At 68.0% G+C, this 47,175-nt stretch carries 49 protein-coding genes, 1 pseudogene and 2 riboswitches; of the genes and pseudogenes, 11 read left to right on the top strand and 39 right to left on the bottom strand.

Annotated features, from left to right (window positions below):
• The 9 genes and pseudogenes from FFS09_RS23215 to FFS09_RS23250 all read right to left on the bottom strand — a co-directional run.
• A pseudogene (locus tag FFS09_RS23215) lies at nt 1-208 on the bottom strand (tripartite tricarboxylate transporter substrate binding protein); the annotation flags it as partial.
• Nucleotides 209-259: 51 nt separating this feature from the next.
• Complete coding sequence (locus FFS09_RS23220; protein ID WP_137921313.1) at nt 260-1,009, bottom strand: maleate cis-trans isomerase family protein; 750 nt, start codon at nt 1,007-1,009, stop codon at nt 260-262.
• The gene (locus FFS09_RS23225) at nt 1,006-1,464 is read right to left on the bottom strand and encodes an acyl-CoA thioesterase (RefSeq protein ID WP_137921314.1); all 459 of its coding nucleotides are present in this window, start codon (nt 1,462-1,464) and stop codon (nt 1,006-1,008) included. Before FFS09_RS23225 ends, FFS09_RS23220 begins: the two co-directional genes overlap by 4 nt.
• A gap of 2 nt (nt 1,465-1,466) precedes the next feature.
• Nucleotides 1,467-2,630 (bottom strand): FAD-dependent monooxygenase, encoded by a 1,164-nt coding sequence (locus tag FFS09_RS23230; protein WP_137921315.1) that lies wholly within the window; start codon nt 2,628-2,630, stop codon nt 1,467-1,469.
• A complete protein-coding gene (locus tag FFS09_RS31610; protein ID WP_354595891.1) occupies nt 2,627-2,887 on the bottom strand; it encodes a hypothetical protein in 261 nt (86 codons plus the stop codon). The genes FFS09_RS23230 and FFS09_RS31610 overlap by 4 nt, the downstream gene beginning before the upstream one ends.
• Nucleotides 2,884-3,471, bottom strand: coding sequence for a VOC family protein (locus FFS09_RS23235; RefSeq protein ID WP_354595892.1), 588 nt, complete (start codon nt 3,469-3,471; stop codon nt 2,884-2,886). Before FFS09_RS23235 ends, FFS09_RS31610 begins: the two co-directional genes overlap by 4 nt.
• Nucleotides 3,468-5,153, bottom strand: a complete 1,686-nt coding sequence (locus tag FFS09_RS23240) for an AMP-binding protein (protein WP_354595893.1) — start codon at nt 5,151-5,153, stop codon at nt 3,468-3,470. The genes FFS09_RS23235 and FFS09_RS23240 overlap by 4 nt, the downstream gene beginning before the upstream one ends.
• Before the next feature lie 14 nt (nt 5,154-5,167).
• A complete protein-coding gene (locus tag FFS09_RS23245; protein ID WP_137921317.1) occupies nt 5,168-6,139 on the bottom strand; it encodes a Bug family tripartite tricarboxylate transporter substrate binding protein in 972 nt (323 codons plus the stop codon).
• A gap of 25 nt (nt 6,140-6,164) precedes the next feature.
• Complete coding sequence (locus FFS09_RS23250; RefSeq protein WP_137921357.1) at nt 6,165-7,361, bottom strand: alpha/beta hydrolase; 1,197 nt, start codon at nt 7,359-7,361, stop codon at nt 6,165-6,167.
• A 147-nt stretch (nt 7,362-7,508) separates the two neighbouring features.
• Between FFS09_RS23250 and FFS09_RS23255 the strand changes: the two genes are divergently transcribed.
• Both FFS09_RS23255 and FFS09_RS23260 read left to right on the top strand, forming a co-directional pair.
• Nucleotides 7,509-8,327 (top strand): TetR/AcrR family transcriptional regulator C-terminal domain-containing protein, encoded by an 819-nt coding sequence (locus FFS09_RS23255; protein WP_252374489.1) that lies wholly within the window; start codon nt 7,509-7,511, stop codon nt 8,325-8,327.
• 38 nt (nt 8,328-8,365) lie between these two features.
• Nucleotides 8,366-8,455: riboswitch (glycine riboswitch) on the top strand.
• Nucleotides 8,456-8,462: 7 nt separating this feature from the next.
• A riboswitch (glycine riboswitch) is annotated at nt 8,463-8,553 on the top strand.
• A gap of 61 nt (nt 8,554-8,614) precedes the next feature.
• On the top strand, nt 8,615-10,660 hold the full coding sequence (locus tag FFS09_RS23260) for a penicillin-binding protein 1A (RefSeq protein WP_252374490.1): 2,046 nt from the start codon (nt 8,615-8,617) through the stop codon (nt 10,658-10,660).
• Nucleotides 10,661-10,704: 44 nt separating this feature from the next.
• On the opposite strand, the gene thmT is transcribed toward FFS09_RS23260, so the two are convergent.
• Genes thmT through FFS09_RS23340 form a run of 16 tightly spaced genes read right to left on the bottom strand, consistent with a single transcriptional unit; the run spans nt 10,705 to nt 23,179 of the window.
• Nucleotides 10,705-10,896, bottom strand: a complete 192-nt coding sequence (gene thmT, locus FFS09_RS23265) for a 2-hydroxymuconate tautomerase (protein WP_137921320.1) — start codon at nt 10,894-10,896, stop codon at nt 10,705-10,707.
• 11 nt (nt 10,897-10,907) lie between these two features.
• Complete coding sequence (gene dmpG, locus FFS09_RS23270) at nt 10,908-11,957, bottom strand: 4-hydroxy-2-oxovalerate aldolase (RefSeq protein WP_137921321.1); 1,050 nt, start codon at nt 11,955-11,957, stop codon at nt 10,908-10,910.
• A 13-nt stretch (nt 11,958-11,970) separates the two neighbouring features.
• A complete protein-coding gene (locus tag FFS09_RS23275) occupies nt 11,971-12,882 on the bottom strand; it encodes an acetaldehyde dehydrogenase (acetylating) (protein ID WP_137921322.1) in 912 nt (303 codons plus the stop codon).
• 14 nt (nt 12,883-12,896) lie between these two features.
• On the bottom strand, nt 12,897-13,685 hold the full coding sequence (gene dmpH, locus FFS09_RS23280) for a 2-oxo-3-hexenedioate decarboxylase (RefSeq protein WP_137921323.1): 789 nt from the start codon (nt 13,683-13,685) through the stop codon (nt 12,897-12,899).
• 9 nt (nt 13,686-13,694) lie between these two features.
• Nucleotides 13,695-14,477 (bottom strand): 2-oxopent-4-enoate hydratase, encoded by a 783-nt coding sequence (dmpE, locus tag FFS09_RS23285; protein ID WP_137921324.1) that lies wholly within the window; start codon nt 14,475-14,477, stop codon nt 13,695-13,697.
• A 13-nt stretch (nt 14,478-14,490) separates the two neighbouring features.
• Nucleotides 14,491-15,945, bottom strand: coding sequence for a 2-hydroxymuconic semialdehyde dehydrogenase (locus FFS09_RS23290; RefSeq protein WP_137921325.1), 1,455 nt, complete (start codon nt 15,943-15,945; stop codon nt 14,491-14,493).
• Between the two features lie 13 nt (nt 15,946-15,958).
• Nucleotides 15,959-16,795 carry an alpha/beta fold hydrolase gene (locus tag FFS09_RS23295; RefSeq protein WP_137921326.1) on the bottom strand — a complete coding sequence of 279 codons (837 nt, stop codon included), beginning with the start codon at nt 16,793-16,795 and terminating at the stop codon, nt 15,959-15,961.
• Nucleotides 16,796-16,823: 28 nt separating this feature from the next.
• A complete protein-coding gene (locus tag FFS09_RS23300) occupies nt 16,824-17,258 on the bottom strand; it encodes a GlcG/HbpS family heme-binding protein (protein WP_137921327.1) in 435 nt (144 codons plus the stop codon).
• Between the two features lie 18 nt (nt 17,259-17,276).
• Entirely contained in the window at nt 17,277-18,221 is a 945-nt protein-coding gene (locus tag FFS09_RS23305; protein WP_137921328.1) for a catechol 2,3-dioxygenase, read from the bottom strand.
• Nucleotides 18,222-18,239: 18 nt separating this feature from the next.
• Nucleotides 18,240-18,599, bottom strand: coding sequence for a 2Fe-2S iron-sulfur cluster-binding protein (locus tag FFS09_RS23310; protein WP_137921329.1), 360 nt, complete (start codon nt 18,597-18,599; stop codon nt 18,240-18,242).
• Nucleotides 18,600-18,611: 12 nt separating this feature from the next.
• Nucleotides 18,612-19,676 carry an NADH:ubiquinone reductase (Na(+)-transporting) subunit F gene (locus FFS09_RS23315; RefSeq protein WP_137921330.1) on the bottom strand — a complete coding sequence of 355 codons (1,065 nt, stop codon included), beginning with the start codon at nt 19,674-19,676 and terminating at the stop codon, nt 18,612-18,614.
• Between the two features lie 19 nt (nt 19,677-19,695).
• Nucleotides 19,696-20,052, bottom strand: a complete 357-nt coding sequence (locus FFS09_RS23320; RefSeq protein WP_137921331.1) for a phenol hydroxylase subunit P4 — start codon at nt 20,050-20,052, stop codon at nt 19,696-19,698.
• Complete coding sequence (locus tag FFS09_RS23325; RefSeq protein ID WP_137921332.1) at nt 20,049-21,608, bottom strand: aromatic/alkene/methane monooxygenase hydroxylase/oxygenase subunit alpha; 1,560 nt, start codon at nt 21,606-21,608, stop codon at nt 20,049-20,051. The genes FFS09_RS23320 and FFS09_RS23325 overlap by 4 nt, the downstream gene beginning before the upstream one ends.
• 26 nt (nt 21,609-21,634) lie before the next feature.
• A complete protein-coding gene (locus FFS09_RS23330; protein WP_137921333.1) occupies nt 21,635-21,904 on the bottom strand; it encodes an MmoB/DmpM family protein in 270 nt (89 codons plus the stop codon).
• A 26-nt stretch (nt 21,905-21,930) separates the two neighbouring features.
• Nucleotides 21,931-22,926 carry an aromatic/alkene monooxygenase hydroxylase subunit beta gene (locus tag FFS09_RS23335; RefSeq protein ID WP_137921334.1) on the bottom strand — a complete coding sequence of 332 codons (996 nt, stop codon included), beginning with the start codon at nt 22,924-22,926 and terminating at the stop codon, nt 21,931-21,933.
• Between the two features lie 43 nt (nt 22,927-22,969).
• Nucleotides 22,970-23,179 (bottom strand): phenol hydroxylase subunit, encoded by a 210-nt coding sequence (locus tag FFS09_RS23340; protein WP_137921335.1) that lies wholly within the window; start codon nt 23,177-23,179, stop codon nt 22,970-22,972.
• A 263-nt stretch (nt 23,180-23,442) separates the two neighbouring features.
• On the opposite strand from FFS09_RS23340, the gene FFS09_RS23345 reads away from it, so the two are divergent.
• Nucleotides 23,443-25,128: a sigma-54-dependent Fis family transcriptional regulator gene (locus tag FFS09_RS23345; RefSeq protein ID WP_137921336.1), complete on the top strand. Its 1,686-nt coding sequence runs from the start codon at nt 23,443-23,445 to the stop codon at nt 25,126-25,128.
• A 4-nt stretch (nt 25,129-25,132) separates the two neighbouring features.
• Nucleotides 25,133-25,858: a GntR family transcriptional regulator gene (locus tag FFS09_RS23350; protein WP_137921337.1), complete on the top strand. Its 726-nt coding sequence runs from the start codon at nt 25,133-25,135 to the stop codon at nt 25,856-25,858.
• Between the two features lie 49 nt (nt 25,859-25,907).
• Here the strand turns inward: FFS09_RS23350 and FFS09_RS23355 are convergent, their stop codons facing one another.
• From FFS09_RS23355 to FFS09_RS23365, 3 genes are read right to left on the bottom strand one after another with little or no spacing between them, the layout of a single operon-like run.
• Entirely contained in the window at nt 25,908-26,936 is a 1,029-nt protein-coding gene (locus FFS09_RS23355; protein ID WP_137921338.1) for a phosphotransferase family protein, read from the bottom strand.
• Nucleotides 26,933-27,703, bottom strand: coding sequence for an SDR family NAD(P)-dependent oxidoreductase (locus FFS09_RS23360; RefSeq protein ID WP_137921339.1), 771 nt, complete (start codon nt 27,701-27,703; stop codon nt 26,933-26,935). The genes FFS09_RS23355 and FFS09_RS23360 overlap by 4 nt, the downstream gene beginning before the upstream one ends.
• Nucleotides 27,700-28,881 carry an acyl-CoA dehydrogenase family protein gene (locus FFS09_RS23365; protein WP_137921340.1) on the bottom strand — a complete coding sequence of 394 codons (1,182 nt, stop codon included), beginning with the start codon at nt 28,879-28,881 and terminating at the stop codon, nt 27,700-27,702. The genes FFS09_RS23360 and FFS09_RS23365 overlap by 4 nt, the downstream gene beginning before the upstream one ends.
• A 125-nt stretch (nt 28,882-29,006) precedes the next feature.
• Here FFS09_RS23365 and FFS09_RS23370 point away from each other — a divergent pair, with 125 nt between their 5' ends.
• From FFS09_RS23370 to FFS09_RS23400, 7 genes are all read left to right on the top strand, one after another.
• Entirely contained in the window at nt 29,007-29,687 is a 681-nt protein-coding gene (locus FFS09_RS23370) for a GntR family transcriptional regulator (protein ID WP_137921341.1), read from the top strand.
• Nucleotides 29,688-29,744: 57 nt separating this feature from the next.
• Nucleotides 29,745-30,191: a helix-turn-helix domain-containing protein gene (locus FFS09_RS23375; RefSeq protein ID WP_137921342.1), complete on the top strand. Its 447-nt coding sequence runs from the start codon at nt 29,745-29,747 to the stop codon at nt 30,189-30,191.
• Between the two features lie 159 nt (nt 30,192-30,350).
• Entirely contained in the window at nt 30,351-31,136 is a 786-nt protein-coding gene (locus FFS09_RS23380; RefSeq protein ID WP_137921358.1) for an ABC transporter ATP-binding protein, read from the top strand.
• Nucleotides 31,133-31,843 (top strand): ABC transporter ATP-binding protein, encoded by a 711-nt coding sequence (locus FFS09_RS23385; RefSeq protein ID WP_137921343.1) that lies wholly within the window; start codon nt 31,133-31,135, stop codon nt 31,841-31,843. Before FFS09_RS23380 ends, FFS09_RS23385 begins: the two co-directional genes overlap by 4 nt.
• A 72-nt stretch (nt 31,844-31,915) precedes the next feature.
• Nucleotides 31,916-33,109 carry an ABC transporter substrate-binding protein gene (locus tag FFS09_RS23390; protein WP_137921344.1) on the top strand — a complete coding sequence of 398 codons (1,194 nt, stop codon included), beginning with the start codon at nt 31,916-31,918 and terminating at the stop codon, nt 33,107-33,109.
• A gap of 77 nt (nt 33,110-33,186) precedes the next feature.
• Complete coding sequence (locus tag FFS09_RS23395) at nt 33,187-34,065, top strand: branched-chain amino acid ABC transporter permease (RefSeq protein ID WP_137921345.1); 879 nt, start codon at nt 33,187-33,189, stop codon at nt 34,063-34,065.
• Nucleotides 34,066-34,072: 7 nt separating this feature from the next.
• Entirely contained in the window at nt 34,073-35,065 is a 993-nt protein-coding gene (locus FFS09_RS23400) for a branched-chain amino acid ABC transporter permease (protein ID WP_137921346.1), read from the top strand.
• Between the two features lie 119 nt (nt 35,066-35,184).
• Here the strand turns inward: FFS09_RS23400 and FFS09_RS23405 are convergent, their stop codons facing one another.
• The 11 genes from FFS09_RS23405 to FFS09_RS23455 form a co-directional block, all read right to left on the bottom strand.
• The gene (locus FFS09_RS23405) at nt 35,185-35,619 is read right to left on the bottom strand and encodes an HU family DNA-binding protein (protein ID WP_137921347.1); all 435 of its coding nucleotides are present in this window, start codon (nt 35,617-35,619) and stop codon (nt 35,185-35,187) included.
• A gap of 140 nt (nt 35,620-35,759) precedes the next feature.
• Nucleotides 35,760-36,809 carry a CaiB/BaiF CoA transferase family protein gene (locus FFS09_RS23410; RefSeq protein ID WP_137921348.1) on the bottom strand — a complete coding sequence of 350 codons (1,050 nt, stop codon included), beginning with the start codon at nt 36,807-36,809 and terminating at the stop codon, nt 35,760-35,762.
• A 2-nt stretch (nt 36,810-36,811) separates the two neighbouring features.
• Entirely contained in the window at nt 36,812-37,642 is an 831-nt protein-coding gene (locus FFS09_RS23415) for an SDR family NAD(P)-dependent oxidoreductase (protein ID WP_137921349.1), read from the bottom strand.
• 48 nt (nt 37,643-37,690) lie between these two features.
• Nucleotides 37,691-38,875, bottom strand: a complete 1,185-nt coding sequence (locus FFS09_RS23420; RefSeq protein ID WP_137921350.1) for a lipid-transfer protein — start codon at nt 38,873-38,875, stop codon at nt 37,691-37,693.
• Nucleotides 38,872-39,738 (bottom strand): enoyl-CoA hydratase/isomerase family protein, encoded by an 867-nt coding sequence (locus tag FFS09_RS23425; RefSeq protein WP_354595895.1) that lies wholly within the window; start codon nt 39,736-39,738, stop codon nt 38,872-38,874. Before FFS09_RS23425 ends, FFS09_RS23420 begins: the two co-directional genes overlap by 4 nt.
• Nucleotides 39,735-40,742: a Bug family tripartite tricarboxylate transporter substrate binding protein gene (locus tag FFS09_RS23430; protein ID WP_137921351.1), complete on the bottom strand. Its 1,008-nt coding sequence runs from the start codon at nt 40,740-40,742 to the stop codon at nt 39,735-39,737. Before FFS09_RS23430 ends, FFS09_RS23425 begins: the two co-directional genes overlap by 4 nt.
• Nucleotides 40,739-41,599 (bottom strand): enoyl-CoA hydratase/isomerase family protein, encoded by an 861-nt coding sequence (locus tag FFS09_RS23435; RefSeq protein ID WP_137921352.1) that lies wholly within the window; start codon nt 41,597-41,599, stop codon nt 40,739-40,741. Before FFS09_RS23435 ends, FFS09_RS23430 begins: the two co-directional genes overlap by 4 nt.
• Nucleotides 41,599-42,822 carry a CaiB/BaiF CoA transferase family protein gene (locus FFS09_RS23440; RefSeq protein ID WP_137921353.1) on the bottom strand — a complete coding sequence of 408 codons (1,224 nt, stop codon included), beginning with the start codon at nt 42,820-42,822 and terminating at the stop codon, nt 41,599-41,601. The genes FFS09_RS23435 and FFS09_RS23440 overlap by 1 nt, the downstream gene beginning before the upstream one ends.
• Nucleotides 42,819-45,161 carry an acyl-CoA dehydrogenase family protein gene (locus FFS09_RS23445; protein ID WP_137921354.1) on the bottom strand — a complete coding sequence of 781 codons (2,343 nt, stop codon included), beginning with the start codon at nt 45,159-45,161 and terminating at the stop codon, nt 42,819-42,821. Before FFS09_RS23445 ends, FFS09_RS23440 begins: the two co-directional genes overlap by 4 nt.
• A gap of 24 nt (nt 45,162-45,185) precedes the next feature.
• Nucleotides 45,186-46,025 (bottom strand): enoyl-CoA hydratase/isomerase family protein, encoded by an 840-nt coding sequence (locus FFS09_RS23450; RefSeq protein WP_137921355.1) that lies wholly within the window; start codon nt 46,023-46,025, stop codon nt 45,186-45,188.
• 17 nt (nt 46,026-46,042) lie between these two features.
• Nucleotides 46,043-47,053 (bottom strand): Bug family tripartite tricarboxylate transporter substrate binding protein, encoded by a 1,011-nt coding sequence (locus FFS09_RS23455; protein ID WP_137921356.1) that lies wholly within the window; start codon nt 47,051-47,053, stop codon nt 46,043-46,045.
• Nucleotides 47,054-47,175 lie beyond the last annotated feature (122 nt).

Raw genomic sequence — 47,175 nt, forward strand, 5'->3', positions numbered from 1 at the left:
CCCCACCGCCGCCAGGTTTGTTCTCCACCACCACCGGTTGGCCCCACATCGCCGCAAGTTTGTCGGCCACGAGCCGCGCGGTGGCGTCCATGCCCGCGCCGGGTGCGGTGGCCACCAGCAGCTTCACGGGGCCGGAAGGAAAGCGCTCCTCGGCATGGGCGCTGCCCAGGGCGAGGCATGTCAACAGGGGAATGAGGAAGTGACGCATGGGGGTCTCCAGATCGTTGTGTTGTGGGTTGTTCAGAAAAGGGCTTGCGCCTTACGCGACCTCAAGCAAACGCCCATAGCCCGGCACCCGCGCATCCAGTCCCAGCAGGTCGAGCATGTTCCGCGCGGTGCACACCGCCGTGGAGGTCACCGGAATGCCCAGGCGGTCCTGCGCCTGCTGGATTGCCGGCAGCGAAGGCATCTGCACGCAGGCCGACAACACCACCACGTCCACGTTGGCGGTGTTGAGTTTCTTCACGTCGTCGAGCAACTGCATTGGATCGCGCCGCCCCACTTCGAGGTTGTCCGGGATCTCGAAGCACAGGCTGTCCACCACCTCGATGCCTTCGTTCTCGATGTACGCCACCACCTTGGCGGTCAGTGGCTTCATGTAGGGGGCCATGAGCGAGACCTTCTTCGCGCCGAGCTTGTGCAGGCCATGGATCAACGCGCCCGCCGAGGTCATGACCCGGCTCTGCGCGCCGTTGTCCGCCACGATCTTGGCGAAGTCGTCCTCGACGTCCCGGTGATAGCCCAGCCCCTGCGCCATGATGGCCACCAGGCAGGCGGTGCTCATCACGTCGACGCGCGCGTCGGACAACTCGGCCGCGCAGCGCAGGCCCTCGCGGTTCATGGCGGCGAGTTCTTCGGGCGTCACGCGGTGCATGCGCATGCGGCTGGAATGGAAGGTGAAGCGTTCCGCGTGATCAGCCTCGCGGCGGCGCAGGATGCGCGGAATCTCCGTCTCCATCGTGGTGTTCGAGCTGGGCACGATCTGCCCGATGCGGTAGAGGGTTTTCATGGTGTGTCTTGCAGCAGGTGCTGCGTCAAGGCCTCGCGGTAGGCGGGCGGAATGGGAACGCTGTGGCGCTCGCCGTTTTTCGGAATGCAGATCGGCGTGAAGCGTCCGACGAACACCTCGCGCCCACTGGCCTGGTAGGCGCGCACGCGCAGGTCGAAGCTGCTGCGGCGCAGTTCGGCCACGCTCACCTGCAGGAGGCATTCGTCGTCGGGCCACAGCGCCCCGCGAAAGTCCATGTCGAGTCCGCGGCAGGGCGTGTCCACGCCGACCGCCAGGAGGAACTCGCGGTAGTTCAGCTCGGTCAGGTTGGCGTAGAACAGGTTCGCCGCGCCCAGCATGTACTCCACGAACTTGCCGGTGTAGACGACGCCGGCCGGGTCGCAATCGGCCCAGCGCACGCGGCGCCGGATGACGAAGGGCACGCGGCTGACGACGCTTTCGACACTCTCCACCATGGTCACGCCGGCGCGGCGACCACGCCGGCGCTGCACAGCTCCGAGTAGAGCTGGGGATAGGACGAGGCCAGCCGCGCATCGCTCACGCGGCCGGTGCGCGTCATGAAGCGGTAGACGAACTCGTGCGCGCTGTAGCGGTCCATCCAGTCGCCAATGTCCTCGTACCAGCGGTACGAGCGCTCGGACGCACCGATGAGCTTGTCCTTCTCAGGCCTGCGCTGGGTCTCGAAGGCGCGCAGCTTGTCGGCCGCCGTGCCCGGCGCGTCGCACACCGCTGCGGCCAGGGCGATGGCGTCTTCCATCGCGATGCGCGTGCCCGAGCCGATGGAGAAATGCGCGCTGGTCTGCGCATCGCCGATCAGCACCTTGTGGCCGCTCACCCAGCGGTCATTGCGGATCACCGGGAACTGGCGCCACAGCGAGTTGTTCGACAACAAGGGGTGACCGTCCAGCTCGGCGGCGAACACCTGCTCGAACAGTTCGCGGCGTTGATCGAGCGACATGCGCTCCATGCCGAACTGCTGCCACGTGGCGTCGTCGCACTCGGCGACGAAGGTGCTGTTCTCGTCGGTGTAGGGGTAGTAGTGCGCGATGAAGCTGCCGCCCTGGAATTTGCGGAACACCAGCGCGGGCGTGGCGAAGGCCTTGCCGACGCCGAACCAGGCGAAGCGGTTGGTGAGCTGGGAGCGCCGGGTGTCGAACCCGGCTTCGTCGCCGCCGCGCACGATCGAGTTGACGCCGTCGGCGCCGACGAGGATGTCGGCGTCCGCGAGCCCATGGTCGGCGCGCTGGCCCAGGTTCTCCAGGCGCGCGCCGCTGCGCAGTTCCACACCCTCGCGCAAGGCCGCGTCCTGCAGCACCCGCAGCAGGTCGATGCGCCGGATCGCGCCGCCCTTGCCGGGCCGCTCGACGACGATGGACTGCTCGTTGAGCGTGATCACCTGGCGGTCGGTGAAGGTCATCTTGCGCACCAGCGCGTCGTGGCTGGCCTCGTCGGCCAAGCGCAGGTTGTTGCGGCCGGAATCGGCCATCACCACGCCGAAGCCGAAGGTCGCGTCCGGCGGGTTCTGTTCCAGCACCACCACGGGCCAGTCCGGCTGGCGCTTGCGCACCAGCATCGCGAAGTACAGTCCGGCGGGGCCGCCGCCAATCACCGCGATCTTCATGGTGTGCTCCCGTCCACGATGCGCAGCGTGTCCTTGTCGAACTGCACCACCTGGCCGAGCAGGCCACCGGTCAGCGCGCCGTTCCACACCGCGGGTTTGAAGCCGAGTTCCTTGCGCGAGAAGCGCAACTCGTGGTCGCCCGCGATGCACCAGTAGCCCTTGCGCGGGCCGGTGACGCGCAGGTCCTGGCGCTCGCGCGCGTGCTGCACCAGCGGCAGGAATTCCTCGACGTCCAGAACGAAGATGGTGGGCATCATGCGGCCTCCAGTTCGCGCGCGAGTTCGGTGCCTTTGCGGCGCCAGACGTCGTCGATGCAGGTGAGCGCGCCGGGTGTCTGTGAGAGCGCCACGGCCGCGTCGATGGTGCGCCCCGCGTCGGCGATGTCGAGTTCGCTGAACGGGCGCGCCTGCCAGGTGATCTCGATGGAATAGCCGTTGGGGTCGTTGAAGTAGATCGACTCGATCACCTCGTGGCGGATCTGGTAGTTCATCGCGATGCCGGCGGCCTCGACCTTGGCGCGGCATTCCAGCAGTTGCTCGCGCGTCTCCACGCGCCACGCGGTGTGGGTCGCCTTGTAGCGGTAGTCCGGCCGCGGTGTGGCGAAGTCGGGCTGGTCCGCGCCGATGTAATAGAAGAAGGCGATGGTGCTGCCGTTGCCGCTGTCGAAGAAGAAGTGCAGGAAGTCGGCGTGGTCGTCGGGGCCCCAGCCGCGCGCGGAGATCGCGTGCACCAGCGGCAGGCCGAGCAGGTCGCGGTAGAAGTGAACCGTTTCGGCCAGCTTCCAGGTGGGGCGGGCCGTGTGGTGAACGCCCTGCAGCGGCAGGGTGGCGGGTGTGCTCATGTTGCTTGTCCTTCCTTGGCCAACGCTTCCGCGGCCAGCTTGTCCACGATGATCTGCTTGAGCAGCAGCTTGCTTAACTTCCCCGTCTTGGTCATGGGGAACTCCGTGACCGGCTCGACGCGCTCCGGCCACTTGAATTTCGCCAAGCCTTCCTGCTGCAGGAACGCGCCGAGTTCCTTCACGGTGGGCGCGGTCTGTCCCGGCTTGGGCTGGATGAAGGCGCAGGCGCGCTCGCCCAGCACCGGGTCGGGCATGGCGCAGATCTGCACGTTGGTCACGGCGGGATGGCGGCGCACGATGACCTCGACCTCTTCGCAGTTGATCTTTTCGCCGCCACGGCTCACCACGTCTTTGGTGCGGCCGCGGAACTGGAAGTAGCGCACGCCACCGATCGTCCTGGCCTGCATCAGGTCGCCCGAGCGGTAGAAGCCATCGCTCGTGAACGCCTCGCGGTTGCGTTCCTCGGCCTGGTAGTAACCATGGATGGTGTACGGCCCCCTGAAAGCGCTTTCGCCTTCGACGCCGTCTTCGGTGATGCGCTGTTCGGTGCCGGGCACGAGCAGCTGGACCTCGTCGAACTCGGAGACGGGCCGACCGATCATCGTGTCCTGCACCTCCTGCGGGTCGCTCTCGCGCGTGAGCATGATCACGCCTTCGGTCATGCCGAAGATGTGCCGCACGGGCGCGCCCAGAATGGGACGCAGGTGCGGCGCGCCGTTGGGTGCGATCACGCCGCGCAGGCGCGAGAGCCGGAGCTCGCCCGATTCCAGCGCCGGCTGGATGCGCGCGAGCACCGCGCCCACCGAGGCCCAGGTGGGCTGGTAACGCTGCAGCACGGCGATCATCTCGTCGCCCTGCAGGCTGGAGCTGATGACGATAGCGCCGCCCGACATCAGGAAGGGGCCGAAGCAGCAACCCATGTTGAGGTTGTGCATCATGGGCAGCGGCATGAACAGCACGTCGTCCGGCCCATAGCCGTTGACGCGCGCGACGCTGCGCATGTTGTAGAGGTATTCGCTGTGGAAGCGCGGGATGATCTTGGGCACGCCGGTGGTGCCACCGGAGAGCTGGAACACCGCGACCTGGAACGGATCGCGCGGCACTTGCCGCAGCAGCGCGCGGGCTTCTTCATGGCCCATGCCGTCGATGAGCGCTTGCAGGCCGATTGCGCCGTCGCGCGGTTCGCCGCGCGCCTGCACGATGTGGTCAACGCCCGGCAGTTGCGCACGCATGCGCTGGGCAAACACGACGTCGTCGAACTTCGGGTCATCGCCCTGCACGAGGTGCAGCCGTGCCTCGCTCAACTGGCCCAGGTAACCGATCTCGTGTTCGCGGTGCGCGGCCAACGTGCACACCGGAATCAGCGAGGCCTTGAGGCAGGCCAGGAAGGCGACCACCAGCTCGTGGCTGTTGCCCGCCTGGAAGATCACCCGGTCCAGCGGGCGCATGCCCAGGCGCAGCAGGCCGGCGGCCAGCCGGTCCGTCCGCACGTCCAGTTCGGCATAGCTGAGGTGGCCCGAAGGCCCCACCAGGGCGGGCCGCTGCGCGTGGCGCTGCACGGCGGCGGCGAAGCCGTCGACCAGCGTCTCGCGCGTGAGCGCGCCCGCGGCCATGTAGCGCTGCAGCGTGTCCGGTGGCGGGTAGACCACCCCGGGCATGCGAACGTCGGGCTCGAAATTCACAGAGACGCTCCCATTCATTCGGGTTGCAGACCCATGGACTTCACGACGCCGCCGAACAGCGCTTTCTGCTGCCGCACGAAGCTCGCCGATTCGTCCAGCGTCGAGATCCTGGGGTAGGTGCCCAGGCTGTGCAGGCGCGCCACCACCTCGGGCCGCTTGAGCGCTTCGTTCAGCTCGGTGTTCAAGCGCTGCAGCACATCGCGCGGCGTGCCCTTGGGGGCGTGCAGCGTGAACCAGCCGTACACCACGAGGCCGGGCACGGTGTCCTTCGCCAGCGGAATGCCTTCCAGGCCGGGCAGCACCGTGTCGGCGGCGACCGCCAGCGCGTTGAGCTTGCCGCCTTTGACGAGCGGAATCAACGGCGTGACGCCGTCCGTGTACATCTGGATGTCACCCGCCAGCACCGACTGGATGCCCTGCGGCGTGCCGGAGAACGGGACGTGGCGCAGGACGGCGCCCGACTTGTCGGCCAGCAGCGCGTTCGCGAGGTGCGGAATGGACGTGCGCGTCGGGTTGCCGGCCATCACCGTGTCGGGTTGGGACTTGGCCAAGGCAATCGCTTCGGCCAGCGTCTTGATGCCGGACTTCGGGTTCGCCGTGTACAGCATCGGGGTCACGCCCACGGTGCCGATGGTGTCGAAGTCGCGCTCGATCTCGAAGGTGGCGGCCTTGTAGGTCAGCGGTGTGACGGTGGCCACAGCGGCCTGCACGAGGCCGATGGTGTAGCCGTCGGGCGGCGCCGCTTTGAGGGCGCTCATCACCACGATGCCGCCGGCACCCACTTTGTTTTCCACGATGGCGGTCTGGCCGAACCCCTTGCCCAGCGCGTCCGCGATCAGGCGGGCCATGATGTCCGGCGCACTGCCCGGTGCCGAGGACACGTAGACGCGGATCATCTTGCTCGGATACGGCTGCGCTTGCGCCGGGATGGCGCAGGCGAGGGCCAGGGTGGCCATCGCCGCAAGCAGGCGTGGTAAATGTTTCATGCTGGTCTCCTGGTGTTGTGAATCGTCAGTGGCGGGCGTTGTGCTTCAACCATTCCTGCAGGTGGCGCCCCACGACCACCTGCCCGGGTTCTTCGCCATCGGCCAGGGCCATGCCATGGTGGTTGCCCCGGACCTTGATGCGCTGCTTGTCGCTGCTGCCCAGCGATGCGTAGATGGCGTCCATGTCGCTCGGGAAGGCCGCCTGGTCGCCGGTGTAGTCGAGCATCAGCGTCGGCACGGTCAGCTCCGCGCCGAACTGGTCGAAGCTTGCGCGTGAGGTGATGCCGGACCAGGTGGACAGCCACGATTCCGGCGTGATCAGGCGCGCGAACGCGACGCTGCCCATGTTGGAGGCGAACGGGTCCGCGCCCCAGAGCGAGCCCACCGCGCGGTCCGACGGGTCGATGGAGAGATCCCAGCAACGCAGGTCCGCGTCGGTGCGCCACAGCGTGAGGATGGGCGTGTAGGCGGCCTTGCGGCGCAGCACCGACGGCGCCGATGCGCCCAGCGCCTTGAGTTCCTTGCGCGCGGCGGCGCGCTCGCGCAACAAAGCCTTGGCCATGCCGTCGATGCGCTCCACGCGCTGGCGCTGCGCGGCGCGGTACGCCTGCACGAAGCTGGTTGCGTACCGCGACGACGCGGGCGGCCTGGCGAAACCGTTGTCTTCGCTGAAAGGGTCCAAGGCCGCATCCACCGAGAACGGGTCCGCTTCGTCCGTCACCGACGGGTCGATGCCATTCATGAGCAGCTTGCCCTGGCCCGGGTGCGGCGACACCAGCACCAGCGCGTCGGGCGCGGGCATGTCCGCTTCGGCGAGCTTCACGGGCCGGCCGGCCGGCGTGTCGGTCAGGCGCCGCTCGGGACTGCGCAGGGCCTGCTGCGTGTAGAAGCCGTACAGGCCCGCGCCACCCGAGGTGCCCAACAAGGTCACGTGCTCGAAGCCGAGCTTGCGCAACTGGGCCACACCGGCCGCCACATCGAGCAGCGCCACCTCGTGCTCCAGGCGCAGGTCCGAACCGATGGAGCGCGGCGCCTGCACCCAGGCGGCACACCCTGCGTCGAGCACGTCGGGCACCAGATAGGGCGTGCCCGAGAACTCGCGCGGGTGCATCAGGCAGATCACCGACTTTTCCCGACCCGTCTGCGTGTACAGGAAGCCGAGCGTGCGCTGTCCATCCGCCGTTCTCAAGGCATGGGGCCGCAGCGTGTAAGGCCGGTCCATGCGCTGGGGGTTCCAGCCCGCGCCGCGCAAGCCGGCGGTGACGGCTGGTTTTTTGATGTCCTGGTTCAAGGCGATTCCGATTAAATTGACGGTCAGTAAATTAATGGTACGGTAATATTGATGCACCGTCAAATGCAGGAAAAAAAATTGGCCACAACGAAGGCAGGAACCATCCCGCGAAGCACGCCCGCGAAGAAGTCCGCCGCCAGCCCGGCGGACGCGCCTCGGCGGCGCGGTCGGCCGCCGAAGGCAGAACAGGTGATTGCCGGCACCACGCCATTGCTCGCGCGCGAGCAGGTCATCGAGCGCGCGGTGCAAATGGCGAAGGTGGAACCGTTGGCCGAGCTGTCCATCATTGGGCTGGCGCGCGAGTTCGGCGTGACACCCGCGCTGATCCACTACTACATCGGCAGCCGCGACGACCTGATCTCCGGTGTGGTGAACCTCTACTTCAAGACGCGCGTGGAACGGCTGGGCGGGCTCACGGGCGACTGGCGCGCGGACGTCGAGCACCATGCGCGGCAGAGTTATGCGCTCATGGTCGAGTACGGCGGGGTGCTGCGCTACATCATGTCGCACAACCGCTTCCGCCTGTTCCAGCAGGTCGCGCCGGGCCAGACGGACTACGGCCTGGTCTACCTGAACCGCATGGCGCAGATCTTTCGCGACGGCGGCTTCTCCCCCGAGCACAGCGCCATGGGCTACCACCTGCTGGCGCAGTACACGATGACGGCCGCCTACGCCGAGGTGAGCCGGCAGTTGCCGGCCGCGCACGCGAAGTTCATCGTCAAGCGCATCGAACAGGCGCCCGAAGCGGAATACGGCGCGGCGCATTTCATGGCCGAGCCGTTTGCGCGGGTGGACGCCGAGAGCGCTTTCGAGGCCGGCCTCGAACTGCTGCTCGATGGCATGGAGCGCTGGCGCGCGAGCCGCCCTGCGAAGCGCGCGAGAAAGGCCACGCGCTAGTGTGGTGGGCCTCCCCAAAATGCGTCGTCCATAATCACGCCTTCTCTGCGGGAGAGCGGGGCGCACCAGCCCCCACCGAAGGCGCAATCTCCCATCATCGCTCAGGTACACGGGACCGCAGAAGAACATCGCCGACTGGAGAGAGGCCCAACGCATGCCACGCATGCGTGGGCCCACCGAAGGGGCAGGCTGCCGCGGCAGCCGAAACTCTCAGGTAAAAGGACAGGGGGAGAGGCGCCACCGGGCTCGCGGCCACGCGCGTCCGGCCTTCCCTGGATGGTTCTTCCGTGTCCCCTTCCCCCTCCCCAAACCGCCTGCTGCGCACGCTGCTCGGCGTGGTGCTCGGTGTGCTCATCGGCGGCAGCCTCGGCGGCGCCTACCTGCTGCACCACCTGTGGCAGCAATTGCCCCCCGTGGACCATCTCGCCGACTACGACCCCAGGCTGCCCCTGCGCATCTACGCGCGAGATGGCACGCTGCTCGCGGAATACGGCCAGGAGCGCCGCGAGCTGGTGAGCCTCGACGGCATACCGCTGGTGCTGCGACAGGCCTTGCTCGCCATCGAGGATGCGAACTTCTACGGGCACGGCGCGGTGGACTTCAGCGGCATGGCCCGCGCGGTGCTCAGCAATTTTCGCGCGGGTGAAAGCGCCCAGGGCGGCAGCACCATCACCATGCAGGTGGCCCGCGTCTTCTTCCTCAGCCGCGAGAAAACCTACAGCCGCAAGCTCACGGAAGTCCTGCTGGCATACAAGCTGGAGTCGGTCTACAGCAAGGACAAGTTGCTCGAGCTGTACATGAACCAGGTCTACCTCGGCGAGCGCGCCTACGGCTTTGCCGCGGCGGCCTCGGTCTACTTCGACAAGACGCTGAACCAGCTGACGGTGGCCGAAGCGGCCATGCTGGCCGGGCTGCCCAAGGCGCCCTCGGCCTACAACCCGGTGGCCAACCGCGCACGCGCCACGGTCCGCCAGCGCCACATCCTTCACCGCATGCACGCGCTGGGCCATCTGGACACGCAGCAGTTGCAAGACGCCCTGGCCGAAACGCTCACGCTGCGCGTCAACACCAGCGGGTTGCACACCGATGCGGCCTTCGCCGTGGAACAGGCGCGCCAGATGGTGGTGGACCGCTTCGGCGATGAGGCCTATGCGCTCGGCCTCAATGTGAGCACCACGATCGATGTGGCGGCCCAACGCGCGGCCACGCGCGAACTGCGCGCGGGCCTGCAGGCGGCGCAGGCCAGGCGCGGCGATGGTGGGCGCAAGCATCGCGTTCCGTTGCCCCGCATGGAAGGCGCGCTGGTGTCGATGGACGTGAACACCGGCGAGATCCTCGCGCTGACCGGTGGCTTCGACTTCGCCCTCAACCAGTTCGACCACGCGGTGCAGGCACAGCGCCAACCGGGTTCGACCTTCAAGCCGTTCGTGTACTCGGCCGCGCTGGAGAAGGGCTATTTCCCGGGCACCTTGGTCGACGACACGCAGCGCGTGGTCACGCCCGCGGCGCGCGGCCGCAAGGCCTGGAGCCCCCGCAACTACGGCAACCAGTACGAAGGTTTCATCGACGCGCGGCGCGGCCTGGTGCGCTCCAAGAACCTGGTCGCGGTGAACCTGATGGAAGCGGCCGGCACCGACCACGTCAGCGCGTTCGCGGCGCGCTTTGGCTTCGCGCCCGAACGCAACCCGGCCGGTCTTCCCCTGGCCCTGGGCGCGGGCACCACCACGCCCTTGCAACTCACCCAGGCGTACACCGTCTTCGCCAATGGCGGCCACTGGGTGCAGCCGCGCCTGATCCGTCAGGTGCGCGAGCGCGGCGGCGACGTGCTGTACGCAGCGCCAGACGCGGCCGAGCGCAGCGCGGTGATCTCGCCGCGCAACGCCTACGTGATGAACAGCCTGCTGCGCGACGTGGTGCGCCAGGGCACGGGGCGGCGCGCGGCGGCACTGGGCCGCCCCGACGTGGCCGGGAAAACCGGCACCTCCAACGACGCGCGCGACGCCTGGTTTGCCGGCTACGCGGGCGGTGTGGCCTCCGTGGTGTGGATGGGTTTCGACCAGCCGCGCAGCCTGGGCAGCCGCGCCACGGGCGGCACGCTGGCGCTGCCCGTGTGGACGGCGTACATGCGGGTGGCGGTGGCGGACAGGCCGGTGTCGCAACCGGCCATGCCCGAAGGCCTGGTGCGGTTCGGCGAGGACGACGTCTATGCCGAATACCTGGCCGGCAATGCCTGCGTGGACAACCGCTCACCGTTCGTGCGGCCCGCCTTCGCATGCGCCACGGCATTCACCGATGGGGGCGCGGCGCCGCTCACGGCGATGCCCAGCCCGTAGGCGGGCGCGCATCCAGGCGAACGTGCACCGGCGAAGGCGGCGCCTCAGCGCCCGAGGTCCTTCGCGCTGACGCCGGCGATGCCCCAGTTTTCCTTGGGCACGTCCTGTATCCAGACGCGCACGTTCCGCTTCGGCGCATCCACCGCCTCCACCAGCGCCTGTGTCACTTTTTCGATGACCGCCCTCTTCTGTTCCTCGGTGCGACCTTCGATCATGTAGATCTGTGCGAACGGCATGGCGTGCTCCTTCAAGCGGCGCGGGCGGGCAACAGGCCACGCTCGCGCGCCATCGTGAGCGCGGTGTCTTCGATCATGTCTTCCTGGCCGCCGACCATGCCGCGCCGGCCCAGCTCCACCAGCAGGTCACGCGCGGGCACACCGTACTTTTTCTCGGCGCGTTTGGCGAACAGCAGGAAGCTGCCGTACACGCCGGCGTAGCCGAGCGTGAGCGCGTCGCGGTCGACGCGGATCGGGAAGTCCATCAGCGGCACCACCACGTCTTCGGCCACGTCCTGGATCTTCCACACGTCGATGCCGGTGTGGATGCCCATGCGGTCGCACACGGCGACCAGCACCTCCATCGGCGTGTTGCCGGCACCTGCGCCGAGGCCCGCGGCGGCCGCGTCCACGCGCGTCGCGCCGGCTTCGATCGCGGCGATGCTGTTGGCCACGCCCATCGCCAGGTTGTGGTGGCCGTGAAAACCCAGCTCGGTCTCGGGCTTGAGCGCAGCGCGCACGGCGCTCAGGCGCGCCTTCACGTCGTCGGGCAGCATGTACCCGGCCGAGTCGGTCACGTAGACGCAGTTCGCGCCGTAGCCCTCCATCAGCTTCGCTTGTGTGACCAGGCCTTCGGGCGTGTTCATGTGCGCCATCATCAGGAAGCCGACCGTGTCCATGCCGAGCTTGCGCGCGGCGGTGATGTGCTGCTCGGACACGTCGGCCTCGGTGCAGTGCGTGGCCACGCGGATGGTGTTCACGCCCAGCGCGTGCGCCATGTTGAGGTGGTCCACGGTGCCGATGCCGGGCAGCAGCAAGGCCGAGACCTTGGCCTGCTTCATGAGCGGGATCACGGTGGACAGGTATTCCTCGTCGGTGTGCGCGGGAAAGCCGTAGTTCACCGAGCTGCCACCCAGGCCATCGCCGTGCGTGACCTCGATCAGCGGCACGCCGGCGGCGTCCAGGCCGCAGGCCACGGCCTTCATCTGGTCCAGCGTCATCTGGTGGCGCTTGGGGTGCATGCCGTCGCGCAGCGTCATGTCGTGCAGCGTGACCTTCCGGCCGTCGAGTTTGCTTTTCATGGTGGTCACTCCTTCAGGCGAATGCGGGTTCGAGCACGAGCTTGCCGGCGAGGATCTCCTCGGCAAATAGCTCGGCGGTGCGGGCGGCGGCGGCGGTCATGATGTCCAGGTTGCCGGCGTACTTGGGCAGGTAGTCGCCCAGGCCCTCGACCTCCATGTAGATGGACACACGGTTGCCGTCGATCACCGGGCCGTTGACGAGCCGGTAGCCCGGCACGTACTTCTGCACCTCGCGCAGCATCGCCTGCACCGAGGCCTCGATCTCGGCCACCTTGGGTTCGCCGACGGTCAGGCAGTGGATGGTGTCGCGCATGATCAGCGGTGGCTCGGCCGGGTTCACCACGATGATGGCCTTGCCCTTTTGCGCGCCGCCCACTTTTTCCACCGCGCCCGCGGTGGTGCGTGTGAACTCGTCGATGTTCTTGCGCGTGCCCGGGCCGATCGAGCGGCTGGACACGGTGGCCACGATCTCGCCGTAGGCCACGGGCTGCACGCGGCTCACCGCGTAGACCATCGGAATCGTCGCCTGGCCGCCGCAGGTGACCATGTTGACGTTCATCGCGCGCTTGCCCACCTGCTCCTGCAGGTTCACCGGTGGCACGCAGTACGGGCCGATGGCCGCGGGCGTGAGGTCGATCATCATCACGCCGAGCTCGTTGAGCTTGCGCGAGTTCTCGGCGTGCACGTAGGCGCTGGTGGCGTCGAAGGCGATCTGCACGCCGTCTTCCAGCACGTGCGGCAGCAGGCCGTCGACGCCGTCGGCGGTGGTCTTGATGCCCATCTCGCGGGCGCGCTTCAAGCCATCGGAGTTGGGGTCGATGCCGACCATCCACACCGGTTCGAGCACCGGGCTGCGCTGCAGCTTGGCGAGCAGGTCGGTGCCGATGTTGCCGGGCCCGATGAGGGCACATTTGATTTTGTTCATGGGGTTTCTCCTGTTCAAACGAAGCGCATCGACACGCTGCCCAGGTCCTGGAAGCGCACGTTCACGCTGTCGCCGGCCTGCACCGAGATCGCCTCGGTCACGCCACCGGTCATGACGAAGGTGCCGGCCGGGATTTCCTGGCCGCGCGCGCCCAGGTGGTTGGCCAGCATGGCCACGGCCGTGAGCGGGTTGCCGAGCACGGCCGCGCCGGCCGCCATCGCCACGATCTCGCCGTTCTTCTCCAGCACCACGCCCAGCGTGCGCAGGTCCAGCCCGTCGATGGCGCGCATGCGCGAACCGACGACGAAGCGCGAGGCCGAGGTGTTGTCGGCCACCACGCTCTTCAGATCGAACTTGAAATCGCGGTAGCGGCTGTCGATGATTTCAACGGCGGGCACGACGAAGTCGACCGCCGCGAGCACCGCGCCCACGTGGCAACCGGGGCCGCGCAAAGCTGCCTTGGTGACGATGCAGATCTCGGCCTCCACCTTGGGGTGGATCAGCTCCGAGGTCTTGATCTCGCCGCCGTCGGGCCGCGCCATGTAATCGCTGACGAAGCCGAACACCGGCGTCTCCACGCCCATCTGCTTCATCTTCGCGAACGAGGTCAGGCCCGCCTTCAGGCCCGCCGTGCGCTGGCCGCGCCCTTCCTTGCGGCGGCGGATCTCATCCTGGATCGCATAGGCGTCGTCCCAGTCCATGTGCGGATGGGCGTCGGTGATCTTGGTGACGTCGTGCGCTTTCAGCTCGGCGTCTTCGAGGTGGGTCGCCAGATCGGCAATGGTTTGTGCATCGAGTTTCATGGGGTGCTTTCAAACAAAGCGGATGCTGGTGCTGCCGAGGCCGCCGACACTGCAGTGCAAGCAGTCGCCGGCTTTCACCGGCACGAGCGGCGACTGCGAGCCGGAGAGGATCACTTCGCCGGCCTTGAGCGCGATGCCCAGGCGGCCCAGCGTGTTGGCAAGCCAGACCACCGCATTGACCGGCGAGCCCTGCACAGCGGCACCGGTCGAGGTGCTGACGATCTCGCCGTTTTTCTCGAGCACCATGCCGGCCAGGGCCAGGTCCACGTCGCGCGGATCGCGGCGCGTGCCGCCGAGCACCAGCACACCGCACGAGGCGTTGTCGGCCACGGTGTCCTGGATCTTGATCTTCCAGTCCTGGATGCGCGAGTCGACGATCTCGAAACACGGCATCACGAAGGCGGTGGCGCGCAACACGTCGGCCGCGGTCACGCCCGGGCCCTGCAGGTCGCTCTTGAGCACGAAGGCGACCTCGGCTTCCGCCTTGGGCGCGATCATGCTGTCGGCGCGGATGGCCTCGCCCTCGTGCACCACCATGCCCGAGAGGAGTTGGCCGAAGTCGGGCTGGTCTACCTTGAGCATGTCCATCACCACCTTGCTGGTGACGCCGATCTTCTTGCCCACCACGGTCTCGCCCGCGTCGAGGCGGCGCTGGACCATGCGCAGCTGGATGCGGTAGGCGTCGTCGATGGTGATCGTGGGTTCGCGGTCGGTGAGCGGTGCCACCGGCTTGCGCTCGAGCAGCGCCTGGTACAGCTCGTCGCCGTACTGTTCGATTTTCTTGTCGTTCATGGGGTGTCTTTCTTCAGAGCTTGACCATCACATTGCGCAGCTCGGTGTAGAACTCGAGCGAGTGCACGCCACCTTCGCGGCCGATGCCCGAGGCCTTGCTGCCGCCGAACGCGGTGCGCAGGTCGCGCAGGAACCAGCTGTTGATCCAGCACAGGCCGACGTCCACTTCGCGGCCCATGCGGTGCGCGGTGCTCAGGTCCTGCGTCCACACCGTGGTGGCCAGGCCGTAGTCGGTGTCGTTGGCCAGGGCGATCGCTTCGTCGACGGTGTCGAAGGGCGCGATGTGGCAGCAAGGGCCGAAGATTTCCTCGCGCACCACGCTCGCGGTTTCGGGCAGACCGGTCCAGATCGTGGGCTGCACCCAGTTCCCTTCCGCCAGCGCGCCCGGCATGCGCGGCACGCCACCGCCGGTGACGATGGTCGCGCCTTCGGCCTTCGCACGTGCGTAGTAGCCCAGCACCTTCTGCTGGTGCTCGCGCGAGATCAGCGGCCCCAGGCCCACGCCGGGCTCTTCCGACGGCCCGATCTTCAGCGCCTCGGCCTTGGCCTTGAGCGCCTGCACGAACTTGTCGAAGATGGGCCGCTGCACGTACACACGTTCGGTGCCGAGGCAGACCTGGCCGCAGTTTTCGAACGCGCTGCGCGTGATGCCGGCCACGGCCTTGTCGAAATCCGCATCGGCGAACACGATGCCGGCGTTCTTGCCGCCGAGCTCGAAGCTCACCGGGCGCACGCCCTTGGCGGCGGCGGCCATGATGGCTTCGCCGGTGCGCGTCTCGCCGGTGAAGGTGATCGCGTCCACATCCGGATGTTGCGTGAGGAAAGCGCCGGCCGAGTCCGGCCCGAAGCCGTGCACCACGTTGTAGACGCCATCGGGAATGCCGACGGCCTTCATCACCTCGCCGAGCAGCGTGGCGGTAGCGGGGGTTTCTTCCGAGGGCTTCACGATCACGGTGTTGCCGCAGGCCAGGGCCGGGCCGACCTTCCAGGTCATGAGCAGCAGCGGCAGGTTCCACGGGCACACCACGCCGACCACGCCCACCGGCGAGCGCACGGCGTAGCTCAGGGCCGTGCCGCCGTCGGGCGTGCTCATCTCGAAGCTCTCGGTCGGCACATTCTTGATGACGTCGGCGAACACCTTGAAGTTGGCCGCGCCGCGCGGGATGTCGATGTGCGAGGCGAGCGAATGCGGCTTGCCGGTGTCGGCCATCTCGGCGGCGAGGAAGTCGTCGAAGCGGCGGTTGATTTCGTCGGCCACGGCGTACAACAGCTCGACGCGTTTGTTCACGCCCATGCGACCCCATTCGCCCTTGAGCGCGGCGCGCGCGGCCCGCACCGCCGCGTCGACCTCGGCCTTGCCGGCTTCGTGCACCAGGCCGATGACGCGGTTGTCGACCGGCGCGCGGTCCTCGAAGGTCTTGCCGGTGGCGACGAATTCGCCGCCGATGAAGTTGAGGAACTGTTTCATGGTCATCGTCTCGTCAGGAGTTGCTTGCATCGGCTTCGGCGAAGAAGTCGAGCAGCAAGCGGTTGAAGCGCGCGGCGTGTTCGATCTGGGTCCAGTGGCCGCAGTGGCCGAACACGTGCAGCTGGCTGTTGGGAATCCATTGCGCCAGGGTCAGCGAGTTGGCCAGCGGGATCACGCGGTCTTCTCGTCCGTGCAACACCAGCGTCTCGTGGGGCAGCGCGCGGATGTCGGCCGGGGCGCTGCACATCGCATTCACCCAGCGCTGGCGCGGCGCGGGGAACATCGCCGCGAAGGATTCGTGAAAACCGGGGCGGATGCTGGCCTCGTAGCGCAGCTGCGCGAGTTCGTCGGTGGCGAGCTTCGGGTCGTGCGCGAACACGTCGAGCAAGGAGCGCATCGTCTTGAGCGAGGGCTCGTAGCCCCACACCGCGTCGAGCCCGGGCGTGATGTCGAACGGCACGCCGACCGAACCCATCAGCACCAGCCGGCGCACGCGCTGCGGGTGGCGGATGGCCAGCGCCAACGCGAGCGCGCCGCCGAAGGAGTTGCCCACCAGGTCGGCGCGTTCGATCTCCAGCGCGTCGAGCACACCGACCGCCTGCGCGACCCAGTGGTCCATCGTGTACGCCTGGCCTTCGGGCCGATCACTGAAACCGAAGCCGACCATGTCGGGCGCGATCACGCGGCACCGCTGGGCCAGCACGGGAATGCTCAGGCGCCAGTTGGCCCAGGCGGACACACCGGGGCCCGAGCCGTGGATCATCAGCACCGGTGAACCGGTGCCCACGTCGTGCAGGTTGGTGCGGATGCCGGCCGCGGTCACGGACCGGCCGATTTCGGGGTTCGTCATGGTCTCTTTTCTCTGCGGGTCTTCACGTTCAAGCGGTGTGCAGGCCCAGCGCCACCAGGCCGGCGTGGGCGATCTCTTCGTCCTGCTGCTCGCTGCCACCGGACACACCGATGGCGCCGATGCAGCGGCCGTCTTCGACGATGGGCAGGCCGCCACCAAAGGCCACAAAGCGCGGGCGTTGCACCAGGCCGTCGCGCACGGCGGCCGAGTGCGACTGCAGCACCTCGGTCCAGCGCGCGGTCGGCAAGCCAAAGCTCACGGCTGTGTAGGCCTTGTCGATCGCGATGTCGATGGAATGCAGCGGCGCACCCGGCATGCGCAGGAAGCCCGCGAGCACACCGCCGGCATCGACCAGCGCGACGTTGACGCGCGCGCCCATCGCCTGCGCGGCCTGCACCGCCGCCGCGACCGCCGTTTGCGCGGCGGGCCAGTCGATCACCGGGGTGTTCACCGAGTGCGTCATCTCAGGCTCCTCGCGCGATCAGGTGTAGACCTCGGTGAACGAAGGCACCAGATCACCCGTGTGGAAAAAGATGCCACTGCCCAGGCGGTCTTCGCTCCAAGTGGTGACGGGCCGATCCCGCTGCGCGAGGTAACCCAGGCCCGCGAAGGTCTCGTTGCGGTTGCCGCTCGGGTCGAAGAAGTAGATCGTCTCGCCGCGCGTGATGCCGTGGCGCGTGGGCGCGACGTCGATGCGGGTCTTGGTCTTGGCCATCACGTCCGCCGCCTTCAACACGTCGTGCCACGAGTCGAGGAAGTAGGCGATGTGGTGCAGGCCGCTGGTGGGCGCGCCGACGAAGGCGATGTCGTGCGGCGTGGTGGTGCAGGCCATCCAAGTGGCGGCCTGGATGCTGCCGTCCGGACCAACCACCACCTGCTCGGTGAGGAAGAAGTCCAGCGCTTCGGCCATGAAGCGCGTGTTGTCGGCCACGGTGTTCACACCTTCGGGCGGGTTCATCTCGCACATCAGCAGGATGTGGTCCATCCAGTGCGCCCCCGCGCCCTTGAGACCGTCGGGCCAGGGGTCGGGGCTTTGCGTGCCCACGTCCGTGCCGAGGTATTCCTTCATCGCGTACAGCCGCATCTCGTGCCCGCTGGGCAGGTTGAACTGCAGCATGCGGCCGGTGGCGGGCAACGAGCCTTCGGGCAGCAGCGTGGTCTTCACGCCCCAGGCTTCGATCTTGTCTTTCAACGCATCGAGGTCCGCGTCCTTCTCGACCTTGTAGGCCATGTGGTTCATGCCGGCGCGGTCCGACGGTGTGAGGATCAGCGAGTACTTGTCCCACTCGTCCCAGCACTTCAGGTACACGTTGCCGGCCTTGTCGACCATGGTTGTCTTGAGGCCGAGCACGTTCTCGTAGTGCTTGACCGCCGCATCGATGTCCATCACCCGCAGGTTGACATGTCCAATTCGCATCACACCCATCATTCGTCTCCTGGTTGGTTACTGCTGGTTTGGCGCGGCGGGCGTGGGGCCCGCCGCTCTGGAAAAAGGTCTCTGCAATTTGCCGGCGACTTCGAGCGTCACGGCGCAGGTGGGCGCGACGCGGCAGGCCAGCGTGAGGCCGGCGTGTTCTTCGTCTTCGCTCACATGCGCGCGGCTCACCGGGCCGAGTTCGGTCACGTGTCCTTGAACGATGCGCACCTTGCACACACCGCAGCCACCGTTCACACAGCCCACCGGGATGCCGCGGCGGCCCAGGCGCAACATGCCGCGCAGCAGGCTCTCGTCGGTGGCGCAGGCGTAGGTCTCGCCGGTCTGTGCGACGCAGACGTTGACCTTGGGGCGGGTGTCGAAGAGCATGGCGTGTCGTGCTCAGAGGCGGTGGAACAGCGGGCTGCGCGCGTTCTGCGCATCGGCCGCGGAGAGGAACTTCTCAGTGAAGATGTCGCGCTCGAACAGGCGGCCCTGCATCAGCGTGGCGATGCAGGCCTCCACCATCGGCGGCGGTCCGCACAGGTAGGCCTGGTGACCCGCGAAGCTGCCGCCGAAGTGCGCCTTCGCGGCGTCGTGCACGAAGCCGCGCGCGCCGTCCCAATCCGAGCCTTCGGGCTCGCCCGAGAGCGCCGGCACGTAGCTGAAGTTCGGGTACAGCTCGGCCAGCGCGCGGAACTCGGCGTCGTAGTACAGCTCGTCGCGCGTGCGCTGGCCGTAGACCAGCGTGATCGGCAGCGTGCAACCGCCCTCGAGCAGGTCGAGGATCATCGAACGCGGGCTGGAGAGCCCCGAGCCGCCAGCCATGAAGACCTTGGGGCGTTGCGCCGAGCTGCGCACGAAGAAACGGCCATAGGGGCCGGCCAGGCGCAGGCGGTCGCCTTCCTTCAACTGCTGATGCAGGTAGCCGGTGCCTTTGCCGCCGGCGACGATGCGCACGTTCAGTTCGATCTCGTTGGCGCCGTTCACCGCAACCGGCGAATTGGCGATGGAGAAGGCCCGGCTTTCACCGAGCCCCGGGATTTCCAGCTGCACGTATTGGCCGGCCTGGAATTCGATCGGCTTGTCGATCGCGATGTGCAGCGCCCGGATGGTCGGCGTGAGCTGCACGATGCGGCGCACGGTGCCAGCGAAGTCGCGCACGGGGATCACGCGCGCATCGGGCTCGTCGTCGATGTCGGCCTCGATGGTCGTGTCGCATTGCAACGTGGCACAGCAGGCCAGCGTCTTTCCCTCGTCGCGCTCGACTTCCATCAAGGCAAACGGGTTGGCATGGCCATGGTCCACCTCGCCGTCGCACACCTGCACCTTGCACGTGCCGCACAGGCCGTGGCCGCAGGCGTGCGGAATGTAGATACCCTGGCGCAGCGCGGCGTCGAGCAGGCTCTGGCCTTCTTCCACTTCGATGGTGGTGCCCAGCGGTTCGATGGTGAGTTGGTAGCCCATGGCAATGCCCCTCGGGTGTTCAGCTGAACGAGCCCTGGATGCCGGTCAGCCCCGGCGTGCGGAAACGGATGGCGTCCTTGTGCGTGAGGCCGTTGTCGGCCAGCGACTTCGCGGGATCGGGCGTCCACGGCTGGCCGGACTTGAGCCACTGCACCGCGTTCCAGTCGATGCGCTCGAAGTCCGGGTGCTCGCCGTACACGCCGGGCAGCACGGCGGTGGCCAGCGCGCCAAACGGCATGTCGGGCGGCAGCGGCAGGCACACCGGCGCGCAGACCATCAGGTGGTCTTCCCAGCCGATGTAGAGCAGCGGCGCGGGAAAGTTCTCGCGCACGTCGCGCGCGGGGAAGTCGTAGGGTGCTAGGGCAACGACGCTCATGCTGACTCTCCTTGGGGCGCATCGCCACGCCAGGCGGCGAAGTTCTTCTGGTCTTGCGAACCTTCGAAGTCGAAGTTGTCCGCGCCGATGTCGAGCTGGTAGTGCTGGAGCACCGCGAGCAGCGGGTCGAAGCCTTCCACCGTCGGGTCGGTGCCGGGGTCGAAACAGTTGCCCTGGTAGATCTGGTGCACCGGCAGCCAGCTCTGCACGTACTTCTCGGGCTCGTGGTCGAAGATCTCCTTGCAGTGGTCGCTGCAGAAGTGGTGCTTGTTGCCGCGCCAGTCGCTCTCGCGGTAGCAGATCTTGCTGGCGTCGCCGGGCTCGGTGAAGAGCATCGGGATCTGGCAGGTGTTGCACAGCATGGGCAGCGTCTTGTTGTAGAAGCGCTTGCCGGCCTGCTGTTGCTCGCGGTAGTGCTCCAGGCGCGGGCGGTAGAGCTGGTTGAAGGTGGTCGGGTACTTCTCGGCCAGCCAGTCCATTTCCTCGTCGGTCGGCACCCAGGTGTGGAAGGCCGCGGCGGCGCTGTAGTTGTAGAAGGTGTTCCAGGCCTGGTGGCTGATGTGGTCCTTGCCTTCGCAGGCGTCCTTCCAGCCCTTGGGTTCGCGGATGCCGTAGCGCGCGAGGTCCTTGAACAGCGCGCCGCCGTTCTGCTCGGCGTACATCTCCCAGGCTTCCTTCCAGCTCATCACGCGCTTGGGCAGCATGTAGTCCTGCATCATGGCCACGAGCGTGAGCAGGCGGTAGCCGCGCCAGAACCACTTGTCGATCCACTGCTGCACGATGGGCACGTTGGCCGGGTCCTGCTCGAGCAGGAACTTGATGCACTCGATGCCCAGCGTCATGTGGCGGCTCTCGTCGCTCTGCGCGCTGAAGCCGAAGGTGACGGTGGACATGTCGCCGTTGTGCGCCGCGCCGCTCATGAAGGGCACGAACAGCAGGTTGGTCAGCACGTATTCGAACGAGAAACTGACCGCCACCAGGAACTCGAACGGCCCACCGGTGATGGCGTCTTCGAAGAAGGACTTGGGCACCGAGAGGTACCACACGCGGTCGAACCAGTGGTGCGCGTGGTGCATGCCGTTGAAGTACTTGTTGTAGTGCGAGATCGCGTGGGTCTCGGTCTGGTAGTGGCGCAGTTCGTCGATGCTCTGCATCTGCGCCGCCACGCGCGCACCTTCACCGGTGAACTGCCGGCCCACGTGCGCAAAGCCGCGGTGCGCGTAGTACTCCAGCGGCGTCACGCCCTGGATGAAGAGCTTGAGCGCGTTGATGTAGCGCGCGTCGCTCACGCCGAGCTGGCCGTTGTTCTGCGCGAAGGCCTCGATCACGGCGTAGAGCTTTTTCTCTTTCTCGCCCTGGTACTTCCAGTAGGCGTCCATGGTCAGGCGAAACGGGTCCTGCCACTGGTCCCAGTCGTGGATCTTGATGCCCTCGTACTTGTCGTACGGAAACACCTTGTCCATCGGCTGGTAGCTGGTTTCCCAGCCCAGGCCGCGGGTCATGGCGGCGTAGCGTTCTTTCAGGCCGAGCTTTTTCTTGGTGACGCGGGTGTCCATGCGGGTCTCCTGTGTGTGTGTGTGTGTCAGTGTTTCCAGCTCAAGGTGAGCTGGTCGTCGTCTTCGTCGATGTGACCCGAGAGCGTCACGAGGTTCACGTGCAGTTGCTGCAGGTCGTAGGGGCGGCCGGTCTGCTCTTCGATCGTGGCGCGGCGGATCTGCAGGCGGTTGGGCGCGTCGATCTTCACCAGGCCGGGCGAGTGCACGACCACGGCGGCGGGGTTGTCGGCGACGATGGCGTCGACCAGCGGGCGCGACTCCTCGTTGTGCTGGAAGGCGATGAACACGTTGGACATGGTTTTTCCTTGGGGGTCGTGAAAGATCAACCGCGCACGCCGGCCTTGCGGCAGCGCTCGGCCAGCAAGGCGCTCGCGTCTTCGAGCGCGGCGCCACCGGCTTCGCCGAGCGCCAGGCGCGCCACCGGCGCGAGCGCTTCGAGCGCGCGCTCGGTCCAGGTCTGCACCCAGGCGGTGATGAGCGTGCGGTTCGCGTCGGACTCGGCGGCCGCGGTCTTGACCACCGCATCGACCCAGCGCGCGCTCTCGTCGTGCCACTCGGGCATGAAGGCGGTCAGCATGGCCACCGCCGTGCCGCCTTGCAGCGCGATGTGGTCGTCGACGAAGCTGCCGTAGATCAAGGGGTACAGCAGGCCGTCGAGCACCAGGTTCTGGGCCACGAACAATTCGAAGGGGTCCTGCACGACCAGCGTGTCCTCGACCAGGCGGCGCAGCACCTGCCAGTGCGGGTCGTTCAGCCACGCGTCCTTGCCGTCGTCGAGCACCGAGGGGTCGTCCAGCGCGAGGCCCAGGCGCGTGAGGTACTGCGCGATGCCCAGGTTGTCCATGGCGTGGAACATGGCCGGCGCGGTGAACGCGTTGCCATAGCCGTAGGCGCAGATCGACGCGTTGTTCATGTTCGCGCCCCAGGCCACGTGGCGCAGTGGCATGAGCACGTGCAGCGACTTGCGGCGCTGGGCTTCTTGGATCTTGTCGACCATGCCGCGCGATTCGACGAATTGGAAGTTGGCTTCCATCGCGTCCTGCTGGCGCGCGCGCGCCATCGCCCAACTGGCGTAGTAGAACTGGCGCGGGTCCTTGAGCGCATACCAGTCGGCCAGCACCACCTGGCTGCGCGAGGCGTCGAAGATCTCGTGCGCCGGGTCCCAGGTCGGGCGGTAGTGGAAGTTGGCCATCGGCTGCGCGCCGTAGGTGGCTTCCTGGTAGCGCGAGGCGGTCTTGTCGTTGCCGATGACCTTCGCCACGTGCGAGTAGGTGTTGCGCAGCGTCTTGATCTCGCGCGCCTGCAGGTCGATGTTCATGGGGCTTGTCTCCTGGGGGTGTGTCGTGCGGGGGATGTATGTCTCAGGCGTCGAGCCGCTGCACCCGGTTGGCGGCGCAGAACGCGTCGAAGGCCGGGGCGGGCAGCAGAAGCTCGCAGGCCAGCTCGGGCCAGCCAATGGCGAACTCGAACGCGACCAGACCGTCGGCGCGCTGCTCCAGCACGCGCACAAAGCGCTGCGTGGTGTCGACGGCGGGCAGTGGGCTGGCGGTGGGGCAGTGGAGCGTTTGCATGCCGGACCCCATCGCAGAGTGCGTGCCAAGTCGGCACAAATCTCGATAAACCTAGGGTATTCACCGAGGTTTTGGCCGGTATCGGCCTGGTTCAGCGGCCCGAAACCCACCATGTCCGACCGCTCGACTCGGCCTTTGTGCACCGCAGTATGTGCTTTTCATCACCTCTAGCGGCGCCGAATTGATCATTTGATGAACTGCGCTTGTTCGTCGCCACCGCGCGCCGGCTCGACAGGATTTGGCAACTTATCGATAATCTGTCCATGACCGGTCCACTGCCCCCACCGCTGCCACCCGACGCCGATCTGCGCCGCATGGTGCATTTCTCGGCCGGCGATGGCCGCATCTGGCTCGCCGGCCAGCGCATGCTGCTGGTGCACACGGCGGCGCTCGGCGCCTTGCGCCGCGAGTTCATGGGCACGATCGGGCGCGAGCACACGCGCCGCATGCTGATGCGCGCGGGTTATGCGTCGGGCGAGCGCGACGCGGCCCTGGCGCGCCAGGTGCGCGGCGACGCGTCGGTGCTCGACATGTTCGCGGTCGGCCCGCAACTGCACATGCTGGAAGGCGCGGTGCAGGTCACGCCCGAGCTGTGCGAGATCGATGTGGCGGCCGGCCGCTTCCATGGCGTGTTCCGCTGGGACCATTCCTGGGAGGTCGAGACCCACGTGCGCGACTTCGGCCCGCAGGAGGAGCCGGTGTGCTGGATGTTGCTGGGTTATGCCTCGGGCTACACCAGCGCCTTCATGGGTCGGCCCACGCTGTTCAAGGAAGTGGCTTGCGCGGCTTGCGGCCATCCCTCGTGCCGCATCGAGGGCCGGGTGCTGGCCGACTGGCCCGACGCCGAGGCGATGGCCGCGGACTACGCCGCCGACTCGATGATCGTGCGCCTGGAAGACCTGCAGGCGCAGGTCGACACGCTGCGCTCCACCTTGCAGCCGGCCGACGAACTGGGCGAGCTGATCGGCCGCTCCAAAGCGTTCGACGCCGCCGCCCGCCTGCTGCGCAAGGCCGCGGCGACGCAAGTGACGGTGCTGTTGACCGGCGAGACCGGCGTGGGCAAGGAGCGTTTCGCACGCGCCCTGCACGCGATGAGCCCGCGCGCGGGCAAGCCCTTCATCGCGGTGAACTGCGCTGCGCTGCCCGCCGAGCTGATCGAGAGCGAGCTGTTCGGCGCGGAGAAAGGCGCTTTCACCGGCGCGGGCGCGGCGCGGCCCGGGCGCTTCGAGCGCGCCGATGGCGGCACCCTGATGCTCGACGAGCTGGGCGAGTTGCCGCTGCCCGCGCAGGCCAAGCTGTTGCGGGTGTTGCAGCAAGGCGAGATCGAACGCCTGGGCGGCACGCAGACGCGCAAGGTCGACGTGCGCGTGGTCGCGGCGACCAACGTCGACCTGCAGGCGGCGGTGGCCAGCGGGCGCTTCCGCAGCGACCTGATGTACCGCCTCAACGTGTACCCGATCCGCATCCCGCCGCTGCGCGAACGGGTGGACGACATCGAGCCGCTGGCCGCGCACCTGCTCAACCGTTTCGGCGCGCTGCACGGCAAGACGGTGCCCGGCTTCACCGACCGCGCGCTGGACGCGATGCGCGGCTACCCCTGGCCGGGCAACGTGCGCGAGCTGGAGAACCTGATCGAACGGGGCGTGATCCTGGCCAGCCCCGGCGAGCCGGTCGACGTGCACGAGCTCTTTCCCACACTGCCGGAGCACGCGCCGGTCACCGTCAACGCCGCCGGTGAACTCGAGCGCAGCGCACCGAGCAGCGGCCCGGCCCTGTACGACGATCTGCTGGCGCGCGGCCTGAGCCTGGACGCGCTGGAGGATGCGCTGATCCAGGAAGCGGTGCACCGCGCGGGTGGCAACCTCGCCGCCGCGGCGCGCGCGCTCGGCCTCACCCGCCCGCAACTGAGCTACCGGCTGCAGCGCGTGCACGACCGCGCGAAGGAATAGCGCGATGGTCAAACGCGTGTTTCTCTCCCTGGTGGGCGATGCCGATGGCGACAACGGCCACGACGCTGCATCGCGCACCCTGATCGAACGCAGCTATACGCAGTTGCGCGACGACATCGTCGAAGGTCGCCTGGCGCCCGGCGAGAAGCTGCGCGTGGAGCATCTCCGGGCGCGCTACCAGGTGGGGGCCGGCACGCTGCGGGAGGCCATCACGCGCCTGGTGAGCGACGCGCTGGTGGTGGCCGAGGGCCAGCGCGGGTTTCGCGTCGCGCCCATGGCGCTGGCCGACCTGGAAGACCTGACGCAACTGCGGCTGCACATCGAGATCGAAGCGCTGCGGCAATCGATCCGGCACGGGGACGCGCCATGGCGTGCGCAACTGCAGCAGGCGTACGACGAGCTCTCGGCGTTCGAGCAGCCGATCCAGCCGCAGCGGCGCCCGCACTGGGAGCAGTGCAACGTGCGCTTTCACGAAGCGCTCATCGCGGCGTGCGCTTCACCCTGGACGATGAAGGTGCTGCGCCTGCTGAGCCGCCACAGCGAGCGCTACCGCCGCTACGCGATCGACCTGCCCGACAGCCACCGCGACGTGCACGCGGAGCATCGGCAGATCTTCGAGGCGGCCATGGCCGGGCAGGAGGCGCGTGCGGCCTTGGCGCTGGAGGCGCACATCCGCGCGACGCCCGATCTGCTGGCGCAGGCCGAGGCGCACGGAGCGGGCGGCTTTTAGGGACGCTCGCTGCGGGCGCAAAGGGCTTCGCCCCGCTCAGTCCGAATGGTCAGTGCCGGCCTGCGGCGTAGCGTTGCGCGCATTGCCAGCCGATGGCCGCCAGCGGTGCGGCCTTGGCGCCCGTCTCCACCGCATCGGCCGCCGCCGCCGTGCCATTGGCCGCGCGCTGTGCGATCCCATGAAGGATCGCGGCCATGCGAAAGAGGTTGTAGGCCAGGTAGAAGTCCCAGTGTTCGTCGATGCCTTGCACACCCCGTGCTTGTGCATAGGCGCGCAGGTAATCCGCCTCGCTCGGAATGCCCAGGGCCGCGAGGTCCAGCCCGCCGATGCCACGCCACAGCGCGGCCGGGATGTGCCAGCTCATGCAGTGGTAGGCGAAGTCGGCCAGCGGATGGCCCAGGGTGGAGAGCTCCCAGTCCAGCACGCCGATCACGCGCGGCTCCACCGGATGGAAGATGAGGTTGTCCAGCCGGTAGTCGCCGTGCACCAGGGTCGTTTCGTCGCCGGCCGGAATGTGTTCGGGCAGCCAGTCCATCAGGCGCTGCATGTCGCCGCTGACCGGCAGGGTCGACGCCTTGCACTGCTGCGACCAGCGGCCGATCTGGCGCTGGAAGTAGTTGCCCGATTTGCCATAACTTTCCAGCCCCACCGCCGCGACGTCCACGCCGTGCAGGGCCGCGATGATGCGGTTCATCTCGCGGTAGATCGCGCCACGTTCGTCGGTGGTCATGCCGGGCAGCGACTGGTCCATCAGGACCCGGCCCGCCAGAAATTCCATGACGTAGAACGGCGTGCCCAGCACCGCCGCGTCGTCGCAGTAGGCGAGCATGCGCGGCACGGGCACATCGGTCGAATGCAGTGCCTGCATCACGCGGTACTCGCGGTCGATCGCGTGCGCGCCCGGCAACAGCGTGCCGGCGGGCTTCTTGCGCAGCACATAGGCGCGGTCGCGGGTCTCCAGGCGGAAGGTCGGGTTGGACTGCCCGCCCGAGATCGTGTGCACCGCGAGGCCGTCGGTGGCCAGGCCTTGTTGCGCCAGGTAGGCCCGCAGCGCGGCGGTGTCGAGGGTCTGCGTCACAGCGAGCTCGCCAGGTGCGCACCGTCGACGGCGAGCAGGCTGCCCGACATCGCGGCGCCGGCGTCGCTCGCGAGCAGCAGCAAGGGGCCGTCGAGATCGGTCGGTTCGCCGAAGCGGCGGCTGGGAATGCGGGACTTGACCTTGTCACCCTGCTCGCTGAGCAGGAAGTCGCGGTTGAGGTCGGTCACCACATAGCCCGGCATCAGGGCGTTGACGCGGATCCCGTGGCGCGCCAGTTCCAGCGCCAGCGCCTTGGTGAGTTGCAGCACGCCCGCCTTGGAGATCGCGTACGGCGCCACGCCGCCGGCCACGCGCTCGCCGAGGATGGAGGCGACGTTGACGATGCTGCCGCCCTTGCCCGCGGCCAGCATGCGGCGGCCCGCTTCGGTGGCCACGAGCCAGACGCCGCGCAGGTTGGTGTCGAGCACCTGGTCGTAGTCGTCCGGGGTTTGCTGCAAGACGGGTTTGGTGACCGTGACCCCGGCGTTGTTGACCACCACGTCCGGCGCGCCCCAGTCGGCGAGCGCGTCGAAACAACGGCCGACGCTCTGCGGATCGGTCACGTCCAGCGCCACGGCGCGCGCCTCGCCACCGGCCTGGCGCAACTGCGCCACGAGCGCTTCGAGCTTGTCCGTGCGGCGCGCGGCCACGGACACGCGCGCGCCCGCTCCCACGAGCAGCTGCGCGAAATGCGCGCCCAGGCCGCTGGACGCGCCGGTGACCAGCACATGTTTGCCGTCGAGGCGAAACCGATCCAGCGCGCTCATGCTGCGCTCCCGGCTTGTCCCACGGTGTGCACCATCTTGCGCGCCATGCTCCAGCGGTGCACTTCGTTCGGGCCGTCGTAGATGCGGAAGGCGCGCATGTCGGTGAAGATGCGCATGACTTCCTTCTCCGCGGTCATGCCCTGCCCGCCGAGGATCTGCACGCTGCGATCCACCACACGCCATTCGGCTTCCGAGCACACGACCTTGGCGCGGCTCGATTCGAAGTTGCACTTGTGGCCCTGGTCCATCATCCACGCGGTGTGCCAGATGTGCAGGCGCGCGGTCTGCAGGTCCATGTCGTTGTCGGCCAGCATGAAGCCCACGCCTTCGTGCTCGGCCAGGGTCTTGCCGAACGCGCGGCGTGTGCTGGCATGCGCCAGGGCCACGTCGTGCGCGCGGCGCGCCTGGCCCAGCCAGCGCATGCAGTGCGTGAGGCGCGCGGGCGCCAGGCGCACCTGGGCGTAGCGAAAGCCCTTGCCCGCCTCGCCCAGCACGTCGGTGGCGGGCACGCGCAGGTTGGTGAAGCGCAGCACGCCATGGCCGCCGGTGAAGCAGCGGTCCATCGCGTCCATGCTGCGCTCCAGCGTGATGCCTTCGCGGTCCATGTCGCTCAGGAACATGGTGGCCGAGCCGTCTTCCATGCGCGCCATGATGATCACGTAGCTCGCGCCCTCGGCACCGGTGATGAGCCACTTCAATCCGTTGATGACGTAGTGATCGCCATCGCGCACCGCCAGCGTCTGCAGCATGCTCGGGTCGGCGCCCGCGCCCGGGTCGGGCTCGGTCATGGCGAAGCACGAGCGCGTGTGGCCCTGCACCTGCGGGCGCAGCCAGCGCTCTTTCTGCTCGGCGCTGGCGACTTCCTCCATCAGGTGGATATTGCCTTCATCGGGCGCGTGGATGTTCATGGCGGTCGGGCCGAGCCACGAATAACCGGCCTCCTCGAACACCACCGCCTTGGCAATGTGCGACAGCGCCAGGCCACCCAGTTCCACCGAGGCATGCGGCGTCAGCAGGCCGTGCGCGCGGGCCCGTGCGACCAGTTCGTTGCGCAGCGCTTCCGAGGGGCCGTGCGAACTCTGGCGCTCGTCGTTTTCCAGCGGGATCACCTGCTCGGCGATGAAGCGGCGGGTGCGCTCCTGCAGCGCCAGCAGCTCGGGGGAAAGGTCAAAGTTCATGCGGGAACCTCCTGCGGTGGGGAATGGACGGTCGGTCGACCAACGGCCAGATTGTAGGATGATATTGCCCCATGATTTCATGGGATGTTGAAATACACTGGCGCCCAACGAACACGCCCCATCCCATGCCCGCCCGCAAAGATCCCGAACACACGCCCGCCGACAAGAGCAGCGCCGCCAGCGCGTCGGATGCGGTATTCCACGGCATCGTCAGTGGCCTGGAGACGAGCCAGTTCGTGCCCGGGCAGCGCCTGGTGGAAACCGATCTGGCCGCGCAGTTCGGCGTGGGGCGCAACTCGGTGCGCGAGGCGCTGCAACACCTGGCGGCGGATGGGGTCATCGACATCGTGCGGCACAAGGGGGCCGTGGTGCGCTCCCTGACGCTGCAGGAAACGCTGGGCGTGCTCGACGTCGCCGAGCGCATGACCGGTTTGCTGGCGCGCAGCGCGGCGCAGGCCGTCAAGAACGGCGGCCCCGCCAAGGCCTTGCCACCCGCGCTCGAACGCCTGGACAACGCGGCCGCGTCCAGCGCCGAAGATTTCGCGCAGGCACGGCGCCACTTCTACCGCGTGCTGCTCGACCTGAGCGGCAGCCAGGAGCTGCGCCGTTTGCTGCGGGTGATCCACATGCCCATCGTGCACGCGCAGCACCGGCTGGGGTCGTTGCGCGAGATGCGCCTGCGCGACTACGAAGCGATCGGCCGCGCCGTGCTGCAGGGCAATGCGGCGAAGGCCGATGAAGCGGGTGCGGCGCATGTGAGGCACGTGCGCGCGGAGATTCTGAAGAAGGCCGGCGAGGGCCCGTGAGCATTCGGGCCGCCTGCGTCTATCGCCGCACGCGAGCAACAAAGGCACAATGAACAAATGACCACATTTGCCGCATCCCTCAAGAAAGAAATCGCACGCGTGGCCCGCAAAGAGCTGCGCGACGAGTTCTCCACGCTTCGCAAGAGCTCCGCCAACGTCCGAGGCGAGATCGCTGAACTCAAGCGCAAGGTCAAGGCGCTGGAGTCCCACGTCAAGGCGCTGACCCGCGCCGCCCGGCGTGCCGAGCCCGCGCCCAAGGCGCCGGCGGAAAAGCCCCGCGCCAAACCCGGCCGCAAAGTGCTCTTCGGTGCGGCCGAGCTGCTGGCGCTGCGCCAACAGCTGGGCTTCACGCAAGCGCAGATGGCCCGGCTGGTGGGCGCGTCCGCCCTCTCCATCTACAAGTGGGAAAGCGGGCAGGTCACGCCCCGCGCCGCACAACTCGAGAAGCTCCTCGCCGTGCGCAAGATCGGCAAGCGCGAGGCCCACGCGCGCATCGAGGCGTAGGCACTCCGGGGGTCCGCCGCGCGCGCTCGCAGGGCCTGCGCGGCACCAGGCGCCCCTCGGTGTTTGCCCCTATAGGCCGGGCCGTAGCGGTCCTCCAGAATGGGCCGCACAGGTGCGCAGCAACATGGCACGACCGCCTACTGGAAGCGCCTCACCCCCATGCACGACAAGCCCAGCGACACCATTCTGGAAACGCGCCAGCTCACCAAGTCCTTCAAGGGTTTCACCGCCGTCAACGACGTCAACCTGCGCGTGCAGCGGGGCGCGATCCACGCCCTGATCGGACCCAACGGCGCGGGCAAGACGACCTGCTTCAACCTGCTCACCAAGTTCCTCGAACCCACGCAGGGCCAGATTCTCTTCAATGGCCAGGACATCACGCGCGAACAGCCGGCGCAGATCGCGCGCCGCGGCATCATCCGCTCGTTCCAGATCTCGGCGGTGTTCCCCCACCTGAGCGTGCTCGAGAACGTGCGCGTCGGCCTGCAACGCCAGCTGGGCACGGCCTACCACTTCTGGAAGAGCGAGCGCACCCTCAACCGCCTCAACGACCGCGCTCACCACCTGCTGGCCGAAGTCGGCCTGCAGGATTTCGCGCGCGAAACCACGGTCAACCTGCCCTACGGCCGCAAACGCGCGCTGGAGATCGCGACCACCCTGGCCATGGAGCCCGAGCTGATGCTGCTCGACGAGCCTACGCAGGGCATGGGCCACGAGGACGTGGCGCGCGTCACGCAGCTCATCCGGAAGGTCGCGGTGGGCCGCACCATTTTGATGGTCGAACACAACATGGGCGTGGTCTCGGACATCGCGGACACCATCACGGTGCTGCAGCGTGGCGCCGTGCTCGCGGAAGGTTCGTATGCCGAGGTCTCGCGCAATCCCGCCGTGATGGAGGCCTACATGGGCACCACGGACGGCGAACTCGAAGGGGCGCACGGATGACCGCACCGGCGCTGGAACTCAAGAATCTGCAGGCCTGGTACGGTGAGTCGCATGTGCTGCACGGCGTGGACATGGTGGTGCAGCCCGGCGAAGTCGTCACCCTGCTGGGCCGCAACGGGGCGGGCCGCACGTCCACGCTGCGCGCCATTCTCGGCCTGACGGGTTCGCGCAAAGGCTCCATTCAAAGCAACGGGCAGGAACTCATTCACCTGCCCACGCACCGCATCGCGCGCCATGGCATCGGCTATTGCCCCGAAGAGCGCGGCATCTTCGCCAGCCTTTCGTGCGAAGAAAACCTGCTGCTGCCGCCCGCGCTCAAGGGGAACAGCAAGGGCATGTCGGTGGACGAGATCTATGAAATGTTTCCCAACCTCGCCGAGCGCCGCCACAGCCAGGGCACGCGCCTGTCGGGCGGTGAGCAGCAGATGCTGGCCGTGGCCCGCATCCTGCGCACCGGCGCGCACCTGCTGCTGCTCGACGAGATCTCCGAAGGCCTCGCGCCGGTGATCGTGCAAGCCCTGGCCCGCATGATCCGCATGCTCAAGAGCAAGGGCTACACCGTGGTCATGGTGGAGCAGAACTTCCGCTTCGCGGCCCCCTTGGCCGATCGTTTCTATGTCATGGAGCACGGCCGCATGGTCGAGCACTTCGAAGCGTCTGAACTGACCGAGAAGATGCCCGTTCTCCACGAGTTGCTGGGCGTGTGAGCCCTGCCCGGCGCTCGCGCAACCGATCGATCACCGTTCCCTTCAACCGCCAACCCACAGGAGACTGACCGCATGAAACACACCGTCAAACTGCTCACCCTCGCACTCGGCGCCGCGGGCCTGTTCACCACCGCACAGGCGCAAGACAAGGTCCGCATCGGCTTCACCACCGACATGTCCAGCCTGTACTCCGACGTGGACGGCAAGAACGGCGCCATGGCGATCCAGATGGCCATCGACGACTTCGGCGGCAAGGTGCTCGGCAAGCCGATCGAACTGCTGACCGCGGACCACCAGAACAAGGCCGACATCGCGGCCTCCAAAGCGCGCGAATGGATGGACACGCAGGGCCTGGACGTCATGATCGGCGGCACCAACTCCGGCACCGCGCTGGCCACCGCCAAGGTGGCGGAAGAAAAGAAGAAGCTCTACATCGTCAACGGCGCGGGGTCCTCCGCGCTGACCAACGAAGCCTGCTCACCCTACACCGTGCACTACGCCTACGACACCGTGGCCCTGGCCAAAGGCACCGGCAGCGCCATCGTGAAACAGGGCGGCAAGGACTGGTTCTTCCTGACCGCCGACTACGCCTTCGGCCACGCGCTGGAAACCGACACCGCCAACGTCGTGAAGGCGGCCGGGGGCACGGTCAAGGGCGCGGTTCGCGCGCCGCTCAACACCTCGGACTTCTCCTCGTTCCTGCTGCAGGCGCAAAGCTCGGGCGCCAAGATCCTCGGCCTGGCCAACGCGGGTGGCGACACCATTGCCTCGATCAAGGCGGCGAGCGAATTCGGCATCACCAAGACCATGAAGCTGGCCGGCCTGCTGATGTTCGTCACCGACGTGCACAGCCTGGGACTGAAGGACACGCAGGGCATGTACCTGACCGACAGCTGGTATTGGGACAAGGACGATGCCAGCCGCGCCTTCGCCAAGAAGTTCTTCTCCAAGGCCAAGCGCATGCCCACCAGTGTGCAGGCCGCGAACTACTCGGCCACCACCACGTACCTCAAGGCGGTGACCGCGGCCAAGACCACCAACAGCGACCAGGTGATGGCGCAACTCAAGAAGATGCCGATCAGCGACTTCTTCGGCAAGGGCAGCATCCGACCGGACGGCCGCTACGTGCACGACATGTACCTGCTGGAAGTGAAGAAGCCGTCCGAGTCCAAGTCACCGTGGGACTACATGAAGGTCGCCGCCACGCTGCCGGGCGATGCGGTCTTCACGACCAAGGCCGAGTCGAAGTGCAAGCTCTGGAAGTGATCTGACCCGCACACCGCAGGCCGAGGCCTGCGGTGCGCGCGTCCGAACGCCCGCTCCACCCAACCGACGCACCGCCGATGGACTTCTTCGGAATACCCTTGTCCGCCCTGCTGGGCCAGCTGCTGCTGGGCCTGGTGAATGGCTCGTTCTACGCCATCCTGAGCCTGGGCCTGGCGGTCATCTTCGGCCTGCTCAACGTCATCAACTTCGCGCATGGTGCGCTGTTCATGCTCGGCGCGGTGCTGACGTGGATGGGGCTGGAATACCTCGAGTTGAACTACTGGGTCATGCTCGCGCTCGCCCCGCTGGTCGTGGGCGTGGTGGGCATCGTCATCGAACGCCTGTTCCTGCGCTGGATCTACCGGCTGGACCACCTCTACGGCCTGCTGCTCACCTTGGGCCTGACGCTGATGCTCGAAGGCGTGCTGCGCTCGGCCTACGGCGTGTCGGGCCTGCCCTACAGCGCCCCCATTGCGGGCGCCACCAACCTCGGCTTCATGGTCATGCCGAACTACCGCGGCTTCGTGGTGCTGGCCTCGCTGGTGGTGTGTTTCGCGACCTGGTACGTGATCGAAAAAACCAGGCTCGGCGCCTACCTGCGCGCCGGCACGGAGAACCCCCGACTGGTCGAGGCCTTCGGCATCAACGTGCCGCTCATGGTCACGCTCACCTACGGTTTTGGCGTGGCGCTGGCGGGCCTGGCCGGTGTGCTGGCCGCGCCCATCATGCAGGTGTCCCCACTGATGGGGCAGAACCTGATCATCATCGTCTTCGCGGTGGTCGTGATCGGGGGCATGGGCTCCATCCTGGGCACCATCCTCACCGGCCTGGGGCTGGGCATCGTCGAAGGCCTGACCAAGGTGTTCTATCCCGAGGCCTCGTCCACCGTGGTCTTCGTCATCATGGCCATCGTGCTGCTGATCCGCCCCGCCGGGCTGTTTGGCAAGGAAAAGTGAAGCCCGCATGAACAACACTGCCAAGAACATTCTCTACGGCCTGTTGCTGCTGGTGCTGCTGGCCGTGCCCTTCATCGGCCTCTACCCGGTTCTGGTGATGAAGCTGCTGTGCTTCGCGTTGTTCGCGTCGGCCTTCAACCTGCTGCTGGGCTATACCGGCCTGCTCTCGTTCGGCCACGCGGCGTTCCTGGGGGGCTCGGCCTATGCCGCGGGGCATGCGATGAAGGTCTGGGGGGTGCCGCCGGAGCTGGGTCTGGTGCTCGGCACGCTGACGGGCGCGGTGCTGGGCTGGCTGGTGGGCTGGCTGGCGATCCGCCGCCAGGGCATCTACTTCACCATGATCACGCTGGCGCTGGCGCAGATGCTGTTCTTCTTCTGCCTGCAGATGCCGTTCACGGGCGGCGAGGACGGCCTGCAGGGCGTGCCGCGTGGCCGCTTGCTGGGCTTCATCGACCTCGGCGACGACATCACGATGTATTACTTCACGCTGCTGATCGCGGTGGGCTCGTTCCTGCTCATCATGCGCATCGTGCACTCACCGTTCGGCCAGATTCTCAAGGCCATCAAGGAGAACGAGCCCCGCGCGATTTCGCTGGGTTACGACACGCAGCGCTTCAAGCTGCTGGTGTTCGTGTTGTCGGCGGCGCTGTCGGGCCTCGCGGGCTCCCTCAAGACGCTGGCCATGGGCTTTGCCACGCTGACCGATGTGCACTGGACCATGTCCGGCTCGGTGGTGTTGATGACCCTGGTGGGTGGCCTGGGCACGCTCACGGGTCCGCTGGTGGGCGCCACGGTGGTGATCGCGCTGGAGAACAAGCTGGGCGAGATCGGCCATTTCCTGGCGGGCGTGTCCGGCATCGACTGGTTCAACAGCCTGGGCGAGTCGGTGACCATGGTCATCGGCTTCATCTTCGTGGTCTGCGTGCTGGCCTTCCGCCGCGGCATCATGGGCGAAGCCATCGCGCTGATCGGGCGCTGGCGCGGCGGCAAGGCGACGTAGCGGGCCGTCCCGAAACGGCGAAGCCCTTGAAGATCAAGGGCTTCGTCGTTGGGAGATTCGGCCGGGCGCCTGAGCCGACGCAGACTTGTGATCGCGCCGCCCAAAGCGCCCAGGACGATTTACAGTGCGGCGTCCTTGACCTTCTTCAGCGAGCGGACCTTCACGCGCACCGTGGCCGGCTTGGCTGCGAACTCGCGCTCGACCTTGGTGAACGGATCGATGCCGCGACGCTTCTTCTTCGCTGGCACAGCCTGTGCGGTGATCTTGAGCAGACCCGGCAGCGTGAATTCACCCAGGCCCTTCTTGCTCAGGGAGGCCACCATCGTGGCTTCCAGCGCCGACATCACGGCCTTGACGGCCTTGGGTTCGACGCCGGCCACGTTGGCCAGGTGCGCTTGCAGGGTGGTCTTGTTGAAGGCCGTTTTGATCGGCTTGAGTGGCGCGAGAGATGTGGCCGGTTTCTTGGCAGGAGCGGCCTTTGGGGCGGCGGCTACCGCCTTTTTCGCAGTGGGAGTTGCCTTTTTTGCGGCAGTGGGTTTCTTTGCAGTCGCCATGGCTGGAGATTTCTTTCGAGTGATGTAAAGCGCAAACCGCGCTGCGTGATTGTAGAAACCCCTGACCACGGCCCGGCGATCAACCGCATGAGTGCCCTGTTGTGCAACCGTCAGGGCCCCTTCAGAGCGCGTCCTTCCGGTCAGAAACCTTGGGACGGGAAGGTCGGCAACGGCCCGAAACGTGGCGCCACGGCGGGCCGGATGTCGCTCTTCGTCACTTCGCGGAAGATGCCACGCGCCGCGTTGTGCGGATGCGCGGCGGCTTCGGCGATCGTCAACACCGGCGCGAAGCACACGTCGGTACCCTCGAGCAACTCGCACCACTGGGCCCGCGTGCGCGTGCGGAAACAGTCGGCGAAGCGGGCCTTCAAGGCCGGCCAGTCCGCGCGCTCGTTCTGGCGCGCCGGGTCCACATCCGCCATGCCCAGCTTGTCCAGCAGCAGCTGGTAGAACTGCGGCTCCATCGCGGCGATCGAAACATACTTGCCGTCGGCGCAGGCGTAGGTGTCGTAGTAAGGCGAATCGTGGAAGGCGCTGGGCTGCGGCCCGTCGAGGTTGCCGCGCGCGCGCACCCACTGGGCCAGCATGCCCAGCATGGACACCACGTCGACGATGGCGGCATCGACCACGCGACCGCGTCCCGTGGACCGCGCCTCCAGCAGCGCGCAGGCAATGCCGAAGGCCAGGCCGAGCGCGCCGCTGGCGTCCCCCATCACCGTGGGCGGGACCATGGGCGCTTCGCCGTTGCGCGCCGCGAGCGACAGCAGGCCGGTCAGCGCGACGTAGTTGAGATCGTGCCCGGCCGCCTGCGCCAGCGGGCCTTCCTGCCCCCAGCCGGTCATGCGCCCGTACACCAGTTTTCGGTTGCGCGCCAGGCAGATCTCGGGCCCCAGGCCCAGGCGTTCCATGACGCCGGGGCGGTTGCCTTCGATCAGCACGTCGGCCTTCGTCACCCACTCCAGCGCCTGCGCCACACCGTCGCGGGTCTTCAGATCGACCACGATCACCTGCTTGCCTTCGCGCAGCGGGTTGTCGATGCTCGCGCCAAGATTCAACGCGGGCTTGCCCGGACGCACCAGGGCCGTGACCTCCGCGCCCATGCCGGCCAGGATGCGACCCGCCACGGGCCCGGGGCCGATGGCTTCGAACTCGACGATGCGCACACCGCGCAATGGCAACTGCTGGTCCATGCTCAGATCCCCGTCAGGCCGCCGGTGCACATCAGCGTCTGGCCGCTGACGTAATCGGACTCGGGGATGCACAACATGTAGACCGAACCCGCGGCCTCTTCCGGCGTGCCGCCGTGGCCCAGGGGGATGGAGCGCTCGAGCGCGGCCATCAGGTCGGGGTTGACGCCGACCTTGATCTCGCGGCCTTCGATGTTGGCGGTGGCGCCGTCGGTGGTGACGGCCGTCAGGCGCGTCTTGATGAAACCGAAGGCCACGCAGTTGACCGTGACGTTCATGCGGCCCCACTCCTTGGCCAGTGTCATGGTCATGCCGGTGATGCCGGCCTTGGCGGCCGAGTAGTTGGCTTGTCCAGAATTGCCGAACAGGCCGGCAACGGACGACACGTTGACCACCTTGCGGACCACGCGGCGGCCCGCGTCGGCATCGGCTTTGGCCAGGTTGCGGATCACCGGTTGGGCGGCGCGCAGGATGCGGAACGGCGCCGTGAGGTGGCAGTCCATCATCGCGTACCACTGCTCGTCGGTCATCTTCTGGATCACGTTGTCCCAGGTGTAGCCGGCGTTGTTGACGATGATGTCGAGGCTCTTGTAGGTGTTCACGGCGGTGCCGACAAAGCGGTCCGCGAAATCGGGCGCGGTGACACTGCCCACGCAGGCGACGGCGTCGCCACCGGCCGCGCGGATCTCGGCCACCACGTCTTCGGCCGGGGCTGCGTCGAGATCGTTCACGACCACGCGCGCGCCTTCGGACGCGAGCTTGAGTGCAATGGCACGGCCGATGCCGCGGCCGGAACCGGAAACGAGGGCGACTTTGCCGTCGAGTTTGGAAGCCATGGATGTGTTCTCCAGAAACAGGGGAAAAAGGAATTCAGGGACGGGCCGTCACACGCGCTCGTACAGCGTCACGACGCAGGCGCCGCCCAGGCCGAGGTTGTGCTGCAGCGCAAGCCGCGCGCCTTTGACCTGGCGTTGATCGGCCGTGCCGCGCAGCTGTTGCACCAGCTCCGTGCACTGCGCCAAACCGGTGGCGCCGAGCGGGTGGCCCTTGGACAGCAGGCCACCCGAGGGGTTGGTGACGACCTTGCCGCCGTAGGTGTTGTCGCCATCGCAGACAAACTTCTCCGCACCGCCTTCGGGGCACAGGCCGAGCGCCTCGTAGCTGATGAGCTCGTTGTGCGCGAAGCAGTCGTGCAGTTCGACCACGTCGATGTCCTGCGGGCCCACGCCCGCGGCTTCGTACACCTTCTTCGCCGCGGCCTTGGCCATGCTGAAGCCGACCACCTCGCGCATGTCGCCGGCGCCGAAGGTGGCGGGTCCGTCCGTCGTCATGGCCTGCGCGGCGATGCGCACGCGGTGGTCCAGGCCATGGCGCCTGGCGAAGGCCTCCGAGCAGATGATGGCGGCGGCCGCGCCGCAGGTGGGTGGGCAGGCCATGAGGCGCGTCATCACGCCGGGCCACATCACCGGCGCGTTCATCACCTCCTCTTCGGTCACGATGCTGCGGAACAGCGCGAGCGGGTTGTTCGCGGCGTGGCGGCTGGCCTTGGCGCGGATCTTCGCGAAGGTGGACAGCCGCGTGCCGTACTGCTCCATGTGCGCCAGGCCCGCGCCGCCGAAGTAGCGCAGGGCCAGCGGGATTTCGCCATGGCCGACGAGCGCCTCGGTCGCCTCGTCGAAGCGGTCGAACGGGCTCGGCCGGTCCTTGAACACCGCGCCGAGCGCGCCCGGGTTCATGTGCTCGAAGCCCAGCGCCAGCACGCAGTCGGCCGCGCCCGAGGCCACGGCCTGGCGCGCGAGAAACAGCGCGGTCGAACCGGTGGAGCAGTTGTTGTTGACGTTGACGATCGGGATGCCGCTCATGCCGACTTCGTATAGCGCGCGCTGGCCCGCCGTGGAGTCGCCGTAGACGTAGCCGACGTAGGCCTGTTCGACCTTGTCGTAATCGATGCCGGCATCGGCCAGCGCGAGCGCCGTGGCCTTGGCGGCCATCTGGAAATAGGGTTCGTGCTTGCCGGGCTTGGCAAACGGGATCATGCCGACCCCACTGACGACAACGGGGGTGCTCATGGAAGGCTCCTGGTGGGTGCATCGGTCCGTCGGACCGGGAAGTTGGGGGTTCGTTTTTCGACGAAGGCGCTCACGCCTTCGCGGCCTTGTTCGGAGCGCGCGCAACGCAGCAGGGCGTCACGCTCGAGGTCGAGGTGGGTGTGCAGGTCGTGGTCCTGCGCGCTGTCGCACAGCTGCTTGATGCCGCCGAGCGCACCGGTCGCGCCGCGCGCGAGCTGCACCGCCAGCGCGCGCGCCGCCGGCAGCAGCGCGTCGGCCGCATGGATCTCGTCGACGATGCCCCACGCCAGGCATTGTTCGGCCGACAGCGTGCGGTTGGTCATGAGGATGTTCTTGGCGCGCGCCGATCCCGCGCGCCGCGCGAGGTGGTAGGACGCGCCGAGGTCCGGGCTGAGCCCGATCGCCGAGTAACCGCCGCGCAGCTTCATCGCCGGCGAGGCCAGCACGAGGTCCGCGCACAACGCCATGGCAATGCCGGCGCCCCCGATCGGCCCCTGCACCGCGCTGACCACGGGCAGCGGCAGCGTGGCCAGCTTGTGCATGGCCGGGTGCAGCACGTCGAGCATGGCCGTGACCAGGGCATCGAGGTCGTCTCGCCGTTCGACGAACTCGTTGATGTCGCCGCCGGCGCAGAACTGCTTGCCGTTGGCCGACAGCAGGATCGCACCCACCTGGGCGCGCGACGCCTGCTCGACCACTTCGCCGATCGCGTGTGCGCAGGCGGTGTTCAGTGCGTTGGCGGCATCGGGTCGGTTGAGCACGATGTGGCCGACACCGTCTTCGACCGACCACTGGACCAGGGGTTGCGCAGGCATGGCCTTGCCTTTCGATTCGTGTGGCACCACGGCGGCGGCGGCGCTCATTCGACCGTCAGCCCATGTTTGCGGATCACCTCGCCCCACCGGGCCGACTCGGCGTTCAACCAGGGGCCGAGCTCGGTCGGCTTGCCGCCGTCCGCGGCCTCGAAATACACGCGCTCGAACTTGGCGCGCACGGTCGGCGACTGCAGCGCGCGGCGCACCTCGGCGTTGAGGCGGTCGACGATGGGCTGGGGCGTGCCCGCCGGGGCCATCAGCACCATGAACGGCACGCTCTCGATGCCGGGCCAGCCGAGCTCGGCGATGCTGGGCACGTTCGGCATCAGCTTGCTGCGCTGCTGGGCCAGCACCGCGAGCGGGCGCACCTTGCCGGCGGCCAGGTGCGGTGCCACGGGTTGCGCGACCTCGAAGTGGATCGAGTAGACGCCGCCGAGGAAGTCGGTCATCGCCTGCGCCGAGCCCTTGTAGCTCAGGTGCGTGAGCTTCGCGCCCGCGCGTTCGAAGAACACCAGGCTGCCCAGGTGGGCCAGCGTCGCGGGCGCCGAGGACGAGTAGTTGTACACCCCGGGCTTGGCGCGCACCAGCGTCAACAGCTCGGGCAGCGTGCGCACGGGGAAGTTGTCGGCCACCCAGATGAACACCGGTGTGGTGCCCAGCATCGCCACCGTCGTGAGGTCCTTGCGCGGATCGAACCGGAGCTGCTTGTAGAGATGGGAGGCGGTGGCCGTGGTCGCCGTGCCCACGAGCAAGGTGTAGCCATCCGGCGCGGCCTGCGCCACCGCGCCGTAGCCGATGGTGCCGCCGGCACCGGCGCGGTTGTCCACCACCAGGGGTTGCCCGAGCGAGCTGCCGAGTTCCTGGGCCACGGCGCGCGCCACGGCGTCGGTGGGCCCACCCGCCGGGAACGGCACGACCAGCGTGATCGGCCGGCTGGGCCAGTCGGCCGCGTGCGCCGGCGCCGGCGCCATGAAGGCGAGCACGGCGGCGACGGTGGCGAGACCGATGCGCGCGGATGGGCGCAACAGGGCGAAGTTCAGAGCGAAGTTCATGGTGTCTCCTGTGCCAGGTTGTGGGTCAGATCGTTCGCCGCATCGCGGTCCCAGTCAAAGCGCATGGGCTCGCGCCGCACGAAACGGTTCACCGCCTCGGCGTGGTCGTCTTCCGCCAGGCAGATCGCCTGCGCGGCCGCTTCCAGCTCGGCCAGCGTGGCCGCATCGAGTTCGAAGGCGCGGTTCGTCAGGCGCTTGGTCAGGCCGAGCGCGACGCGCGGCGCGGCCAGGAAGCGCCGCGCCATGGCCAAGGCTTCGGGCAGCAGCACTTCGGGTGCGTGCAGCGCATGCACGATGCCGAGCCGTTCGGCCTCGTCCGCCTCGACACGCCGCCCCGTCATGAGCAGTTCCTTGGCCTTGTTCATGCCGATGGCGCGCGGCAGCAGATGGATCGCGCCCATGTCGGGCACCGCGCCGATGCGCAGGAACACCATGCAGAACGAGGCGCGTGGCGTGGCCAGCACAAAATCGGCGCACAGCGCGATGGCGAAGCCACCGCCCCAGGCCGCACCGTCGACGGCCGCGATGACCGGTATCTCCAGCTCGCGCAGGCGCTGCAGCCAGCCGTGCAGATCAAGCAGGCGCTGGCGCGTGGCCGCTGGCGTGGTCGTCTGCGGATCGGTGAGGCGCGCTTGCATCAGCTTCACGTCGCCGCCGGCGCAGAAGGCGCCGCCACTGCCGGTGAGCACCAGCGCGCGCACCTGCCCATGGGCCTGCACATGGTTCACCATCTCGGCGTAATCGGCGCGCAGCGCCATCGTGAGCGGGTTGCGGGCTTCGCCGCGCAGGTGTTCGAAGACGGCCACGCCGTCGCCGCCAATGGTCAGGCGCGATTCGCGCAGGTCCAGGCGCTCCATCAGATCACCTTCTGCGCGCGCAGGTGCTCGCACTGCTCGGGTGTCAGGCCGAGCCAGTCGCCATAGACCTCGTCGTTGTCCTGGCCGACGTCGCCACCCGTGCTGTAGACCGAGCCCGGGTCGTGGTGGAAGCGCGGCACCACGTCCTGGATCGGTACCGTGCCGAAATCGCGGTCGGGCACCTGGCGCAGAAAGCCGCGCGCCTGCACCTGTGGGTCTTCGACGATCTGGCGCGCCGAGTAGATCGGCGACAGCGTGCCTTCGTGGCGCTCGAAGCGCTCCAGCACATCGTCCAGGTCGTGTTCGGCGAACCAGTGCCGGAACAGTTCGTTGAGTTCGGTCGTGTGCGCGCAGCGGTTGCTGTTGCTGGCGTAGCGCGGGTCGGTGATGAGGTCGGCGCGGTCGATCGCGCGGCAGTTGGCGGCGAACAGCACGTTGGTGCTGCCGGACAGGGAGATCCACTGCCCGTCGCGCGTTGCGAAAACGCCGGTGGGCGCCGAGTACTGGCTCTCGTTGCCCGAGCGTCCGTGCGACTCACCGAGCAGCGCCTGCTTGATGGGCAGGAACTCCATGAGCTTGAGCATGGCCTCGGTCAAGGACAAATCAATCTCTTCGCCCGGGGCTTCGGGGTCGCGCGCGCGCTTCCACAGCGCGGTCATCACACCCAGCGCGCCGAACAGGCCGCCAATCGAATCGCCGATGGGATAACCCGCGTGCATGGGCTCGCCCTTGGCGTCCCCAGTGATGTAGGTCAGGCCACCCATGGCCTCGAAGATGCGCGTGAAGCCGGGGCGGTCGCGGTACGGGCCGGTCTGGCCGAAGGCCGTTGCGCGCAGGATCACCAGGCGCGGCTGCAGCGACCACAGCGTGTCGCGGTCCAGGCCCCACTTGTCGAGCGTGCCCGGGCGGAAGTTCTCGATCAGCACGTCGAAGCTCGGCAGCATCTGCTTCAACAGCGCCAGGCCCTCGGGCTTGCGCAGGTCGAGCGAGATCAGCTTCTTGTTGCGGTTGGTGACCTTCCACCACAGCGGCTTGCCGTCCTTGAAGGGTGGGAAGCTGCGGCAGCTGTCACCGCTGCCGGGCAGTTCGACCTTGAGCACCTCGGCGCCGTAGTCCGCCAGCAGCGCGGCGGCCGAGGGCGCGGCCACGATCGTGGCGATGTCGAGCACGCGCAGGCCAGCCAATGGCCCCTGCCCGCGTCCCTTGGGAACATCGAAGCTCATGCGGCGCTCCGGCCCGCGGCGATGAAGCGGCCGAGCTGCTGCGTCGCATCGCCGAGCAGGGTGTCGTTGGCCACCAGGCGCTTGGCGTAGTGGCTGATCGCGGTTTCGTCCTGCAGACCAACCGCGCCGTGCAACTGCAGGCAGTCCAGCGCGATGGCGCGGCCCGCGCGGCCCGCCATCCACTTGGCGGCCGCGATGCGCTGCGCGCGCTCGACCGGCGAGGCCGAGGTCCAGCCCACCACCGCTTCGCGCACCAGCGTGCGGGTGTGGACCCACAGGCGGAAATGCTCGACCACGCGGTGCTGCAAGGCTTGGTACTCGGACAGGCTGCGGCCGAACTGTTTGCGCGTGCGCATGTAGTCGACGGTCAGCGCCAGCGCGCGCCGCATGGCGCCCACGCTCTCGGCGCTCAGGGCCACCGTGGCGAACGCCAGCGCCTCCTCCACCATCTCGCCCGCGCGCTCGGGGCCGGCCAGCTTGGCCTCTTCGGGCAATACCAGATCGTTGAACTGCAGGTCCGCCGCGCCGCGGCCGTCGTGCAGGTGGTAGCGCCGCGCACCGATGCCGGGTTGGTTGGCCGCGCACTCGAACAGCGCAAGCCCGCCGCCGTCGAGCCGCGCGCTGACGATCAGTCGCTCGGCCACGTCCGCGCCGAGCACGAGGCGCTTGTGGCCGCTCAGGCGCCAGCCGTCGCCCTGGCGGTACGCCGTGACGCCCACGGGCGCATCGGCGCTCTGGCCACCGTGCGCGAAGGCCACGCGTGCGCCCTGTGCCATCAGCGCTTCCAGGCCGGCGCTGCGCCCGGCGTAGTCGCTGGCGTGCAGCAACAACTGGGTCGGCAACACCGAGGTCCAGAGCACCGGCTCGACCACGAGCGCTTCGCCCAACGCTTCCATCACGGGCACGAGATCGCCCAAGGCGCCACCAAAGCCGCCGTCGCGCTCGGGCACCAGCAGACCGGTCAGGCCCAGGTCCACCAGCGCTTGCCACAGGCCGGCGTCGAAGCTGCCTTCGTCGGCGATCACGGCGCGGCGGCGGTCGAAGTCGTAGCGGTCGGCGAGCAACCGGCGCAAGGCGCTGTCCAGCATCGCCTGCTGGTCGTCGAGCCCGGCCGCGATCGGCATTTCCAGTTCGGTCTGGCCGCCAAAGATGGCTTTTGAAATGATGCCGCGCTGCACCTCGGATGTGCCGCCGCCCAGCGTGATGCCGCGGTAGCGCCACACGTGCAGCGGCAGGTTGTTGACGTGGTTGTCCACCAGCGGTTGCGCCGACGGCGTGCCCAGGATGGCTTCGGGATCGAACGGCATGGCATCCTGCCCGACGATGTCGAGCTGCAGCTGGTGCAGGTTCTGCAGCACCTCGTTGCCCTGGATCTTGAGCAGCGACGCCTCCAGCATCGGCTCGGCGCCGTCCTGCACCGCGCGCACGGTCGGCCACCAGCCGCCTTCGAGCGCGCGCGCCTGGATGTCGAGCTCGGCCAGTCGGCGCGCGTAGACATCTTGCGTGAGCAGCGAGGCACCGTCCGGACCACGGCCTTGCGCGAGCTCGACGGTCTCGGCCAGCGCGGCCTTCGCTTCGGCGACGCGCGCCACGAACAGCCGCTCGGTCACGAGCAGGCCCTTGGCCACCGACCAGCCCGCGTGCTCCGCGCCGATCAGGTTGGCCACCGGCACCCGCACCTCGTCGAAGAACATCTGCACATGGAAGATCGAGCCGTTCATGAAGCGGATCGGCCGGACCGACACGCCTGGCGACGTCAGGTCGATCAGCAGCACCGAGATGCCGTCCTGCTTGCGCTGTGCGCCGGTGTCGCTGCGCACCAGCACCAGCGCCCAGTTGGCCCAGTGGCCATAGCTCTGCCAGATCTTGGTGCCGCTCACGACGAAGTGGTCGCCCTCGCGCCGCGCGACGGTGCGCAGCGAGGCCAGGTCGGAGCCCGCGTCGGGCTCGGAGTAACACTGGGCCCAGTAGTCCTCGAACGACAGCATGCGCGGCAGGTAGTGCGCGCATTGCTCGGGCGTGCCGTGGCGCATGAGGGTCGGGCCGATGGTGTCGATGCCCAGGTTCTCGAACTGGGGCGCGTCGCAGGCCGCGATTTCCTCGCGGAACACCGCCTGCTGCAGCAACGACCAGCCGGTGCCGCCGTGTTCGGCCGGCCAGCCCGGCGCGGCCCAGCCGCGCGCATGCAGGATGCGCTGCCAGCGCATGGCCTGCTCGCGCGTGACGAGACAGTGCGCGCGCACGGCGGCCTGGATGTCCAGGGGAATGGCCTGCTGCAAAAAGGCCCTGACCTCGGCGCGGAAGGCGGCGAGGTCGGCGGAAGAAGAGGATTGCGACATGGTGGGCTCGATGAAAAAGAGGCGTCAGCTGGGAACTGCCGGACGGTCCCAGTCGTAAGCACTGGGCTGGCCCTGGGAGAAACGCGCGGCGGCCGTGGCGTGGTACGGCGTGTGCATGGCGATGCCTTGCGCATAGGCCTCGAGGGAACACATCGTGGCGTAGTCGGTCTCGAAGGTTTTGTTGAGCAGGTTCTTGGTCATGGCGGCGGCTTCGCGCGGCCCGTCGCAGAGCTTGCGCGCGAAGGCATGCGCCTGCGCCAGCAGCACCTCGGGTGCGTGCACCGCGTGCACGAAGCCGAGCGCCTGGCCTTCGGCCGCGTCGATGCGCCGCGCGGTCAGCATCACGTCCTTGGCGCGGGCCAGGCCGATGAGGCGCGGCAGGGTGTACAGCGCGCCGTAGTCGGGCACCGCGCCCATGCGCGCGAAGGACATGCAGAAGGCCGCGCGCGTGGATGCGATCACGAAGTCGGCCTGCAGCGCCAGGCCGAAGCCCGCGCCGTAGGCCGCCCCGTCCACGGAAGCGATGACCGGCATGTCGAGTTCGCGCAGCGGCGTGAGCCAGCGGTGCGAATCCTGCAACCGGCGGCGCACCGCATCGGGCGAGTTGAGTTCGGGGTCCGGGTTCTGCAGGCGTTCGTTCATGCCCTTGACGTCGCCGCCGGCGCAGAAGCTGCCGCCCGAGCCGGTGATGATCAACACGCGCACGTCGCGGCGGCGGGACACGTGGTCCAGCATCCGTTCGTAGTCGTCGCGCAGCACCATCGACATCGCGTTGCGCGACTGCGGGCGCTGGTGCGAGAACTCGGCCACGGGGCCGTCGATGCGCAGGGCGGCTTCTTGAAATTCGATCAATGGGGCGGTCATGGCGGTGGGCTCCCGGGTCAGTCCTTGAAGGACACGTTCATCTCGCGGGCCAGCCGGCCGATCTGGTTGCGCTGCTGCTCGAACTGGGCAAGCGCCGCGGCGCTGGTGCCGCCTTCGGCCTCGATCCCCGCCACGCGCAGTGAGGCCAGCACCTCGGGGTTCTTGAGAATCTCGTTGACGTGGCGGTTGAGCGTGGCCACCAGCGGCGCCGGTGTGCCGGGCGGCGCCACGAGCATGAACCAGGGCGTGACGCCTTCGATGTCGCGCGTGAGGCCTTGCTCGCCGCTGGTCGGCACGTCGGGCGTGAGCGCCGAACGGCGGGGTTCGGTGACGGCCAGCAGCCGGATGTTGCCGCGCTCGACCAGGGGCCGCACGGCCGCGTAGTCCAGCATCGCGAAGTCCACTTCGCCGGTGGCGACCGCGACGGCCGTCGGCGCGTTGCCTTTGTAGGGCACGCCAGTGGCCTGGACCCCCATGGAGCGCACCAGCGCCAGCGCCGCCAGGTGCGGGTTGCTGCCGTTGCCGCCCTGGCCGAAGCTCAGCTTGCCGCTGTTGGCCTTGGCGTAGGCGACGAATTCCTGCGCGTTCTTCGCCGGCAGGTTGGCGCGCACCGCCAGGAACGAGGGCGCGCGGGCCAGCGCCGCGACCGGCACGAAGTCCTTGCCGGGCGCGAAGGCAAAGTCCGGGAACATCAGCGGAAAACTGGTGGCGACCGCGTTCGCGATGCCCAGCGTGTAGCCGTCGGGCGCCGCCTTGGTCACCATCTCCATGCCGATGCGCGTGGCCGCACCGGGTTTGTTCTCGACGATGAACTGGCCGCCCATGCGCTCCTGCAGCTTCTGCGCGAGCAAACGCGCCAGGGTATCGGTGCTGGCGCCGGCCTGCAGGCCCACCACCAGGCGCACCGGGCGCTCGGGGTACTGGGCCTGCGCCGACAGCGCGAGGGCGCCACCGGCGAGGCAGAGGGCGGCGGCGCGAACGCCGCGCGATGTCAGGCGCTTGAGCGCCGATGCAAAGGGAATAGGCATGGCGATGTCTCCAGGTTGGGCCCGCTTGGGCCGTCCGGTCTCGCACGATGCGAGCCGGCTCTGGAAGAAATCATCGCCGCCCGGGAGGCATTGCGCCCCACCCCTGACGGGCGGGGGTGGGT

This window comes from Hydrogenophaga sp. 2FB (assembly GCF_005503365.1).
In the GTDB taxonomy this organism is placed as follows: Bacteria; Pseudomonadota; Gammaproteobacteria; order Burkholderiales; family Burkholderiaceae_C; genus Hydrogenophaga.

What these genes read in the sequence shown, in the direction of transcription:
- FFS09_RS23350 (WP_137921337.1), top strand. Translation starts at nt 25,133, where the DNA reads ATGGTCAAACGCGTGTTTCTCTCCCTGGTGGGCGATGCCGATGGCGAC.
- FFS09_RS23380 (WP_137921358.1), top strand. Translation starts at nt 30,351, where the DNA reads ATGCACGACAAGCCCAGCGACACCATTCTGGAAACGCGCCAGCTCACC.
- FFS09_RS23415 (WP_137921349.1), bottom strand. Translation starts at nt 37,642, where the DNA reads ATGGCTTCCAAACTCGACGGCAAAGTCGCCCTCGTTTCCGGTTCCGGC.
- FFS09_RS23305 (WP_137921328.1), bottom strand. Translation starts at nt 18,221, where the DNA reads ATGGGTGTGATGCGAATTGGACATGTCAACCTGCGGGTGATGGACATC.
- FFS09_RS23250 (WP_137921357.1), bottom strand. Translation starts at nt 7,361, where the DNA reads ATGGACCGGCCTTACACGCTGCGGCCCCATGCCTTGAGAACGGCGGAT.
- FFS09_RS31610 (WP_354595891.1), bottom strand. Translation starts at nt 2,887, where the DNA reads ATGATGCCCACCATCTTCGTTCTGGACGTCGAGGAATTCCTGCCGCTG.
- dmpH (WP_137921323.1), bottom strand. Translation starts at nt 13,685, where the DNA reads ATGAAACTCGATGCACAAACCATTGCCGATCTGGCGACCCACCTCGAA.
- FFS09_RS23405 (WP_137921347.1), bottom strand. Translation starts at nt 35,619, where the DNA reads ATGGCGACTGCAAAGAAACCCACTGCCGCAAAAAAGGCAACTCCCACT.
- FFS09_RS23235 (WP_354595892.1), bottom strand. Translation starts at nt 3,471, where the DNA reads ATGAGCACACCCGCCACCCTGCCGCTGCAGGGCGTTCACCACACGGCC.
- FFS09_RS23445 (WP_137921354.1), bottom strand. Translation starts at nt 45,161, where the DNA reads ATGTCGCAATCCTCTTCTTCCGCCGACCTCGCCGCCTTCCGCGCCGAG.
- FFS09_RS23440 (WP_137921353.1), bottom strand. Translation starts at nt 42,822, where the DNA reads ATGAGCTTCGATGTTCCCAAGGGACGCGGGCAGGGGCCATTGGCTGGC.
- FFS09_RS23390 (WP_137921344.1), top strand. Translation starts at nt 31,916, where the DNA reads ATGAAACACACCGTCAAACTGCTCACCCTCGCACTCGGCGCCGCGGGC.
- thmT (WP_137921320.1), bottom strand. Translation starts at nt 10,896, where the DNA reads ATGCCGTTCGCACAGATCTACATGATCGAAGGTCGCACCGAGGAACAG.
- FFS09_RS23220 (WP_137921313.1), bottom strand. Translation starts at nt 1,009, where the DNA reads ATGAAAACCCTCTACCGCATCGGGCAGATCGTGCCCAGCTCGAACACC.
- FFS09_RS23410 (WP_137921348.1), bottom strand. Translation starts at nt 36,809, where the DNA reads ATGGACCAGCAGTTGCCATTGCGCGGTGTGCGCATCGTCGAGTTCGAA.
- FFS09_RS23435 (WP_137921352.1), bottom strand. Translation starts at nt 41,599, where the DNA reads ATGGAGCGCCTGGACCTGCGCGAATCGCGCCTGACCATTGGCGGCGAC.
- FFS09_RS23310 (WP_137921329.1), bottom strand. Translation starts at nt 18,599, where the DNA reads ATGCTCTTCGACACCCGCCCCAAGGTCAACGTCTGCGTCGCACAGACC.
- FFS09_RS23330 (WP_137921333.1), bottom strand. Translation starts at nt 21,904, where the DNA reads ATGTCCAACGTGTTCATCGCCTTCCAGCACAACGAGGAGTCGCGCCCG.
- FFS09_RS23455 (WP_137921356.1), bottom strand. Translation starts at nt 47,053, where the DNA reads ATGCCTATTCCCTTTGCATCGGCGCTCAAGCGCCTGACATCGCGCGGC.
- FFS09_RS23275 (WP_137921322.1), bottom strand. Translation starts at nt 12,882, where the DNA reads ATGAACAAAATCAAATGTGCCCTCATCGGGCCCGGCAACATCGGCACC.
- FFS09_RS23295 (WP_137921326.1), bottom strand. Translation starts at nt 16,795, where the DNA reads ATGACGAACCCCGAAATCGGCCGGTCCGTGACCGCGGCCGGCATCCGC.
- FFS09_RS23335 (WP_137921334.1), bottom strand. Translation starts at nt 22,926, where the DNA reads ATGAACATCGACCTGCAGGCGCGCGAGATCAAGACGCTGCGCAACACC.
- FFS09_RS23320 (WP_137921331.1), bottom strand. Translation starts at nt 20,052, where the DNA reads ATGAGCGTCGTTGCCCTAGCACCCTACGACTTCCCCGCGCGCGACGTG.
- FFS09_RS23325 (WP_137921332.1), bottom strand. Translation starts at nt 21,608, where the DNA reads ATGGACACCCGCGTCACCAAGAAAAAGCTCGGCCTGAAAGAACGCTAC.
- FFS09_RS23245 (WP_137921317.1), bottom strand. Translation starts at nt 6,139, where the DNA reads ATGAAACATTTACCACGCCTGCTTGCGGCGATGGCCACCCTGGCCCTC.
- FFS09_RS23430 (WP_137921351.1), bottom strand. Translation starts at nt 40,742, where the DNA reads ATGAACTTCGCTCTGAACTTCGCCCTGTTGCGCCCATCCGCGCGCATC.
- FFS09_RS23365 (WP_137921340.1), bottom strand. Translation starts at nt 28,881, where the DNA reads ATGAACTTTGACCTTTCCCCCGAGCTGCTGGCGCTGCAGGAGCGCACC.
- dmpE (WP_137921324.1), bottom strand. Translation starts at nt 14,477, where the DNA reads ATGAACGACAAGAAAATCGAACAGTACGGCGACGAGCTGTACCAGGCG.
- FFS09_RS23340 (WP_137921335.1), bottom strand. Translation starts at nt 23,179, where the DNA reads ATGCAAACGCTCCACTGCCCCACCGCCAGCCCACTGCCCGCCGTCGAC.
- FFS09_RS23230 (WP_137921315.1), bottom strand. Translation starts at nt 2,630, where the DNA reads ATGAAGATCGCGGTGATTGGCGGCGGCCCCGCCGGACTGTACTTCGCG.
- FFS09_RS23375 (WP_137921342.1), top strand. Translation starts at nt 29,745, where the DNA reads ATGACCACATTTGCCGCATCCCTCAAGAAAGAAATCGCACGCGTGGCC.
- dmpG (WP_137921321.1), bottom strand. Translation starts at nt 11,957, where the DNA reads ATGAAAAGCAAACTCGACGGCCGGAAGGTCACGCTGCACGACATGACG.
- FFS09_RS23360 (WP_137921339.1), bottom strand. Translation starts at nt 27,703, where the DNA reads ATGAGCGCGCTGGATCGGTTTCGCCTCGACGGCAAACATGTGCTGGTC.
- FFS09_RS23385 (WP_137921343.1), top strand. Translation starts at nt 31,133, where the DNA reads ATGACCGCACCGGCGCTGGAACTCAAGAATCTGCAGGCCTGGTACGGT.
- FFS09_RS23395 (WP_137921345.1), top strand. Translation starts at nt 33,187, where the DNA reads ATGGACTTCTTCGGAATACCCTTGTCCGCCCTGCTGGGCCAGCTGCTG.
- FFS09_RS23370 (WP_137921341.1), top strand. Translation starts at nt 29,007, where the DNA reads ATGCCCGCCCGCAAAGATCCCGAACACACGCCCGCCGACAAGAGCAGC.
- FFS09_RS23450 (WP_137921355.1), bottom strand. Translation starts at nt 46,025, where the DNA reads ATGACCGCCCCATTGATCGAATTTCAAGAAGCCGCCCTGCGCATCGAC.
- FFS09_RS23425 (WP_354595895.1), bottom strand. Translation starts at nt 39,738, where the DNA reads ATGAGCGCCGCCGCCGCCGTGGTGCCACACGAATCGAAAGGCAAGGCC.
- FFS09_RS23345 (WP_137921336.1), top strand. Translation starts at nt 23,443, where the DNA reads ATGACCGGTCCACTGCCCCCACCGCTGCCACCCGACGCCGATCTGCGC.
- FFS09_RS23315 (WP_137921330.1), bottom strand. Translation starts at nt 19,676, where the DNA reads ATGGGCTACCAACTCACCATCGAACCGCTGGGCACCACCATCGAAGTG.
- FFS09_RS23400 (WP_137921346.1), top strand. Translation starts at nt 34,073, where the DNA reads ATGAACAACACTGCCAAGAACATTCTCTACGGCCTGTTGCTGCTGGTG.
- FFS09_RS23290 (WP_137921325.1), bottom strand. Translation starts at nt 15,945, where the DNA reads ATGAAACAGTTCCTCAACTTCATCGGCGGCGAATTCGTCGCCACCGGC.
- FFS09_RS23420 (WP_137921350.1), bottom strand. Translation starts at nt 38,875, where the DNA reads ATGAGCACCCCCGTTGTCGTCAGTGGGGTCGGCATGATCCCGTTTGCC.
- FFS09_RS23225 (WP_137921314.1), bottom strand. Translation starts at nt 1,464, where the DNA reads ATGGTGGAGAGTGTCGAAAGCGTCGTCAGCCGCGTGCCCTTCGTCATC.
- FFS09_RS23300 (WP_137921327.1), bottom strand. Translation starts at nt 17,258, where the DNA reads ATGACGCACTCGGTGAACACCCCGGTGATCGACTGGCCCGCCGCGCAA.